This window comes from Leucobacter edaphi, assembly GCF_016522535.1.
In the GTDB taxonomy this organism is placed as follows: Bacteria; Actinomycetota; Actinomycetes; order Actinomycetales; family Microbacteriaceae; genus Leucobacter; species Leucobacter edaphi.
Genome location: NZ_JAEHOI010000007.1, coordinates 114223 through 171893, shown reverse-complemented (window position 1 = coordinate 171893; position 57671 = coordinate 114223). Strand labels below are relative to the sequence as shown.

General features: G+C 68.7%; 48 protein-coding genes, 1 tRNA gene and 1 riboswitch (2 of these 50 only partly in view). Of the genes, 24 read left to right on the top strand and 25 right to left on the bottom strand.

Annotation, left to right across the window (positions count from 1 at the left end; all coding sequences use genetic code 11):
• The 3 genes from JD292_RS08935 to JD292_RS08925 all read right to left on the bottom strand — a co-directional run.
• On the bottom strand, nt 1–673 hold the 5' portion of the coding sequence (locus JD292_RS08935) for an LCP family protein (protein WP_200132398.1). It extends 635 nt beyond the left edge of the window; the window shows 673 of its 1308 coding nt (coding positions 1–673); its start codon is at nt 671–673; its stop codon lies beyond the left edge, outside the window.
• Nucleotides 674–879: 206 nt separating this feature from the next.
• Nucleotides 880–2967 carry a hypothetical protein gene (locus JD292_RS08930; RefSeq protein WP_200132397.1) on the bottom strand — a complete coding sequence of 696 codons (2088 nt, stop codon included), beginning with the start codon at nt 2965–2967 and terminating at the stop codon, nt 880–882.
• Between the two features lie 160 nt (nt 2968–3127).
• A complete protein-coding gene (locus JD292_RS08925; protein ID WP_200132396.1) occupies nt 3128–5800 on the bottom strand; it encodes a LuxR family transcriptional regulator in 2673 nt (890 codons plus the stop codon).
• A gap of 150 nt (nt 5801–5950) precedes the next feature.
• Here JD292_RS08925 and JD292_RS08920 point away from each other — a divergent pair, with 150 nt between their 5' ends.
• The 4 genes from JD292_RS08920 to JD292_RS08905 all read left to right on the top strand — a co-directional run bounded on the left by JD292_RS08920 (nt 5951) and on the right by JD292_RS08905 (nt 9437).
• On the top strand, nt 5951–6829 hold the full coding sequence (locus tag JD292_RS08920) for an exodeoxyribonuclease III (protein ID WP_200132395.1): 879 nt from the start codon (nt 5951–5953) through the stop codon (nt 6827–6829).
• 52 nt (nt 6830–6881) lie between these two features.
• Nucleotides 6882–7742 carry an exodeoxyribonuclease III gene (locus tag JD292_RS08915; protein ID WP_200132394.1) on the top strand — a complete coding sequence of 287 codons (861 nt, stop codon included), beginning with the start codon at nt 6882–6884 and terminating at the stop codon, nt 7740–7742.
• Nucleotides 7743–7816: 74 nt separating this feature from the next.
• Nucleotides 7817–8827, top strand: a complete 1011-nt coding sequence (gene trpS, locus JD292_RS08910) for a tryptophan--tRNA ligase (RefSeq protein WP_200132393.1) — start codon at nt 7817–7819, stop codon at nt 8825–8827.
• Nucleotides 8828–8864: 37 nt separating this feature from the next.
• Nucleotides 8865–9437: a GNAT family N-acetyltransferase gene (locus JD292_RS08905; RefSeq protein WP_200132392.1), complete on the top strand. Its 573-nt coding sequence runs from the start codon at nt 8865–8867 to the stop codon at nt 9435–9437.
• Here JD292_RS08905 and JD292_RS08900 read toward each other — a convergent pair.
• Entirely contained in the window at nt 9396–10565 is a 1170-nt protein-coding gene (locus JD292_RS08900) for a M20 family metallopeptidase (RefSeq protein WP_200132391.1), read from the bottom strand. The genes JD292_RS08905 and JD292_RS08900 overlap by 42 nt on opposite strands.
• A gap of 114 nt (nt 10566–10679) precedes the next feature.
• The gene (locus tag JD292_RS08895; protein ID WP_200132390.1) at nt 10680–11588 is read right to left on the bottom strand and encodes a MurR/RpiR family transcriptional regulator; all 909 of its coding nucleotides are present in this window, start codon (nt 11586–11588) and stop codon (nt 10680–10682) included.
• A gap of 228 nt (nt 11589–11816) precedes the next feature.
• Here JD292_RS08895 and JD292_RS08890 point away from each other — a divergent pair, with 228 nt between their 5' ends.
• From JD292_RS08890 to JD292_RS08820, 15 genes are all read left to right on the top strand, one after another.
• Entirely contained in the window at nt 11817–13823 is a 2007-nt protein-coding gene (locus tag JD292_RS08890; protein ID WP_200132389.1) for a cyanophycinase, read from the top strand.
• A 224-nt stretch (nt 13824–14047) separates the two neighbouring features.
• Entirely contained in the window at nt 14048–15316 is a 1269-nt protein-coding gene (locus JD292_RS08885) for a cyanophycinase (RefSeq protein WP_200132388.1), read from the top strand.
• Between the two features lie 11 nt (nt 15317–15327).
• Complete coding sequence (locus tag JD292_RS08880) at nt 15328–16962, top strand: ABC transporter substrate-binding protein (RefSeq protein ID WP_200132387.1); 1635 nt, start codon at nt 15328–15330, stop codon at nt 16960–16962.
• A gap of 86 nt (nt 16963–17048) precedes the next feature.
• Nucleotides 17049–17999: an ABC transporter permease gene (locus tag JD292_RS08875; protein WP_200132386.1), complete on the top strand. Its 951-nt coding sequence runs from the start codon at nt 17049–17051 to the stop codon at nt 17997–17999.
• 4 nt (nt 18000–18003) lie between these two features.
• Nucleotides 18004–19005, top strand: a complete 1002-nt coding sequence (locus tag JD292_RS08870) for an ABC transporter permease (protein ID WP_200132385.1) — start codon at nt 18004–18006, stop codon at nt 19003–19005.
• On the top strand, nt 19002–20771 hold the full coding sequence (locus tag JD292_RS08865; protein WP_200132384.1) for a dipeptide ABC transporter ATP-binding protein: 1770 nt from the start codon (nt 19002–19004) through the stop codon (nt 20769–20771). Before JD292_RS08870 ends, JD292_RS08865 begins: the two co-directional genes overlap by 4 nt.
• A gap of 44 nt (nt 20772–20815) precedes the next feature.
• Entirely contained in the window at nt 20816–22483 is a 1668-nt protein-coding gene (locus JD292_RS08860) for an amidohydrolase (RefSeq protein ID WP_200132383.1), read from the top strand.
• A complete protein-coding gene (locus JD292_RS08855) occupies nt 22480–24108 on the top strand; it encodes an amidohydrolase (protein ID WP_200132382.1) in 1629 nt (542 codons plus the stop codon). The genes JD292_RS08860 and JD292_RS08855 overlap by 4 nt, the downstream gene beginning before the upstream one ends.
• Before the next feature lie 143 nt (nt 24109–24251).
• Nucleotides 24252–26564, top strand: a complete 2313-nt coding sequence (locus JD292_RS12185; protein WP_233613885.1) for a bifunctional lysylphosphatidylglycerol flippase/synthetase MprF — start codon at nt 24252–24254, stop codon at nt 26562–26564.
• Nucleotides 26561–27298 (top strand): DUF1345 domain-containing protein, encoded by a 738-nt coding sequence (locus JD292_RS08845; RefSeq protein ID WP_369411208.1) that lies wholly within the window; start codon nt 26561–26563, stop codon nt 27296–27298. Before JD292_RS12185 ends, JD292_RS08845 begins: the two co-directional genes overlap by 4 nt.
• A gap of 67 nt (nt 27299–27365) precedes the next feature.
• A riboswitch (FMN riboswitch) is annotated at nt 27366–27503 on the top strand.
• Between the two features lie 56 nt (nt 27504–27559).
• The gene (locus JD292_RS08840) at nt 27560–28780 is read left to right on the top strand and encodes a dihydrofolate reductase family protein (protein ID WP_200132381.1); all 1221 of its coding nucleotides are present in this window, start codon (nt 27560–27562) and stop codon (nt 28778–28780) included.
• Nucleotides 28780–29457, top strand: a complete 678-nt coding sequence (locus JD292_RS08835; RefSeq protein WP_200132380.1) for a riboflavin synthase — start codon at nt 28780–28782, stop codon at nt 29455–29457. Before JD292_RS08840 ends, JD292_RS08835 begins: the two co-directional genes overlap by 1 nt.
• Complete coding sequence (ribA, locus tag JD292_RS08830; protein WP_200132379.1) at nt 29454–30758, top strand: GTP cyclohydrolase II; 1305 nt, start codon at nt 29454–29456, stop codon at nt 30756–30758. Before JD292_RS08835 ends, ribA begins: the two co-directional genes overlap by 4 nt.
• 58 nt (nt 30759–30816) lie before the next feature.
• Nucleotides 30817–31344: a 6,7-dimethyl-8-ribityllumazine synthase gene (gene ribH, locus JD292_RS08825; protein ID WP_200132378.1), complete on the top strand. Its 528-nt coding sequence runs from the start codon at nt 30817–30819 to the stop codon at nt 31342–31344.
• Between the two features lie 93 nt (nt 31345–31437).
• A complete protein-coding gene (locus JD292_RS08820) occupies nt 31438–33534 on the top strand; it encodes an ABC transporter ATP-binding protein (RefSeq protein ID WP_200132377.1) in 2097 nt (698 codons plus the stop codon).
• 54 nt (nt 33535–33588) lie between these two features.
• Here JD292_RS08820 and JD292_RS08815 read toward each other — a convergent pair.
• From JD292_RS08815 to JD292_RS08800, 4 genes are all read right to left on the bottom strand, one after another.
• Nucleotides 33589–33664 (bottom strand) — tRNA-Thr (locus JD292_RS08815).
• Between the two features lie 81 nt (nt 33665–33745).
• On the bottom strand, nt 33746–35425 hold the full coding sequence (locus JD292_RS08810; RefSeq protein ID WP_200132376.1) for an alpha/beta hydrolase: 1680 nt from the start codon (nt 35423–35425) through the stop codon (nt 33746–33748).
• The gene (locus JD292_RS08805) at nt 35422–36564 is read right to left on the bottom strand and encodes a DNA polymerase III subunit delta' (protein ID WP_200132375.1); all 1143 of its coding nucleotides are present in this window, start codon (nt 36562–36564) and stop codon (nt 35422–35424) included. Before JD292_RS08805 ends, JD292_RS08810 begins: the two co-directional genes overlap by 4 nt.
• A 37-nt stretch (nt 36565–36601) precedes the next feature.
• Nucleotides 36602–37240: a YigZ family protein gene (locus JD292_RS08800; protein WP_200132374.1), complete on the bottom strand. Its 639-nt coding sequence runs from the start codon at nt 37238–37240 to the stop codon at nt 36602–36604.
• Between the two features lie 65 nt (nt 37241–37305).
• Here JD292_RS08800 and JD292_RS08795 point away from each other — a divergent pair, with 65 nt between their 5' ends.
• Nucleotides 37306–37701, top strand: coding sequence for an RNA-binding S4 domain-containing protein (locus JD292_RS08795; RefSeq protein ID WP_200132373.1), 396 nt, complete (start codon nt 37306–37308; stop codon nt 37699–37701).
• Nucleotides 37702–37784: 83 nt separating this feature from the next.
• Nucleotides 37785–38789, top strand: a complete 1005-nt coding sequence (locus JD292_RS08790; RefSeq protein WP_200132372.1) for a CPBP family intramembrane glutamic endopeptidase — start codon at nt 37785–37787, stop codon at nt 38787–38789.
• On the opposite strand, the gene JD292_RS08785 is transcribed toward JD292_RS08790, so the two are convergent.
• The gene (locus tag JD292_RS08785) at nt 38773–40260 is read right to left on the bottom strand and encodes a hypothetical protein (RefSeq protein WP_200132371.1); all 1488 of its coding nucleotides are present in this window, start codon (nt 40258–40260) and stop codon (nt 38773–38775) included. The genes JD292_RS08790 and JD292_RS08785 overlap by 17 nt on opposite strands.
• Nucleotides 40261–40473: 213 nt before the next feature.
• Between JD292_RS08785 and JD292_RS08780 the strand changes: the two genes are divergently transcribed.
• Nucleotides 40474–41424 carry a 3-methyladenine DNA glycosylase gene (locus tag JD292_RS08780; RefSeq protein WP_369411207.1) on the top strand — a complete coding sequence of 317 codons (951 nt, stop codon included), beginning with the start codon at nt 40474–40476 and terminating at the stop codon, nt 41422–41424.
• A 37-nt stretch (nt 41425–41461) separates the two neighbouring features.
• On the opposite strand, the gene JD292_RS08775 is transcribed toward JD292_RS08780, so the two are convergent.
• From JD292_RS08775 to JD292_RS08745, 7 genes are all read right to left on the bottom strand, one after another.
• Entirely contained in the window at nt 41462–42229 is a 768-nt protein-coding gene (locus JD292_RS08775; protein WP_200132370.1) for a hypothetical protein, read from the bottom strand.
• 59 nt (nt 42230–42288) lie between these two features.
• Nucleotides 42289–44274: a heavy metal translocating P-type ATPase gene (locus JD292_RS08770; RefSeq protein ID WP_200132369.1), complete on the bottom strand. Its 1986-nt coding sequence runs from the start codon at nt 44272–44274 to the stop codon at nt 42289–42291.
• Nucleotides 44275–44408: 134 nt separating this feature from the next.
• Nucleotides 44409–45590 (bottom strand): Rv2578c family radical SAM protein, encoded by a 1182-nt coding sequence (locus JD292_RS08765; RefSeq protein WP_200132368.1) that lies wholly within the window; start codon nt 45588–45590, stop codon nt 44409–44411.
• A gap of 89 nt (nt 45591–45679) precedes the next feature.
• The gene (locus JD292_RS08760) at nt 45680–45991 is read right to left on the bottom strand and encodes a chorismate mutase (protein ID WP_200132367.1); all 312 of its coding nucleotides are present in this window, start codon (nt 45989–45991) and stop codon (nt 45680–45682) included.
• 4 nt (nt 45992–45995) lie between these two features.
• On the bottom strand, nt 45996–47282 hold the full coding sequence (locus tag JD292_RS08755; protein ID WP_200132366.1) for an adenylosuccinate synthase: 1287 nt from the start codon (nt 47280–47282) through the stop codon (nt 45996–45998).
• A gap of 134 nt (nt 47283–47416) precedes the next feature.
• A complete protein-coding gene (locus JD292_RS08750) occupies nt 47417–47827 on the bottom strand; it encodes a DUF3151 domain-containing protein (RefSeq protein ID WP_200132365.1) in 411 nt (136 codons plus the stop codon).
• 37 nt (nt 47828–47864) lie between these two features.
• Nucleotides 47865–48353, bottom strand: coding sequence for a YajQ family cyclic di-GMP-binding protein (locus JD292_RS08745; protein ID WP_200132364.1), 489 nt, complete (start codon nt 48351–48353; stop codon nt 47865–47867).
• Nucleotides 48354–48561: 208 nt separating this feature from the next.
• Between JD292_RS08745 and JD292_RS08740 the strand changes: the two genes are divergently transcribed.
• Complete coding sequence (locus JD292_RS08740) at nt 48562–50070, top strand: dicarboxylate/amino acid:cation symporter (RefSeq protein WP_439649269.1); 1509 nt, start codon at nt 48562–48564, stop codon at nt 50068–50070.
• 176 nt (nt 50071–50246) lie between these two features.
• Here JD292_RS08740 and JD292_RS08735 read toward each other — a convergent pair whose 3' ends face one another.
• The 4 genes from JD292_RS08735 to JD292_RS08720 all read right to left on the bottom strand — a co-directional run bounded on the left by JD292_RS08735 (nt 50247) and on the right by JD292_RS08720 (nt 53111).
• Nucleotides 50247–50462: a DUF2283 domain-containing protein gene (locus JD292_RS08735; protein ID WP_200132362.1), complete on the bottom strand. Its 216-nt coding sequence runs from the start codon at nt 50460–50462 to the stop codon at nt 50247–50249.
• Nucleotides 50463–51094: 632 nt separating this feature from the next.
• Nucleotides 51095–51805 carry a hypothetical protein gene (locus tag JD292_RS08730; protein WP_200132361.1) on the bottom strand — a complete coding sequence of 237 codons (711 nt, stop codon included), beginning with the start codon at nt 51803–51805 and terminating at the stop codon, nt 51095–51097.
• The gene (locus JD292_RS08725; protein ID WP_200132360.1) at nt 51802–52755 is read right to left on the bottom strand and encodes an ABC transporter ATP-binding protein; all 954 of its coding nucleotides are present in this window, start codon (nt 52753–52755) and stop codon (nt 51802–51804) included. The genes JD292_RS08730 and JD292_RS08725 overlap by 4 nt, the downstream gene beginning before the upstream one ends.
• Nucleotides 52752–53111, bottom strand: coding sequence for a GntR family transcriptional regulator (locus JD292_RS08720; protein WP_200132359.1), 360 nt, complete (start codon nt 53109–53111; stop codon nt 52752–52754). Before JD292_RS08720 ends, JD292_RS08725 begins: the two co-directional genes overlap by 4 nt.
• A gap of 202 nt (nt 53112–53313) precedes the next feature.
• On the opposite strand from JD292_RS08720, the gene JD292_RS08715 reads away from it, so the two are divergent.
• On the top strand, nt 53314–54126 hold the full coding sequence (locus JD292_RS08715; protein ID WP_200132358.1) for a siderophore-interacting protein: 813 nt from the start codon (nt 53314–53316) through the stop codon (nt 54124–54126).
• 30 nt (nt 54127–54156) lie between these two features.
• Here JD292_RS08715 and JD292_RS08710 read toward each other — a convergent pair whose 3' ends face one another.
• The 4 genes from JD292_RS08710 to JD292_RS08695 form a co-directional block, all read right to left on the bottom strand.
• Nucleotides 54157–54789 (bottom strand): response regulator, encoded by a 633-nt coding sequence (locus tag JD292_RS08710; protein ID WP_200132357.1) that lies wholly within the window; start codon nt 54787–54789, stop codon nt 54157–54159.
• Nucleotides 54786–56102 carry a sensor histidine kinase gene (locus tag JD292_RS08705; protein WP_200132356.1) on the bottom strand — a complete coding sequence of 439 codons (1317 nt, stop codon included), beginning with the start codon at nt 56100–56102 and terminating at the stop codon, nt 54786–54788. Before JD292_RS08705 ends, JD292_RS08710 begins: the two co-directional genes overlap by 4 nt.
• Before the next feature lie 70 nt (nt 56103–56172).
• Complete coding sequence (locus JD292_RS08700; RefSeq protein WP_200132355.1) at nt 56173–57132, bottom strand: ABC transporter permease; 960 nt, start codon at nt 57130–57132, stop codon at nt 56173–56175.
• Nucleotides 57129–57671: the 3' portion of an ABC transporter ATP-binding protein gene (locus JD292_RS08695; RefSeq protein ID WP_200132354.1), read on the bottom strand. 396 nt of this gene lie beyond the right edge of the window; 543 of the gene's 939 nt are visible here — the last part of the coding sequence; the start codon falls outside the window, past its right edge; its stop codon occupies nt 57129–57131. The genes JD292_RS08700 and JD292_RS08695 overlap by 4 nt, the downstream gene beginning before the upstream one ends.

Below are 57671 nucleotides of genomic sequence, written 5' to 3'. Positions count from 1 at the left end.
CGAGGGTGTTGTCTCCGGCCGGCAGATCGAGATCGGTCGCGGGATCGACGATCGGCTGCGTGAGGCAGACGTCGACGCCGCCGATCGCGTTCGAGATGCCGATGACCCCGTCGAAGGTGACGAGACCGGCGTAGTTGATCGGCATCCCGGAGAGCTGCGAAATGGTGCGCGCGACGCAGGGCAGTCCACCCTGCTCGAGCGTGCTGTTGAGCTGCTGCTCGCTCATTGCCGGATAGTAGTCGGGCTCGCCGTTCGGTCCGGAGCAGCTCGGGATCGGGACCATCAGGTCGCGCGGGAAGCTCACGACCGTGGCGTTCTTGTGGTCGGCGGACACATGGAGGAGCAGGTTCACATCGTTGAGCTCGCCCTCCTCGCCGTCATTGATCTTCTGGCCCTTGCGGCTGTCGGAGCCGACGAGGAGAATCGTGAGCTCGCCGTCGAGCGACTGATCTCCGGCGCCGACGGTCGAGGCCTCGTTATTCAGCTCGACCGTGTGGACGTTACTCATCAGCCCCCATACGGCGTACGCCGCCGTGGCAACCCCGCTCAGCCCCACCACCAGGACCGTCGTGAGCAGCACCTTGACCGCGTTCCCCCACGCGTTCGAGCGACGCAGCTTGCCGTGGCGCACGAAGTCGGTGCGCCTCGGTTCTGCAGGTGTCTTTTTGGCCATCGTGATTCCCCGGTTCGTTTCGGGCACAGAAATGCCCGTCAATCCACGTCAATTTACCCGACCCGACTGGATGACGCCTCGAAGAAACCGTTGAGAAGGCTCCGTACGGGGCGGCCGCGACCGTGAAGAGCCCGGGGAACCGGCACGGTCCGGCCGCCCGGCTCCCCGATGAGGAGGCGGACGGCCGGACCGTCTCGTGCGGTCGATCAGCGCGAGTGGCGCCGGCGCGCGGCGAGCAGGATCCCTGTGCCGAGGACCGCGACGAGCGCGGCCCCTGCGATCAGGGCGTTCTCCGGATCACCACCGGTGATCGCGAGCGCTGGCCTCGCGTGCACCACCGTGACCGGCGGGTGCGGCGGGTTCGGATTCACCTGCGGTACCGGCGGCTTCGTCGGCACCGGCGGCTTCGTCGGCACCGGCGGCTCGGAGCATCGCGAGATGCCGAGCGAGGCGGTGGCGAGCACGGTCAGACCGCTCGGAGCCGAGGTTCGCTCCGTGGTTTCGCTGCCGGCGGCCGAGAGTGTGACCGTGTAGTCTCCGACCCCGTGGAGCGGCATGTCGACCTCCCCGGTGCCGGTGACGGGCTCCTCGGTTGTCCAGCCCTCACCGTTGTCGATCATCATCGTGGCCGTGCTCGTACCGGTGAGCTCGGTCACGTCGACGGCGATCTCACCCGGGAGCGATGCCTCGGTCGGATAGCACTCCGGCTGCGGCACGCTCATCTTCGCGGTCATGGGGTGCGGAGGCGATCCGCATCGGGTGATCGAGAAGCTCCCCGAGGAGAGGACGCTGCCGTCTGCCTTCTCAAGGGTCACCGTGTAGTCCCCGACCCCCTGGAGCGGCACCTGCACGATGCCGGTTCCGCCGACTGGAGTATCGGTGCTTCCCCCCTGCGCGCGCTGCACGTGCAGCTGCGCACCGGTCACTCTGGTGAGTGACGTGACGTTGATCCCGATCGTTCCCGGAAGCTCGGCTCCGGCCGCGAAGCACTCTGGATGCGGCACCGAGATAGCGCCCTCCTCGGGCTCCGGCGGTGCGCTCTTGCAGCCGGCCTCGAAGAATTCCTGGCCGTCGGCATCCCAGTTCTGGCTGTAGGTTGTCGTGACGCCGTTTTGCACGAGCTGGAACGGCGGGATCACGTCCGCGGAGTCCTTCCCGTAGTGCGAGGCGAATACCTCATCGGCCGGGAGCTCGAGGAGCGCGAACGGCCCGGCCGCGCTCGTCGCGTGGCAGAAGTCCACCTGCTGGGGAGCGGGCGGGCAGTGCGCCACCTCGAAGGATCCGCTCTGCACTGTCTTTGTTCCCACCTTGAGCTGCAGTTGGTAGCTTCCGTACCCGCTCACGGGAACGGCGTAGTTTCCGTTCGCGGTCACGGGGATCGTCGTCGTTCCTCCGGCGGCGCTCGAGACGACGAGCACCGTGTTCGAACCCGTCACGTTCGACACGGATACGGAGACGGAGCTTGGCGGCTGCTCACCGGTGGCGACGCAGGGCGGCGGTGTGACGGTGAGCACCGGGTTTCCGGGTTCGGGCGGCGTTACCGGCTCTGCGCAGCCATTGTTGTAAATTGCCTGGCCCGCGGCGTCCCAGTTCTGACCAGGGAAGCTCGCGATCTGGCCGTTCTCCCGGTAGTCGAAGGGCGGGATGATGTCGCGCCCGTCCTGGTGGCCCGCCCCGGCGTGACCGCTCACGTCACCGTTCGCGTTCGGCGTGTTGACCTCCCACGGATGCGAGGCCGATCCGGTCGCGTGGCAGATCGTGATCTTGACCTTCGGGTTGCTGCTGCCTCCGCCGCCCGCCGGCTTCGCCGCGGCCTGGGTCGGCTGCCCAGCCTGCTTCGCGACGGCCGATTTCGCGGGCGCGTCCGGCGTCTCGACCGGAGCCGGGGCCGCGGTCTCGGGCTGGGCGGCCGGCTGGGTTGGCGGCGCGGGATCCGGTGCGGGCGGCTGAGCCGCTGGGTCCGGCGTTGCGGGATCCGTCGCGGGTGCCGGATCGGCCGGCTGATTCACCGGCGCGGAGACGGGGTCGGCCGCGGGACCGGGAACCGGCGCCGGAGCCGAAACCGCTTCGGACGTCGGGACGGGTTCGGCAGCGGGCGCCTGCGTTTCCGCGGGCGCGGCGGCCGGCGTGGCTGCAGACCCGGTTGCAGACCCGGTTTCCGACGCCGGTGACGCGACGCCCGACTGGGGCGCGGCACCCGCGGCGGAGACCGCATCGGCGGCCTGGGCCGCGAGTGCTCCTGGGCCGAGGGTGAGCGCGATCGCGCCGAGCAAAGCGATTGCCGCGCGTCCCACCCCCCGCTTCGACCCGGTTCGAGATTGACGAGACATTGCGGGTGACCGCCCTTCGCTCCTGCAGTGGGCACCCGCCTGCGATGGTGGGAGCCGTGGTCCGGTGAGTTCCGTTCCCTGAACGGAGCCTAAAATTCCACGCACCCCCTGGGATCAGGGCAAATTACCCATTTTTCGCAGCGTGTCTCCGAATTCTCTCCCGCAGTGCCCACTCGCGGAGATCGTCTCTGCGCTCGACGCCGAGCTTTCCGAACAGATTGGAGAGATGCCGCTCCACCGTGCGCGGCGAAATGTGCAGGCGTTCCGAGATGAAGCGGCTCGTGTGCCCAAGCGCGGCGAGGAGGGCGATCTCCCGCTCGCGCGGAGTGAGCGACGACGCCGACGGGATCGGGAGCCACAGACCGTGCTCGGCGAGCACCCGAAGCTCGGTGTCGTCGTCTCCGGGGCGCGCGGCGTGCGCCAGGCGTTCGACGTGAGCGACGACTGCGTCGCCGAGCGGCGCATCAATGTGGATCGCGAGCTGCTGGATCCGGGCGAGATCGCCCGCCGGGACGGAACCGCGTTCCGCGGCGACGAAGTGTCTCGCCAGCAGTTCGACGTAGGCGTGCCCTCTCTCCTCGGATCGCGCGACGAGCCGCTCCGCGATGGCGAGCGTGTCTGGCGCCTCGAGCCACTGGCGCGCCCGCAGCGTGAGCAGCTCCGTCACCCCGCACAGGGCCTGCGCGAGACCGGGAGTCGGGTCCGCGGCTCGCCGGAGCGAGCGGGCCGCGGCATCACGTTCGCCGAGGACGGCCTGCGCGAGCGCGCGAGCCGCGTGCACGAAGGGAGCGAGCCCGTAGCTGTCCGCGCGCTCGAATCGATCGGCCGCCCGCTCGCCGGCGTCGACCGCGTCGACCCAGCGGCCCTCCTGGATCGCGAGGAGCACCTCGCAGCACTCCGCGACCCCGGAGGCTCTGAGATCGCCGACCTCCTGCGCGCCGGCCGCCACGGTCAGCTCCGCGAGGGCCTCGCGCGTCCCAGCGGAGTCGCCGCTCACCCACATCGCGACGAACCAGGCGAAGCCGAGGAGGTCCCCGATCCCCGCCCCGATCCGGCGGCCGAGTCCGTTCAGCATTCGGGCGCGCAGCGACTCCTCTACGGCCTGCGCGATCTCACCGCGCTGGACCATGCACAGGGTCCGGAGCGTCCGGCCGTGCGCGTTCGCGACCTCGACCTGGAGATCCTGCGCGAGCTCGGCTCGCGGGGCCGCGCTCCAGGCCTCGCGCACACGCCCGACCATGCTGAGAACGATCATCACGCCGCTGCGCGTGGTGGCCTCCGCCACGGGATCAGGCTGGAGCGATTCGCGCAGCTGGTCAAGATCCGTGAGCGCGGCCTCAACAGAGCCGCCCGTCCAGACGCGTTCGACGATCACCACGGTCTGGAGCGCGGCGGCGATTCCCGCGGTCTCAACCGCCGTGATCCTGCCCGACTCGATCATGCGGGTGGCGGCCTCGACGATCACCCGCAGTCGCTCGAAGTCCCCGATCTTGCGGGCGAGCTGCGCCGCGCGGGCAAGTCCCATTGCGACCTGTGTGTCGTTTGCCTCAGGGTGGGAGGCGAGGGCGAGAGCGATGCCGAGCCCCTCTCGCGCATCGACGGCACGGGCCTGCGCGCGGAACGCTCCCCACAGCCACGCGAGCGGGAGATCCCGCCCTGCCGCGAGCCCGAAGCCGACGAGCCGCTGCAGGCGCTCAGGGTCCTCAGGGGCGGTCCGCGCTTCCAACCCCTGGGCAAGCAGTGCAAACGCCTCATCGTTGAGGGCGAGCCGCTTCCTCGGATGCAGGCCCGCCCGGATCGACGCCCCCAGAAGCCTGTGCGCCAAACGCAGCACAGCGATACCGGCGACGTCACGTGAAACGACGAGTCCGCGCTCGAGCAGTCCGCCGAGCGTCGCGGAGCCGAGTTCCCGCAGCAGTGCGAGTTCACCGACGGGCTCGGCGATCGCGATGCGCTCGAGGAGCTCCCACTCCTCCGCGGAACAACTCTCCCTGATCAGCCACGCGTATTCGGGCGGGGCGTCCGCTTCTGACCCGTCGTCGGCCGCCCACGCCGCACCGCGCGCCCTCCGCACCTGACCCGCCTGATCGGCGGCGACGGCGAGCATCGAAAGCCCGTGGGAGTTGCCCCCGCAGGCCTCGGCCCAGCGTCGCAGCGTGCCACCTTCGATCCGTTCGACACCGAGCAGCACGCAGAGCAGGCGTTCAGACTCATCTTCCGACAGCGGCCCGATCGACAGCGTCGAGCCGTGCCCGAGGCGTCGCAGCCGCGCGACCGCGGGCGTTTGCCGGCGTGCGGTGATCAGGATCCGGAGCTGAATTTCGGTCATGATGCGCTCGAGGATCGCGAGATCACGGGGATCTGCGTCGTCCGCGTCCGGGACGACGAGCGTGAGCGCCCGGCCCTCGGCGAGGCGCTCGAGGTGGTCCTGCACGCGGCGGGCATCGGCGGCGACGCCCGCACCGGAGGCCCGTGCGGTCGGGCCGGATGCCCCATCCGCCTCGGCCGCGGGATCGACGAGCGAGAAGATAGGTGCGGGCTGCCCGGCGACGCGGGGAGGGAGGAGCGTCACAACCTCAGTGGGGTGCTCGGTTCGCTCGCCGATCAAGTGGGCCGCGGCCTCCGCGAGGCTCGCTTTCCCGGTCCCCGGCTCGCCGATCAGAACGGTCAGCGAGCCCTCGGGCAGTGCCGCCTGGGTCACGCGTTCCAGGCGGGCGGGCAGCGCAGCGACGGCGCGCAGGCGCACCTCTCGCCGTTCGAGCGCCCGCTCGGCCTGACCACGCTTCGCGTCGTTCATGACGCACCTCCCGACCCGGCACCCGCTGCGGCGGGCCGGATGCCCCTATTTTCACTCGATCTGATCCGATTCGCAATGATTAATATAAGCAGTCCAGATTTAGACTCCGACTAGGAATTTGCTGAAAGCCCGCCCGGCTAGGCTGGCTCCATGCGCATTGCCACCTGGAACGTGAACTCGATCCGCACCCGCTTCGGCCGTGTCGTCGACTGGCTCGTCCGCGAGGACATCGACGTGCTCGCGATGCAGGAGATCAAGTGCCGTCCGGACCAGTTCCCGCTCGAGGCGTTCGAACAGGCGGGCTACCAGGTGGAGATCCACGGCCTCAATCAGTGGAACGGCGTCGCGATCGCGAGCCGCCACGAGATGACCGACGTCGCGCGCAGCTTCCCCGGCATGCCCGGCTTCGGCAAGCCGATCAAGGGCCAGGAGGCGGTGCAGGGCGAGGGACCGAACGGCCTGCCGCTCGAGGCGCGCGCGATCGGCGTCACCGTCGGCGACCTGCGCCTGTGGAGCCTCTACGTGCCGAACGGGCGCGCACTCGACGATCCCCACCTCGCCTACAAGCTCGACTGGCTGACCGCACTCCGCACGAGCACGGAGGCCTGGCTCGACGAGGATCCGGATCTGCCGCTCGCCCTGATGGGCGACTGGAACATCGCGCCGCTCGAGGGCGACATGGGCGACCCGAGCTTCGCTGTGGGGCGCTCGACCCACGTCTCCCCCGAGGAGCGCTCGATGTTCGCCTCCTTCGAGGGCCTCGTCGAGGACGTCGTACGGCCGATCGTGCCGGAGGGCTACACGTTCTGGGATTACAAGGCCGGCCGCTTCCCCAAGGACGAGGGCATGCGCATCGACTTCATCATGGGGTCGCGCGCGTTCGCCGACGCCGTCACGGGCGCCTCCATCGAGCGCGAGGAGCGCAAGGGCGACTCCCCGAGCGACCACGTGCCCGTCGTCGCCGACATCGATCCCTCGCTCCTCGGCGACACCTTCGAGGACGAGTACGACCGGCCGATGGTGTTCTGAGCGATCCCCCGCGACGGCGTGCATGTCAGCGGCGCGAACTAGACTGGTCCGCATGGCTGAAACCCTGCGCGTCGCATCCGTCAACGTCAACGGCATCCGGGCCGCCTTCCGCAAGGGCATGGGCGACTGGCTGGAGGCCAGGAACGTCGATGTGCTCGCCATGCAGGAGGTCCGCGCACAAGACGAGCACCTGCTCGAGCTCCTCGGCGAGGAGTGGCACATTCTGCACGAGCCGTGCGAGATCAAGGGCCGCGCGGGCGTCGCGATCGCGAGCCGCGTGCCCGCCGCCGCTCACCGCATCGGTCTCGGCGCCGCGGAGGAGCAGGAGCGGATCCAGTCGTCGGGCCGCTGGATCGAGGCCGACTTCGAACTGGGCGGCAAGCCGTTCACCGTGGTGAGCAACTACACGCACTCGGGCGAGGTCGACACCCCGCGCCAGGAGGCGAAGTGGGCCTTCCTCGACGCGCTCGGCGTCCGCATGCAGGAACTGGCCGCTGAGCGGGAGTTCGCGGCGATCGTCGGCGACTTCAACGTCGGCCACCGCGAGCTCGACATCAAGAACTGGAAGGGCAACGTGAAGCGCTCCGGCTTCCTGCCCCGCGAGCGCGCCTACTTCGATCGCTTCTTCGGCCCGGCCGGCGAGACCGTCGCGGGCGTCGACGGCAGCGAGGGCCAGGGCCTCGGCTGGGTCGACGTCGGACGCACCTGGGCGGGCGAGGTCGACGGCCCCTACTCGTGGTGGTCCAACCGCGGGCAGGCCTTCGACAACGACACGGGCTGGCGCATCGACTACCACGTCGTCACCCCCGCACTCGCAGAGCGCGTCGCCGACTATCGGATCGACCGCGCAGCCTCCTACGCCGAGCGCTGGTCGGACCACGCGCCCGTCGTCGTCGACTACCGCGCCTCCTAGGCGCCCAAAAGGCGGCCGTTTCGCAGGCCGCACCAGCACTTTTCACGCTCCGCATCAATCTCGAAGGTTCAGTCATGACCGAAACCGCAAAGCCCATCATCTTCTCCGGCATGCAGCCGTCCAGCGACTCGCTGCACCTCGGCAACTACATCGGCGCCCTCAAGCAGTGGACTCAGATGCAGGAGGACTTCGACGCGTTCTTCTGCGTCGTCAACCTGCACGCCATCACGGTCCCGCAGGATCCGAAGGAGCTCGCCGAGCGCACCCGCCGCACCGCGGCGCAGTACATCGCCGCGGGCATCGACCCCGAGAAGTCCACCCTGTTCATCCAGTCGCACGTGCCCGCCCACGCCGAGCTCGCCTGGGTGCTCAACACCCTCACCGGCTTCGGCGAGGCGAGCCGCATGACCCAATTCAAGGACAAGTCGCAGCGCTTCGGCTCCGACTCGACCTCGGTGGGCCTGTTCACCTATCCGATCCTGATGGCGGCGGACATTCTGCTCTACCAGGCGGCCTCCGTGCCCGTGGGCGAGGATCAGCGCCAGCACGTCGAGCTCACCCGCGACATCGCGAACCGCTTCAACACCCGCTTCGGCGAGACCTTCGTCGTGCCCGAGGCCACGATCCCGAAGAGCGCAGCGAAGATCTACGACCTGCAGGATCCCACGTCGAAGATGTCGAAGTCGGCCGACACCGAGGCCGGGCTCATCAAGGTGCTCGACCCGGCGAACGTCACGAAGAAGAAGATCATGCGCGCCGTTACCGACGCGGACGGCGAGATCCGCTTCGACCGCGAGGCGAAGCCCGGCGTCTCGAACTTGCTCGGCATCTACTCGGTGCTCACGGGCCGCGACATTCCCTCGCTGGAGGCGGAGTACGCTGGCCGCGGCTACGGCGACCTCAAGAAGGGCCTCGCCGAGGTCGTCGAGGAGACCTTCGGCCCGATCCGCGAGCGCACCGAGGAGCTGCTCTCCGACCGCGGCGAACTCGACCGCCTGCTCGCGGGCGCTGCCGAGCGCGCGAACGAGGTCGCGAGCCGCACGCTCGACACCGTCTACGACCGGATCGGGCTACTGCGGCCGTAGGGTCCGCCGCGGGTGTGATTCCCAGGTGAGTGAGCGCATGTTCGAGACGACTCGACTTCGACTGAGACGCCCTCGCGAATCAGACGTTGCAGCGGTCTTCGCCTACCGGTCACGACCGGACGTGGCGCGGCACCTGAGCGCGGGCACTTGGACGCTCGAGCACACCTCAAGCGAGTTGTCGCTCTACGCCCGGGCGCAGTTTTGCGGGCCCGGCGACGAGCTCGTCTTACTCGTCGAGCTGCTCGAAACTTCTGAGGTCGTTGGCGAAGTTGGGCTCGTCTGGCTCTCCGACGGCAGCGCTGAAATCGGATATGTCTTCAATCCGGACTTCGGGGGTAAAGGACTCGCAACAGAGGCGGTGAGAGCGATTCTCGATGCAGCGCGTGACACCTGGGGTTTCGCGCGAGTTATCGCGACAACCGACTCCGATAATGAGCCCTCTCGGGCACTTTGCGAGCGGCTGGGCATGGTCCGCGTCTCGATTCAACATGCGGCAGACCGGCCGGGCGTCGAGGAGTCGACCTACGCGACTCCGCCGCTCCGCGAGCCCCTGGCTTCGGCTCCTGATTCAGTCCCGGGTCGCCGCTGCGTCGATGAGTGCCGCGAGTAGCGCGACCCGCGCGGGTACCGAGTCCAGGTCAAGCCACTCGCTCGGGCTGTGATCGCCCCCGCCGACCGGGCCGAGACCGTCGAGCGTCGGCACTCCGAGGGCTGCGACACGATTGCCGTCGGATACCCCACCGGTGCGCGCAAGTGCCGGATAGAAGCCCAGTTCACGTGCGATTTCCTGCGCATACCCCCCGAGCCTTCGCCCAGCGGCGGTCTCCTCGAGCGGGGGGCACGATTCCTCGGCGAGAACCCGGATGCTCGTCCCCGCGACGACCGGTGACTCGAGCCGATCTCGGATCGAGGCGATCGCCTCGTCAAGCGCCTCGGTGCGCGTTGCCCGCACCTCGATCGTGAGGGTGGCCCGCTCAGGCACGATATTCGTGCGTTCGCCCGCCCGCAGCATGCCGACATTCACGGTCAGCTCGCGTGCCGGATCGGCGAGCTCCTGGAGGAAGACCGTGAGGTGCGCCGCCTCGAGGCCCGCGTGCGCGCCGCGCTCCGGCTCGATCCCCGAGTGCGCCGCGACGCCGCGCACTTCGACTTCCAAGTCGACGACACCCTTACGGGCGAGCACGAGGTCCCCATTTTCGCGGGCGCATTCGAGACTGAAGCCCGCATCGGCTCCGTCGGCGACCCGCTGCAGCGCTGGCCCGCCGACGGGGGAACCGATCTCCTCGTCCGGCGTGCACACGAGCAGGAGTTCCCCGTAGTTTTCGATCCCCGCATCGATCAGAAGTTGCGCTGCATGCAGACCTGCCACAACGCCGGCCTTGTCGTCGGTCACGCCTGGGCCACGTCCGTGTCCGCGCTCGTCGATCCGAAACGGACGAGCACGGGCGTCGCCGCGCTCGAACACGGTATCCATGTGCGCAAACAGCACGATGCGCCTCTCGCCGGAGCCGCTGCGGCGTCCGACGACGACGTCACCGAAACGCGGGTCGGGTGAGTTCTCCCGCTCGACGGCGAAGCCGAGTCGCTCGAGACGAACGCTGACGACGTCGGCGACGCGATTCACCCCTGTGGGGTCCAGCGATCCGGAATCGATCGACACCAGTTCGGCGAGATCTCTGACGTAGGCCTCACGCGCGCATTCGGCGCGGCGCAATAACTCGGTGACGTCGATGTGCACGCGACTCCCCTCAGTGGTTCTGCAACAATCATTACAGCAACCAGATGAGGATCGTCAATCGAAATAGACATTTCTAGAGGTTCCGGCGAACACCCGCGGGCAGGGGCGTCGTGCTCAGATCAGCTCGAGCCCCTGCACGGTCTGCTCGATACGTTCAATGCGCGCCCGCGCCGGCTCACCGATCCGGGCGAGCGTCGCCTCGAACAGCGCCTCGATCAGCGCCATCACGGGAACAACCGAGTCGAAGGGACCGCGCTCGGCAGCAACGCTCGTGAGCACAGTGTCGGCGTCACCGGCGCACGGCGAGACCCAGCGATCGGTGACAAGCACGACCGTCGACTTCCGAGAGCGCGCGAGTTGCACGATCCGCCGCGTCTCCGTCTCGTAGCGGCGGAAATCAAAGGCGATCAGCACATCCTTCGCATCAAAACCGCCGAGCGCCGCCCCGCGGAGGCTCGCCATCTGCGGCACCATGCGCACCCCGGGCCGCAGCTGCTCGAGGCTCGCAGAGAGGTACTGGGCGAGGAACCCGCTGTAGCGTCCACCCACGAGCCAGATCCGCCGCTTGGGGTCGGCGAGCGCGCGCACGGTCGTTTCGAAGTCGTGGTCGCTCAGCCCGCCGAACGTCGCCCGAAGGTCCTCGGCCGGGGCCTCGGCAAGGGCAGCGAGGTCACCCGGGGCCGCGGGCCTCGCCGCGATCCCCGTGCGTCCATAGAGCGAGGAGGGCGACGCGCTCCGCTGCTCGAGTTCCTCGCGCAGCGCGCGCTGGAAGTCGGGAAAGCCGCTGTAGCCGAGCCGAGTTGTAAAGCGCACGACCGTCGCGCCGCTCACCTCTGCAAGCTCGGCAAGGCCAGCGACCGTCTCAAATCCGGCTACGGGATAGGCCGCGAGGAGGGCCCTCGCCACCTTGCGCTCGGCGGGGCTGCAGTCGCCCATGCGCTCTCGGATCCGCGTGGCGACGGAGTCGTCCTCCGCGCCAATCGCGGTTTCGTGGCCGGTTCGCACCGATGCTTCGCTCTTCATCTGCTTCCCTCCGGTCGACGGCCTCCCGGTCGAAGATCTCCTCCGAGGCCCGGCACGCCATCTCGTCGGCGGCGACTCTCAGATTTCGCGAGTCTAGCAATCCGCGCCCCGCTGATCACTGTCCCCCGCCCTGAAACGTTCATTTCTGTCTTGCGTGAAATAGCGCGCTCATGAAAACTTGATCTCGCATGGCGCCAGATCCCACCTCGATGAAGAGCCGGAGCACCGATGACCTCACTCACCTCACCCCGCCGCCGTCGCCCCAGCGCTCTCCTGCTGAGCGCCGCCCTCCTCGCGGGAGGGATCGGCCTGCCGACCGCGGCAGCCCACGCTGAGGAAGGCCAGGCGGCTCCCGCGGTCCCAACGGCGCAGGTGACGCAGTCGGGCCCGCTTCCAGGAGGCTATACGGTCCTGATCGGTGGCGGCATCGAGCCGAAGGATCCGACGAGCGAGGCGATCATCCAGGAAATCGTCGACCTCGCGAAGGCCCACGCGGAGGGGAAGAGTCCCCGAATCGCGATCGTCACCGCGGGATCCGAGCCCGCCCCGAACGCGACTGAGGCCTCCGACGGCGAGGAATACGACAACGCCACCGCGAACGGCATCTACTACGGTGACTGGTTCCGGACGCACGGCGTAGAGGTGTACGCGGTGCCCATCGACCAGAACCCGAACCCCGACTACCCCGGCGACCCGTACACCGCGAAGAACGCCGCACACCCCGAGGTCGTCGCACAGATCGAGCAATCGGACGCGATCTACTTCGGCGGCGGCGACCAGTCCCGCTACGTGCGCGCCCTCATGACCTGCTCCGGCCCGGACCCCTCCAGCCTCAACGTCACCTCCTGCGCTGATACCCCCGCGCTCGCGGCGATGCGCCGGGTCGTCGACGGCGGCGGCGTCTCCGCCGGCTCGAGCGCAGGGCTCGCGATCCAGCAGGGCCCAGGTATGATCACGGGCGGCGAGCCCTACCCGTCGTGGCGCGACGGCGCGTCGCCCGGCTCCTTCGACGACGATCGACTCGGTTACGTACCAGCCGGCGGCTTCGCTTTCTTCTCCGAGGGCCTCATCGACTCGCACTTCGCGCGTCGCGATCGCCAGCCCAGGATCGTGCGCCTCGCCATGGATCGCAAGCAGGATCGGGCATTCGGGGTCGAGGAGAACACGGCGCTCGTGGTCGACCGGGCCGCGCGGACCGGGCGCGTGGTCGGGGCTCTCGGCGTCAGCGCCTTCGACCTGCGCCAGACCACGTTCGATGGGCTGAACGCATCAGGCATCTCATACTCCTATCTCACGGCGGGCTCGACCATCGACTTCGCGGCGCGCACCGAGACCCTCGCGGGAAGCCCGACGACGGCCCCCGGAACGGGCAGCCCACCCGCACCGGCGACGGATATCTGGGGCTCCTCCGAGTGCGAGGGTGGCATCTTTGGCACCCTGAACCTCGCCCAAGCGCTGCTCGCCTCGAACGCCGCGCGAGCCCACGGCGACACGTGCGTCGCCGCCGCCGAATCCCCCAGCCTGCGAGTCACACTCAACCGCGCGGCAGGTACCGAATGGAACACGGCGGGCGGCTTCGCGGGACTCCGTATGTCGATCACGGGTACCCCCGATGTGCAGGCAACCGCAGAGGTCGACGGTATCTCGGCGCAAGGAACGCTCCCCTTGGGTTCGACCGCGAAAATCACGGTCACTGTCAGGAACTCGGGCGCAGTCCCGCTCGCCGGGGTGTCGGCTGAGGCTCACCCGTCCCGGGCGGGCACGAGCACCGAGAAAGCCGCTCAGGGCTCGCTGCTCCTTCCCGGTGCGTCCCGCAGTTTCAGCTTCACCCGGCAGGTCACCCAGGGCGCACAACGATTCGAGGTGTCCGTCTCGGGGCTTCCCGCTTCAACGGACGGCAATCCGCTCGATATGGATGCGGTCTCCGGAAAGGCCGAGGTGGCGTTCACTGGAGCACGGCCGTCCCAGCCGGGAACTGGGGGGAACGGCACCGGGGGGAACGTCGGGAACGGCGGCAACGGTGGCGACGGACCACCCGGCGCGAGCGGGCCGGGATCGACACCAGGGGGCGGCTCCGGCGCGCACCCCTCTGGCACGCTCGCACGGACGGGCGGTTCCGCGCCGATGCACGAGTTCGCGGGAGCAGGAGCGGTCGCTCTGATTGCCGCGGGCGCGGCCGCGATCTCCCTCGCGGGCGCCGCGCGGGCGCGTCGACGGAGCCGTCTCGGGGCGTAGCCTCATTGAGGCGGACGCGGCGGCCTGCTGGTGGCGATGATCCGCCAGCAGGCTGCGCGAGCGACGCGCCGCGCCGCCCCCCCCCCGGGCCGATCGCCCGTTCCGTTTTCCGCATCGAAACGATCTCGAAAAGGTGAAATATTCATTTCGAGATTGAAAACGAATATGCTGCATGAAACACTTGCTTCCACATCCCACCCTCACTGCCGAGTCTGGAGAACGTTTTGTCAGCGCACATCGATCACCGTCGCGCCGAACACGCGCAGGCGGCAGGAGTGCGTCCGGCCGGTGCGCTCTTCCTGATCGGCGGGGCGCTCGATGAGGATCCCGCGCTGATTGAGCCGCTCGCCGCGCTTCTGCGCGATGCCGGCGGAGACTCGGATCGGCCGCGCGTCGCCGTGTTCACGACGGCGTCAGAGCCCCCGGCTGCCGACTCCGATCTCGCGCACGATGCCGAGAGCGATGAGGCCGACGGCGCCTACTACGTTCGGGTGTTTGATCGGCACGGCATCGAGGGCGTCCCGATCCCGGTCGGTGTTTCCCCCGAGCCATCCTGCGCCAACGCCACCTACTCGCGGAGGCGAGCGGAGCATTCTGACGTCGCCACCCTCGTCGCCTCGTGCGACGGGGTGTTCCTGGGCGGCGGCGACCAAAGCCACTACCTCCTCGCGCTATTTCGTGGATCCGACGTGGAACCCGGCAGCGGTGAAGCGGGCGGCCGCCGGGAGACTCCGGTCATGACGGCGATCCGCGAGCTTTTCGAGAGCGGCGGAGTGGTTGCGGGCACGAGCGCGGGCCTCGCGATCCAGCAGGGCGCCGGCATGGTGACGGGCGGCACGAGCGAGCTCGGCTGGTCCCACGGCGCGCGAGCCGGCTATGAACCGGACGATGAGCTGCGGTTCTCGCTGCAGGGCGGCTTCGGCTTCTTTCCGGAGGGACTCCTCGACTCGCACTTCACCGAGTGGAACCGCGTTCCGCGCGCGATCCGGCTCGGCAGCGCGACCGGCCAGCAGCTCGTGATCGGAGTCGATGAGCACACGGCGCTCGCCTACCGACCCGGCGATCGGATCGGCGACGTAGTCGGCTCCGCTGGCGTGAACACCATCGATCTCGGCGAGCTCGAGACCGACGGGACCCCAGCTTCACCAGCCGCCCTCGGCGCACGCTGGACCCGCCTCATGGCGGGCGACCGGATCAACTTCGCCTCAGGCGTCATCACTCGCGCCTCCCGCGAACGGGCGGGTGCCGGCGACGGCCCCGTACCAGCTGCGGCGAGCGCACTGTGGAGCGACGACGATGGTGGTCCGCGCCTCCTCGCGCTCGCGCAGGCGCTCCTCGAGTCCTCCTCGAACGTCGTCGTCGGCGACACCGCTGAGGCGGATGCTCCGGGCTTCCGGATCACCCTCGCCCGCGACGAGCGCACTACCCGCACGGACGCGGGCGGCTTCTCTCAGCTCCGAGTCTCCATCACCCCGAAACCACACCACGGCTAGAAAGGCACACCATGGCCAAGCACACTCACGCCGGCCCCGGATCCCCCGGGCGCCGCATCAGCCGCGCGGGACGGCGTCTCGTCTCGGGCGCGGCAATCCTCTCCGCCGGGGCGCTCATCCTGTCCGGCTGCGCGGGCGGCAGCGGGGGCGGCCCCAAGCCCGCCGACGCCAAGAAGGACGTCGTCAACCTCGTCACTCCCGCTCAACCGGAGAGCCTCGACCCGCAGATCTCGACGGACTCGATTATGGGCGAGATCACCCTCCCCATCTTCGAGACCCTCGTCACGATCGACAAGGACCGTAAGGTGCAGCCGATGCTCGCAGAGTCATTTGAAGCGAGCGCCGACGGCAAGGAGTTCACCTTCAAGCTGCGCAAGGGCGTCAAGTTCCAAGACGGTAGCGATCTCGACGCCACGGACGTCGTCGAGTCGATGAACCGCTGGACCCGAGTCTCGATCGCCGCGCAGGAATCCTTCGCCGGCGCCAAGTGGACGAAGGTCGACGACAGCACGGTGAAGTTGACCGTTCCGAGCGCAAGCTTCCTCCATCTCCTCTACCTCTCCTCGATCGGCACCGCGTATCCGGCGATCCTGCCGTCAGAGGTCATCGCTAAGGTTGGCGACAAGCCGATCGAGGACAGCGCGGACATCATCGGTACCGGCCCCTACAAGTTTTCGAGCTGGGATGCCGACCAGAAGCTCGTCATCGACAAGTGGGACGACTACCAGCCGGTCGACGCGCCATCGAGCGGTCGCGCGGGGAAGAAGGACGCGAAACTCAAGCAGGTCGTGTTCAACTTCGTGGCTGACGCCTCGACGCGCACGCTCGGCATTCAGTCCGGTCAGTACGACGCCACGACGGAACTTCCGTTCGACAGCCTCGATCAGTTTAAGAACGACAGTAATCTCGTCCTCGACACCTACCTGATCGGCCCGATCAACCTGGTCTACAGTGACGCCGAGTCGAGCCCGTTCCATAACGTCGAGAATCGTCAGGCGGTGAACCTCGGCCTCGATCGGGATCCGATCATGATGTCCGCCGTCGGATCGAAAGATCTTTACGACCTCGTTTGGCACAACATGACCCTCGACCAGAAAGCCATCTGGGACACGAACGTCGGCAAGAACGGCTTCAACTCGCACGATGTCACCAAGGCCAAGGAAATGCTCAAGAAGGGCGGCGCCGAGGGGAAGACGATCACCCTGCTCGCGAACAAGGACTACTCCGAGGCATATAACGCCGCGGTCGTCGTCGCGGAGCAGCTCAAGGGAATGGGCTTCGAGGTCAAGCTCGATGCCTACGAGTGGGGCGCCTTCTCCGAGAAGTACCGCGAGAAGCGCGACGAGTGGGATGTCGTCGTCTTCCCGTTTGGCACCGAGACCGATCCGACCCAGACCCTCGGCTTCCTGCCCGATCGCGCCTGGTATTCCGATGACCCGGAGCTGCAAGGCCTGCTCAAGCGCTTCCGCGCACAGCCGACGCAGGAGGACGCCAGCAAGATGTTCGACGAGATGCAGTCCTACATCGAAAAGGTTCGCCCGATGAGCCGGATCGGCGACGCACATAACGTGTACGCGGCGAACAAGGATCTCGAGCTCGACTGGTTCGATGGCCACTTCACCTGGTGGAACGCTCACTGGAAGTAAGCGACCGGTGATGTCGGTCCGCGATTGGCCGCGGACCGACATCACCGCCCCTCCGCCCCCTCGCCACTTCCGTTCCCGGAGGACAGATGATCAGGTTCATTCTCAAAAGACTCCTCAGCCTCATCCCAGTGCTCTTCGTCGTCTCGGTGGTGATCTTCTCGCTGATCCACCTCACGCCCGGGGACCCCGCTCGCCGCATTCTCGGAGAAAAGGCGTCGGACGAGGCTGTGGCGAAACTGCACTCGAGCATGGGTCTTGACGAGCCGATTGTGATCCAGTATCTGAATTGGATCGGCGGCGTGTTCCGCGGCGATCTGGGCGACTCCTACTTCTTGCGCAAGAGCGTCGTGCAAGCCATCAGCGACAACGCGGTGCCCACGCTGCAACTCGCCATCATCGCGATCATCGTCGCAATCCTCCTTTCGGTGCCGTTCGGGACGCTCGCGGCCCGCTACCGCGATAGCGCATTCGACCGCACCGTCACGGGCTTCACGCTTGTCGGCATGACCGTGCCGAGCTTCGTACTCGCGCTCTGCATGATGCTGCTGTTCGGACTCACGCTTCGCTGGCTGCCGATCTCCGGGTATGTGAATCCGATCGACGATCCAATCGAGGGCATTCGCACTCTCCTGATGCCCGGCATCGCGCTCGGCGCAATCACCGCGGCACTCATCACTCGCACCACACGGGCGGCCGTGCTCGACGTACTCAACGCCGACTACATCGATTCCGCCCGATCGCGGGGCGTCTCGGAGTCCCGGCTCTTGTTCTCGCACACGCTCAAGAACGCGAGCCTCCCGGTCATCACGATCGTGGGACTCTCGCTCGGCGGCCTCGTCACAGGCGCCGCAGTGACGGAGACGATCTTCAATATTCCCGGGCTCGGCCAACTTCTCGTGACCTCAATCTCACGCCGCGACTACCCCGTGATCCAGGGCGTGATCCTGTTCGTCACCCTCATCTATCTGCTCACCAACCTGCTCGTCGATCTCCTGTACGGGCTCGTCGATCCGCGGGTTCGCGTGGGAAAGGCCTGATCGCATGAACGAGAAGCCACCGACGACGCAGGGCTCGCCCGTGCCGAGCACCACGGTGCTGTCGATGCAGCCTCAACAGCAGCGCAACTCGCTCTGGCATCGCATGCTCAACAACACTGGACTCATGGCGGGAATCCTCGTGATCCTGCTCATCTTCCTGGTTTCCTACGTACTGCCCCCGCTCCTGCACCTCGACCCCTACAAGGTCGACCCGCTGAACCGACTGAAGCCGCCGTCCCCGGAGCACATCTTCGGGATGGACAACTACGGTCGCGACCTGTTCGCGCGCATCATTTCAGGTGCTTCGACGTCACTGCTCGTCGGTTTCGTCGTCGCGGTCGTGAGCGGTGTTCTCGGAACGATCATCGGGATCGCCGCCGTGTTCAACCGCGTGCTCGACGCGATCCTCATGCGAATCTGCGACGGCCTCATGGCGATCCCCGCGATCCTGCTCGCGGTGGCCCTCGCCGCAGCCCTCGGCCCGAGCGTCACAAACCTGATCGTCGCGCTGTCGATCGTGTACACGCCGGGTATCGCCCGCCTCGTGCGCGCCCGTGCACTCGCAGTGATGTCGGAGACATTCGTCACTGCGAGCACCATGCAGGGCGGCAGCGCGCTGCACATCATGTGGAGGCACATCCTGCCGAACACCATGTCGGTCCTCGTGGTACAGGCGACCTTTACCTTTGCGGAGTCCGTGATCACGGAGGCGGCGATGAGTTTCCTCGGTGCGGGCGTGCCAGCACCGCACGCGAGCTGGGGAAACATCCTGTATGACGGGAAGGCCGTGATCATGCAGGCCCCTCAGATGATCGTCATCACGAGCGCATTCCTGATCATCACCGTGCTCGCGCTCAATCTGATCGGCGACGGGCTGCGCGATCTTGTCGACCAGCGGTCGCGGTCGCTCACGGGGCGCCCGGGAATCTTCTCCCGCGTCTTCGCCATCGTCACGCCTGGCCGTTACCGGCCCGAGCTCCGCGCACAGAAGGAGGAGCGGCAATGACCGCAGAACCGAAGTACCTCCAAGGGGGCGCACCCAGCTCGGCGCCATCGCCCCTCCGCTTCGACGGCCTCACCCTCGATATCGACACTCAACAGGGCACGGTGCACGCGGTCAAGAACCTGCGCTTGGACCTCGATCAGGGTGAGATCCTCGCCATCGTCGGCGAATCGGGCTCCGGCAAGACCCTCACGGCCCGCGCGGCCCTCGGCTTGCTTCCGCCTCGCACGCGTACACGCGGAGCCGTGATCCTCGAAGGCACGGACGTCCTCACGGCCTCGCCGAGCGACCTCCGGAAGCTCCGCGGTGGCGACGCTGCAATGATCTTTCAGGAGCCTTCGACCGCGCTGAACCCGGTCTTCCGCGTGGGCTGGCAGCTCGAAGAGGGACTTCGTGCGCACGGCGTCACAAGCGGGGCAGAACGGCGGAGGCGCGCCATCGAAATGCTGCGCGCCGTCGGTATCCCGGAAGCGGAGCAGCGGATCGACGACTATCCGCACCAATTCTCTGGCGGGCAGAAGCAGCGCATCGTCATCGCGATGGCACTCGCGCTTCGTCCCTCGGTGATCATCGCGGACGAGCCGACTACGGCGCTCGATGTGACGGTCCAGGCCGAGATTCTCGACCTTCTGCGCGAGTGCCGCGACGAGTTCGGAGCCTCGATCGTTCTGATCACGCACAACATGGGCGTCGTCGCCGACCTCGCGGATCGAGTCGCCGTCATGTACCGGGGCGAGCTCGTGGAGCAGGCCCCCGTGGAGCAGCTTTTTGCTGCACCGCGCGAGGAGTACACCCGCGAACTGCTCGCCGCGGTGCCCCGGCTCGGAAGCGGGCTCGGCCCCGGAGGCGAAAAGCGGACGGCGACACAGGCCACCGTCGTGGTCGCGGAGCGCACTGACGCAGACCCCGCGAAAACGGGCCCGGCTGTTCGCCTCGCAGGCCTCGACGTCACCTACCGGTCCGGTTTCGGAACGCACCCGGTTCGCGCGGTGCAGCAGGTGAGCTTCGAAATCTCCCGCGGCGAAGTCGTCGGACTCGTCGGCGAATCAGGTTCAGGAAAATCCACAATCGGTCGCGCAATCGGAGGCCTCGAACCGGTGTCGGACGGCGTTCTCGAGGTGTTCGGGCACGATATGAGGAAAATTCGGAAACGTGAGCTGCGGGCGCTGCGCCGCCGCATTGGTTTCGTGTTCCAGGATCCGGCCGCATCGTTCAACTCCTTCATGACGGTGGGTCAGTGCGTGGCCGAGCCCATGCAGATCCACCGGTTCCCCGGGGGCAAAGCTGCGCACCGAGCCCGGGCCCTCGAACTCCTCGACGCGGTCGAACTGCCGGCCTCGTTTGCAGAACGATTCCCGTTCGAGCTCTCTGGCGGGCAGCGCCAGCGTGTCGGCCTGGCCCGTGCCCTTGCCCTGGATCCGGAGCTCGTGATCGCTGACGAGCCGACGAGCGCGCTCGATGTATCTGTCCAGGCACGGGTGCTTGAGATCTTCACATCGCTGCAGCGAGAACTGGGGTTCGCCTCGCTGTTCATCAGCCACGACCTCGCTGTCGTCGAAATGCTCGCGCATCGAGTCGGCGTGCTGAGCCAGGGAAGGCTCGTCGAGATCGGGGATACTGAACGAGTGCTCCATTCGCCACAGGATTCCTACACGCAGCGCCTCATCGCCGCGGTTCCCGTTCCAGATCCCGCCGTGCAGCGTCTGCGACGCCAAGCGGGAACAGGATCGAAAACGCCGATCCTCGACGTAAATGGAGCCTCGGAGTGACGGCGGTAACGCAGAAAGCTACGCGTTCGGCCGAGGAGAGCGCCTTGAGCGATGGGATCCGGGCCGATCTCGTGGTGATCGGCGGCCGCGTCCACACGGGCCTCGAAGGTCGCGACGACGCCGACTTGGCAGCAGTGGCGGTGAGTGGGCGCCGGATCGTCGCGGTTGGGTCCCGCGATGACGTCGCGAGTTGGGATTGCTCAGCAGCCGAGGTTGTCGATCTCGGCGAAGAGGCAACGATCACTGCGGGCTTTGTCGACGCCCACGTTCACCCTCTGTCAGGAGCCGAGTCACGCTTTCAGGCGCTCATGCTGCACGATTGCCAGACGGTCGACGAAGTCGCAGATCGGATCACAACATTAGCGGCGCAGCGCGGACCCGACGAGTGGATTCGCGGGTTCGGACTGTCCTTTGACATGTTTGTCGGCGAGGCCGTCACAAATGCTCCGTTCCGCGCGGCGTTCGGCGGACGCCCGGGCTATCTGCTGCTCTTCGACGGCCACTCCGTCATCGCGAGCGAACGCGCCCTCGAGCTCGCCGGCATCGATGGCGCCCGCGACTTCGGGAACAACGCTTCGATCGAGGTGTACCCCGACGGCACACCCACCGGCTACCTCATCGAATCGGACGCGGAACTCTTGGTCACTGACCTCTACCCTCGGATGCCCTTCGCGCAGCGCGTCGCGGCGGTTCGGGACAAGCTCGCCGAATTCGCGGCATCGGGCTATACCTCCCTGCACCAAATGAACATGGAAGAGGGCGACCTCGAGGTGCTGCGCGCCATCGAAGAGCACGGGGAACTTCCCGTGCGCGTGCGCGTCTCTCCGCTGTGGCGGGCTAGCGAACCGTGGGCGGAAACGCTTCGCCGCATGATCGATCTCCAGGGGACTGGCGGGCGGCGCTGGTGCGTCGAAGGCGTGAAGTTCATGCTTGACGGGAGCATCGACAACGGCTCGGCCTGGCTCTTCGAACCCGATACTCAGGGCGGCGGCACCGAGCCGTACTGGGTGCCGAGCGACCTGTTCACGCGCACGATCCACGCCCTCGCAGAGAGCGGCGTGCAGACCGCAACCCACGCGATCGGCGACCGCGCTGTCGAGTTCGTGCTCGACTCCGTCGCCTCGATCCCTGCTCGTGCCCCGCGGGTCACCCACCGCGTGGAACACCTCGAAACGATTCCCGACGCGCTCGTTCCGCGCTTCGCCGAGCTCGGAGTCGTTGCCAGTATGCAGCCGATCCACGCCTTCGCACTCCGCCCTGACGGCTGCGACATGTGGACGACACTGCTCGGCCGAGAATCCGAGCGAGCGCGCCACGGCTGGCGGATCCGCGATCTCGACGAGGCGGGTGCGACCATCGCGCTCGGCTCCGACTGGCCCGTCGATGAGTTCGATGCTCGCCGCGTGTTTGCGGCGAACGTGAACCGCCGCAGGTATGGCTCGGATCGCCCCGCAGTCGACCCGCATCAGGCCCTCTCCCCCGAACGCACGCTCGCAGCGATCACGCGGAACAGTTGGATCGCAATCGACCGCCCGGAGGACGGCGTGCTCGCTCCCGGCGCCATCGCGGACCTCGCGGTGTTCGCTGCCGACCCGCTTACCCTGGCCCCGGAGCGCTTCCCCGAGGCGCCTGTGCTGCTCACCGTGGTGAACGGGAGCATCGCACACCGCGGCAGCGCTCGCGCTGATGACCGCGAGGAGGCCCACCCATGACCAGCCCCGCGACGACCGGCGTGACCGTCACGCTCATTCGGAACGCCCGCTTTCTCGGGAGCGAAACCCGCTACGACCTGGGGTTGCGCGATGGCAAAATCGCGTGGGTCGCGCGCGCAGGCGAGCGGGATGGCTCTCCCGATGTGAGCGGGAGAGCGGGTGAGGCCAGGGATGCGGACGCCGCAGCGGTCCTCGACGCCGATGGTCGTTTCGTCACCTCGGGACTGTGGGACGAGCACGTTCACTTCGGACAGTGGGCATTGGCTGCCGATCGTCTCGACCTCGCGTCCGCGGAATCCGCCGATCAGGCCCTCGAACTCATTGCCGCGGCGTGCGCCAGCGCCGAGTCATCCGGAAGAGAGCGGAACGGCGGGTCCGGCCCGCAGGAGCTCGTCGCGGTGCGCGCTCGCGCCGCCTCCTGGCCGGCGCCGATCAGCCGCGCCGCGCTCGACCGTGTGACGGGCGAGCGGCCCACGGTGGTGATCGGCGCGGACCTCCACGGCTGCTGGCTCAACTCGGCCGCGCTTGCTCGCCGCGGGATCACGTCGGCCGGCGACGGTCACATCGTCGAAGACGACTGTTTCGCGCTCGTGCGCGAGCTCGATCGAATGAGCGACGCGGAACGGGACGCGCTCGCGAGCCGGGCGGCCGCGGCCGCTTCGGCCCGGGGAGTCGTGGGAATCGTCGACTTCGAGATGCGCTGGGGGCTCACCGACTGGGCCAGGCGCGAAGCGGACGGTTTCCGGCTCCTGCGCGTCGAGAGCGCGATCTACCCGCAGGATCTGGAGCGCGCCCTCGAGGAGGGGCGTCGCACGGGTGACCCCCTCGCGGACGGACTCACCAGGGTGGGCCCGCTGAAGATCGTCACGGACGGCTCGCTCGGCACGATGACGGCCTGGTGCTGCGAGCCGTATCCCGTCTCGACGGAGGAACCGGCTGCTGGATCCGGCACCGCCGCGGAGCGGGACCCGGCGTACTCGGGCCGCAGTCTCGTTCCGGGGGAAGAGCTCCGGCGTCTGATGCGCAGAGCGTCCGATGGGGGCCTGGAGCTCGCGATCCACGCGATCGGGGATCGCGCGAACGCCGAGGTGCTCGACGCGTTCGAGGAGCTCGGAATCCCAGGCATGATCGAGCACGCGCAGTTGCTGCGTCCAGAGGACATCGAGCGTTTCGGGCCGCTCGGTGTGGTGGCCAGCGTTCAGCCGGAGCATTTGCTCGACGACCGGGAGACGACGGACCGGCTGTGGCCCCGCCGCGCCGGCGACGCCTACCCTTTCGCCCGGCTTTCGCGGGCGGGAGCGAGGCTCATTCTGGGTTCCGATGCTCCCGTTGCCCCGCTCGACCCGTGGCGTGGGATCGCGGCGGCGGTCACCCGGCGACGCGGGTCGGACGCTCCGTGGTTCCCGGGCGAAAGGCTCACTGCAGACGAGGCGATCTCCGCATGCATGCGGGGAGGCCTGCGCCCGTCCCCCGGGGACGAGGCCGACCTGATCCTGCTTGACACCGATCCGCTCGCCGCCGATCCGGACGCGCTCGATCGCACGCCCGTCGCTGCGACGCTGTTGGCCGGCCGCCTCACCCACCTCGACGACGGGCTCGCATCCCGCCTCGATTTCCTCGGGTGAACACGCGCAGTCGGCAACTTTCCGAGGCGGAAAGCAGGCTGAGGCAGATCCCCCGATTGAGCGCGATTTCCGGGCCTGAGAACCTCCCGGCACGTCCGGCGAGACCCGCGAATTCGCATTGGCGCGCCGCCTAAACTGTGACCATGCACGCCTCCGAGCCCCCCAAACCCGCGAGCGGATCCGCGTCGATCCTCGCGCGGGCTGGCTCGGAATCGGACCACCCCGTCATCCGGGCACTCAAGTTCCTGCGAAACGTCCCGTTCACGGTGCTCTTCGTGGTGACGCTGCTCGTGATCGCGATCATCACGGGCACGCTCACGAGCCGTGCGCATGAACAGGACTGGTTCCTTGACATCGCAACCGGGCTGCCAGCGTTCCGGGAGGGCCGCTGGTGGACGATCTTCACCTCACCCTTCTTCATCGAGAAACCTCGAACGTTCCTCACGATCCTGCCGCTCTCAGCCTTCAGCCTCGGTTGGGCCGAACTCCGGTTCGGCACGCTCCGCACCTTCGCTCTCGCGGTCGGCGGGCACCTCGTCGGCGTGCTCGGCGCAGCGGGCATCATCGCGCTCATCGCTCAGGGAGGCTGGCCCTGGGCGGTTCGCCTCGCGCTGACGTACGATGTCGGCCCGTCCTGCGCTGCGTTCACCGCGCTCGTCTTTGCAATCGCCACGCTGCCAGCGCCGTGGCGATTGCGTGGCCGCATCGCCGTGATCCTGTGGACCGGGATCTCGGTGCTCTACCTCGGCCATCTCTCGGACATCGAGCACGCCGTCACGATGATCGTCGCCCTGATCGTGAGCGGTTTCATCCCAGCCTTCCGGCACCCGGCAGGAAGGCCTTCCGAGCGGGAGTGGCGCCTCATCGCGCTCGCCGGAATGATCGCCGTCGGCGCGATCCAGCTCCTCGACCTCATCGTCCCCTACGACGGCCCGCTGGGACACAACAATCCCACCGCCGGCGCGATCGACGTTGCCATCGACGTGATCCTGATCGCTCTGATCGCGAACGGGCTGCGTCTCGGCCACAGGATCGCCTGGTTCGGCGCGATCGGACTCGGGTCGCTCAACATCTTCGTCGGCATCTCGGCGCTCACCCTCGTCCCCTGGCTCGTCGAGATCCAGGTGGCGAGCTCGCCCTTCGAGATCGTCGCGCTCGTCCTCTCCCCCACCATCCTGTGGGCCGCTCTCCTCGTGCTGCTCATTGCGGCGCGCGGCGCCTTCCGCGTGCCGCTCAGGCGCTCCCTCCGGAAGCTCGCGGCGCCCCCGCTCTCGCGCGACGAATACATCGAGCGCCTCGAACGCTTCGGCGGCGGCACCATCTCCTGGATGTCGACCTGGGAGGGAAACCAGAGAATCGCCGTCGGCCGCACCCTCCCCGCCCCCGAGCTCGCGACGACGACCGGAGCGAACCCCCTTCCGACCTCGACGAACCAGCACCGGATCAGGGACTTCCTGCACCGCCGCCAGGACGGCCCCGCCGGTGCGATCGCATATCAGGACCACGCCGGCGTCGCGATCGCCCTCGGCGATCCGATCGGACCGGAGGGAGACCTCGGCGAGGCGCTCGCCGACTTCGCACGCGCAACCGAACGCGCCGGACTCGTGCCGTGCGTCTTCTCGGCGACGCAGGCGGCCTCCGACGCACGGCCGGACGGCTGGCGCTCAGTGGTGGTCGCCGAGGACACGATCGTCGACCTCCCCGAGCTGAAGTTCCAGGGGAAATCCTGGGGTGACGTGCGCACCGCGATCAACCGTGCGGCGCGCGAGGGCATCGAGTTCAAACTCATCCGGCTCGTCGAGGCGCCGTGGAGCGTGCTCGCTCAGGTGCGGGCCATCTCCGAGCAGTGGTCGGGCGACAAGGGCCTCCCCGAGATGCGCTTTACCCTCGGCACGGTCGCCGAGGCCCTCGATCCCGAGGTGTGGATCGGCATCGCGGTCGACGCCGAGGGCAGTCTGCACGGCGTCACCTCCTGGCTCCCCGCCTACGGGCCGGCCGACGCGGACGGCTCGGCGCGCATCGTCGGTTGGACGCTCGACCTCATGCGCCGCCGCGACGGCGGCTTCGGCCCGGTCATGGAGTTCCTGATCGCCTCCTCCGCGAAGCAGTTCGCCGAGGAGGGCTACCAGTTCGTGTCGCTCTCCGGCGCTCCGCTCGTGCGGCCCGCTGATGCCTCGACGGGCCCGGTGGAGCAGGTGCTCGAGCAGATCGGCGCACTGATCGAGCCGCTCTACGGGTTCAAGTCGCTGCACCGTTTCAAACAGAAGTTCAGCCCTCGCGCCGAGAGCCTGTTCCTCCTCTACCGCGACGAGGGCGACCTCCCGCGCATCGGCATCGCCCTGACGCGCGCCTACCTCCCGGACGCCACCCTCCGCGACCTGCTCTCCACAGCCGGGCCGGGCGGCAGGGGCGAACGGTCACGCGGCGCGGGCGCGAACGAGCAGGCCAAGCAGTGACCGCGCCGGAGGAATCAACGGGAAACACCCCTGTTCGCCAGAGCAATCGGCGCGAGATCACCGCGCTCGTCCTCACCACGATCGGCGAGGTCCTCGGGGCCGCAGCCCAGATCGGCCTGATTTTCATCGGCGCCGGCATTCTGTGGTTCGAGACCGGTCCGAACGCCATCGCGGCCCGTCTGCTCTGGTGCATCGTCGCGAGTGTCTACCTCGGCGCGACGGTGCTCGCGCTCAACGTCCTCGCGCGCTCTCCCGCACCCGACAACGTGGCGACTCGGATCCTCGTCGGACACCCGGTCTCCCGTTTCCTCGCGACGCTCGTCACCTTCGGTTCGAGCCTGATCGGCCTCTCCGTCGCCCTCGAGCTGATCTCGAAACTGGGCAGGAAGCAATACGAACCGCTGGACGAGGCCTCGGCCGTGTGGGCGATGCTGCTGTCTTGGGCGCTGTTCAACTGGGGTTTCGCCCGCATCTACTTCTCCCGGTACCATCGGGCGTCCGAGATCTCCCTCGAGTTCCCGAACACTCCGAAGCCGAAGCTCGTCGACTTCGCCTATTTCGCGTTCACCAACGCCACCACGTTCGCGGTCTCCGATGTGAAGGTCCTCACGACCCGAATGCGCTGGACGGTCGTGTGGCACACGTCGATGGCCTTCTTCTTCAATGCCCTGATCATCGTGCTCACGATGAACGTGATCGCCCAGGGCCGCCTGCTCTCGACGCTCTTCGACTAGGCGTTCCGCCCACGGCGGAATCGAGATGCATCCCGTGCGCCTCCGTGCCGAAGGGGCTACGATTGAGCCAGTGTTCCGGGGTCGGTGAGATTCCGAACCGGCGGTGAGAGTCCGCGAGCCGCGCTCACGCGTGGTTGAGCAGGTGGAACTCCTGCACCGACGGTGATGGGCGCCCGCGCTCGAGTCCGGATGAGAGGAACGCGAAGCCACGCTCGCTCGTGGCCGTTTGCGAACCCCGGATTGATGAGAACGGCGGATCGCATGCTCGAGCGGAGGCTCCTCGAAGAGGCCATGCGCCGCGCGCTCGAACTCGCGGAGCGCGGTCCGGCGGACAACGCCAACCCGCAGGTCGGCTGCGTGATTCTCGATCCCTCGGGGCGGATCGTCGCCGAGGGCTGGCATCTCGGATCGGGCACCCCGCACGCCGAGGTCGACGCGCTCGCCCACCTCCCCGCCGAGTGGCGGAGCCGCGCCGGCGAGCTGACGGCGGTCGTGACCTTGGAGCCCTGCAACCACACCGGGCGGACCGGGCCCTGCGCTGTTGCACTCGTGGACTCCGGGATCGGCCACGTCGCCTATGCGCTCTCCGATCCGGGTGATGCCTCCTCGGGCGGCGCAGAGACGCTGCGCGCCGCTGGCGTCGAGGTGCTCTCCGGCATCGAGGCGGCTTCAGCGGAATCCCTGCTCGCCCCCTGGTTCGAGCGCGCAGCGCGCGCGGCAACCGGTGCCGACCAGTCTCTGTCAGACTCCGCGGCAGCGGGAGGCGCTGTCCGGCGCCCAGCCCCGCGCCCCCGCGTGATCGCGAAGTGGGCCCAGACGCTCGACGGCCGCGCCGCCGCTGCCGACGGCACGAGCCAGTGGATCACCGGCGCTGAGGCCCGCGCCGACGTGCACCGCCGCCGCGCCGCCGCGGACGCGATCCTCGTCGGCACGGGCACGCTCCTCGCCGACGATCCCGCGCTCACCGCGCGAGACGCGGAAGGCGGCCTGCTCGTTCCCCCGGCCGAACAGCCGATTCCCGTCGTGCTCGGGAGACGCGACATCCCGGCGGGCGCGCGAGTGCTCGCGCATCCCGCGCTCTCGGGAGCGGCCGCATCCGGATCCGGAACCGGCGCTGCTCCCGAAACGAGCTCCCCGAACGTCCCGGCCGCGCTGCTCGCCCCCGCCGCCCCCGCCGCCCCGATCCGGCTCTCCGGCGAGAACCTCGAGGCCGACCTCGCGGAGCTCGCATCCCGCGGGTTCGAGAGCGTCTTCGTCGAGGGCGGCCCGACCGTCACGAGCGCCCTCATCGCGGCCGGCCTCGTGGACGAACTCCTGATCTACGTCGCGCCCGCCCTGCTGGGCGGGCCGCGCCTCGCGCTCGGCTACCTCGGCATCCCGTCGATGTCGGGAATCCGGCGCCTCACCGTCTCCGGAATCGAGCGACTCGGTTCCGATCTACTCATCGAGGCCGTGTTCGCCGCGGCCGGGGAGGAAGCGTAATGTTCACTGGACTGATCGAGGAGATTGGCGAGATCGTGTCGATCGAGCCCGTCGGCGATTCGCTGCGGCTCACGATCGCGGGGCCCGTGGTGACGAGCGACGCCGTGCACGGCGCATCGATCGCGGTGTCCGGTGTCTGCCTCACCGTCATCGAGCAGTCAGAAACACCCGATGGGCGCGGCACGTTCGCGGCCGACGTGATGGCGCAGTCGATCAGGATGTCGACGCTCGGCGAGCTCGTCCCCGGGTCGCGCGTCAACCTCGAGCGGGCGATGCGCGCCGACGCGCGGCTCGGCGGCCACATCGTGCAGGGCCACGTCGACGGAACGGCCACGCTGCTGAGCGCGACCCAGCACGACGCCTGGCGGACCCTGCGCTTCGCGATCGATCCCGCGCTCGCCCCCCTCGTCGTCGACAAGGGATCCGTCACGCTGTCCGGCGTCTCGCTGACCGTGTCCGCCGTCTCCGACCCCGAGGCGAGCGACCCGTGGCTCGAGGTCTCCCTCATCCCCGAGACGCTCGTCGCGACGATCCTCGGCTCCCTCGAGCCCGGCGATCGCGTCAACGTTGAAACCGACATTCTCGCCCGCCACGTCGCACGCATGCTGCGCTTCGATGAGGCGCGCACCCCGAACCCCACCGGCGCCGCCGGCCGCACCGAAGGAAACCCCGCATGAGCACACCCGGAATCGCCTCCATCGAGGAGGCCGTCGACGCGATCCGCGCCGGACGGCCCGTCATCGTCGCCGACGACGAGAACCGCGAGAACGAGGGCGACGTCATCCTCTCCGCCGAACTCGCGAGCCAGGAGTGGATCGCCTGGACCGTCCGCTGGTCTTCGGGCCTGCTGTGCGCACCGATGACCAACGAGATCGCGAACCGCCTGGACCTTCCGATGATGGTTGAGCGGAACGAGGACGTGCGGTCAACCGCTTACACGGTCACCGTCGACGCCGCGGAGGGCGTCACGACCGGGATCAGCGCGCACGATCGCGCCACGACCCTCCGGGTGCTCGCGAGCGCGCAGTCCGCCCCCGGCGACGTGCACCGGCCGGGCCATATCCTGCCGCTTCGAGCGGTGGACGGCGGCGTGCGCGCCCGCGCCGGCCACACGGAGGCGGCCGTCGAGCTCATGCGGCTCGCGGGCCTGCGCGAGGTCGCAGCGATCGCGGAGATCGTCGCCGAGGACGGCGAGATGATGCGGCTCCCCGGCCTCATCGAGCTCGGCGCGCGCGAGGGCGTTCCAGTGATCACGATCGAGCAGCTCATCGCATACCTGGAGGAGCATGCGCCGCTCGCCGGCTCCGCCTCGTCTGCCACTGCGGGGTCCGAGAAGGCCGCGAACGCGGCACGCTCCGCCGCGCGTCGCGTGAGTCTCCGCGCCGACACCCTCCTCCCGACCGAGCACGGGGAGTTCCGTGCGATGGCCTTCCGCGACCGCCGCGCCGGCGTGGATCACCTGGCACTGGTTGCCAGAATGCCTGATGGCAGCCTTCCTGGCCCCGAATCTCTTGTGCGCGTCCACTCGGAGTGCATCACGGGCGAGGCCTTCGGCTCGCTCAAGTGCGAGTGCGGGCCCCAGCTCGACGCGGCGCTCGACATCATCAGCGACCGGGGCGGCGTCCTCGTATACCTGCGCGGGCATGAGGGCCGCGGAATCGGCCTTGCCAACAAGCTCCGCGCCTACCAGCTGCAGGAGCAGGGCCTCGACACGCTCGACGCCAACATTCAGCTCGGCCTCCCCGCCGACGCCCGCGACTACACGGCGGCCGCCGAGATCCTCGCTGAGCTCGGCATCTCCAGCGTGCGTCTCCTCACGAACAACCCCGACAAGGTCGCCCAGCTCAGCGAGCACGGCGTCGAGGTCACCGAGCGTGTTCCGCTGGTCGTGGGCGTCAACGAGATCAATGAGGGATACCTCAACGCCAAGCGAGACCGCATGGGGCACGAGCTCCCCGAGGACATCCGCGGCGCCTAAGACCGAACGCACACCGCAGCAACGAGCCCGGTCACCCCGGGAGAACAAGGAGAAACCCATGTCAGGAGCAGGAGCACCCGATCTCAGCGTCGACGCGAGCGGCCTTCGCGTCGCAGTTCTCGCCGGCAGCTGGCACAAGGAGATCATGAGCTCCCTCATCAAGGGGGCGCACGAGACGGTGATGGCGTCGGGGGCCGACCACACCCTCTTCCGCGTCGCCGGAGCGTTCGAACTGCCGCTCGCGGCGCAGGCGGCGCTCACCCCGGCAAGCGAGGGCGGCGGCGGTTTCGACGCCGTGGTCTGCCTCGGCGTGATCATCCGCGGCGGCACGCCCCACTTCGACTACGTCTGCAACGCCGTCACCGACGGACTCACCCGGGTGCAGCTCGACACGGGCCGACCGGTCGGCTTCGGGATCCTCACCACCGACACGGAGCAGCAGGCCCTCGACCGCTCCGGCCGGCCCGGCGCCCCCGAGTCGAAGGGCAAGGAGGCCGCTGAGGCGGCCCTGCAGCTCGCGGTGACCGCGCGCCGCATCCGCACCGAGGGGCCCACGATGCGGCTCGTTCCCGGCGTGAGTGCGTAGTCGGATCCCGCAGGCCCTCAGGGGTCTCCCTCCACGCGCCTCGGCGCCGGCACGGGAGGCCCCGCTCAGCCGGCGTGGCTTAGAGTGAAAGCCGTGACCGCGCGATCAGGTGAACAGCTTCCGAACGAATCGTCTCGACGACGCCGGGGGCGGCGGGGATCCGGCGCCGATGGCGGCGCGCGCGGCCCGCGGGCCTCGTTCACGGAGCTGCTCCCCCACCTCTTCGCGCAGCGCGGGCTCCTCGCGATCGCCCTCGTCCTCGGTCTCGTCGCGGCCGCCGCCTCGCTCGCCCAGCCGCTGCTGCTCGGCCAGGTGATCACGCGCGTGGAGAGCGGCGAGCCCCTCGGACTGCTGCTCGCGATCCTCACGGCGCTCGTCGTCGTGGGTGCCGTGCTGAGCGGGCTGCAGCACTACACGCTGCAGCGCATGGGCGAGGGCGTGGTCCTGTCGAGTCGTCGCGCCCTGATCCGCAAGATCCTCCACCTGCCGATCTCGCAGTTCGATCGCCGCCGCACGGGGGATCTCGTCTCCCGCGTCGGCAGCGACACGACTCTGCTGCGCGCGGTGCTCACGCAGGGCCTGGTCGAGGCGATCAGCGGCCTGATCGTGTTCGTCGGCGCGCTCATCGGGATGCTCGTGATCGATCCGGTGCTGTTCGGGATCACCTTCGGCGTCGTCGTCGTGGCGCTCGCGGTGGTCGTCGTCGTGTCGAGCCGTATTCGTCCCGCCGTTGCGAAGGCGCAGGAGAAGGTCGGCGACCTCGCGGCGCAGGTCGATCGTTCCATCTCGTCGATCCGCACGATCCGCGCCGCGGGTGCCGCTGAGCGGGAGCAGGCCGCGACGGAGAAGGACGCCGAGGAGGCCTTCTCCCTCGGCGTGAAGGTGGCCAGAATCTCGGCCGTGATCGTTCCGATCAGCTTCCTCGCGATGCAGCTGTCGTTCCTGATCGTGCTCGGCCTCGGGGGCTACCGCGTCGCCTCCGGGGCGATCACGATCGCGCAGCTCGTGACATTCATCATCTTCCTGTTCCTCATGATCACCCCGCTCGGGCAGGCATTCGGCGCGATTTCCGCGGTCGGTCAGGCGCTTGGCGCGCTCGGCCGGATCCAGGAGATCACGTCGCTCGAGACGGAGACCGAACGCGACGCCGAGCGTTCGCCCGACGGCCGGATCGAACCGCTCGCGTCGGCCGTCGCCGAAGGGGCTCCCGCGATCGCCTTCGAGAACGTGTCGTTCACCTACCGTTCGGCCGCCCCGGTGCGGGCCGACGCGCGCGCCCTCGTGCGCACGGGCCGCGGTTCCCGCCGCGACGCCGAGGCCGCCCCGGCCGAGATCATTGAGACCCCCGTGCTGCACGACGTGTCGTTCACGGTGCCCCGCGGATCGCGGGTGGCCCTCGTCGGCCCGTCCGGCGCGGGAAAGTCGACGATTCTCGCGCTCGTGGAGCGGTTCTACGACCCCGACTCCGGCGTCGTGTCGTTCTCCGGCGCCGATCTGCGACGGCTGTCCCGCGCCGAGCTGCGCGCGCAGATGGGGTACGTGGAGCAGGACGCGACGGTGCTCGCGGGGACGCTGCGCGAGAATCTCCTGCTCGCGGCGCCGGACGCCTCGGATGCCGCGTGCGAGCGCGTGCTCCGTGCGGTGAATTTGGGCGGTCTGCTCGAGCGCGGGGCGAATGGCGCGGCCGCGGGATCGGCGGCCCCGGGTGCGGCGGGTGCGACGGCAGCGGGAGCGCCCGCGCGAGCGGCGGGAGTGGCGGCCGCGGGATCGGAGGCGGGCGAAGCTGTCGCGAAAACTGCCAGCGCCGCCGTCTCCGCTGGTCCGGCCACTGGCCTGGACCTTCCGGTGGGCGAGAACGGCCTCATGCTGTCTGGCGGTGAGAAGCAACGGCTCGCGATCGCGCGGGCGCTGCTGACGGCACCCCCGATCCTCCTGCTGGACGAGTCGACGGCGAGCCTCGACGGCGTGAACGAGCGGCTGATGCGCGAGGCCCTGGATTCGGTGGCGACGGGGCGCACGCTGATCGTGATCGCGCACCGCCTCTCGACGGTCGTCGATTCGGACAAGATCGTCGTGCTCGATGGCGGCCGCGTGGTCGGCGAGGGCACGCACGAGGAACTCATCACCTCGACGCCCCTCTACCGGGAGCTGGCGCAGCATCAGCTGCTCGTCCCCGAGGACCAGGCATAACCAGAAAAGCCCCGCGCGAGCGGGGCTTTTCTGTCTGGACTTGCGTGTCCGTTGTGGAGCCGCCTGCCGGAATCGAACCGGCGACCTATTCATTACGAGTGAATCGCTCTACCGACTGAGCTAAGGCGGCCTGGCGGGGAATCACTTCCGCGCACGAGCAACAACTCTAGCATGGTCGGGACCCCGATTCGCACACCTGCGGCCTGGCCGTTCAGCAGACCGGGCTCCCCGAGGGAACCGTGCCCTCCACGAAGTAGTCGTCGACGATCTTCGCGACGCAGGGACTCGATCCATACGCCGTGTGCCCCTCTCCCCGGAAGGTGACGAGGACGCCGCTCTCCAGCTGCTTCGCGAGCGATTCGGCCCACGTGTAGGGGGTGGCCGGGTCGCCAGTGGTGCCGACGACGAGAATCGGGGCCGCCCCCGTTGCCGTCACCGGGGCACGATCCGCCTGGGACTTGACTGGCCACCCGGCGCATGAAACCTCGCCGTAGCCCTGATATTTGCCGATGGTCGGCGCGATCTCCACGAGTTTGGCCGCCTGGGCACGCATGCCCTCCGGGTCGATCGCGGATTGCGGATAGTCGAGGCAGTTGATCGCGGAGAACGCCTCGGTGGAGTTCGAGGTGTACGAGCCGTTCTCGCGGTCGTAGTAGAAGTCGGCGAGTCGGAGCGCGGTCTCGGCGTCGCCGGTGTTGACGGAGACGAAGAGATCGTCGAGCAGCGGCCAGTTGGATTCCGAGTAGAGCGGCGTAATGATCGCGGTGAGGAACGTCGAGGTGGTGACGGGACGGCCGTCGGAGCCGCGCAGTGGCTCCGATTCGACCCGCGCGAGAAGCTGCCCGATCTGGGACATTCCCTGGTCGACCGTGCCGGAGAGTGGGCAGTCGCGCCGCTTCAGGCAGTCGGTGACGTAGGCCCGGAGCGCCGTCTCGAAGCCGAGGGTCTGCGCTTCGACGACCTGCTCGAGCGAGGTGGTCGGATCCATCGCGCCATCGAGCACGAGCCGCCCGACGCGGTCGGGGAAGAGATCGGCGTAGCGCGCACCAATGTAGGTGCCGTAGGAGTACCCGAGGTAGTTGAGTTTCGGATCGCCAACGATCGCGCGGAGCATGTCCAGGTCGCGGACGGTCGAACCCGTATCGACGTGCGCGAGCAAGGGGCCGGTGCGTTGCTCGCACGCCGCACCAAAGGCGCGGTTCTCGAGCAGCGCCGCGTCGATCCAGGCGTCGCTTCCCTCCTTGAGGCCGGCGGTTTTCCCTTCACCGAACAGGAACTCGTCCATGCCCTTCGAATCCAGGCAGCGCACCGGGCTCGACTCACCGACGCCTCTCGGGTCCCAGCCCACGACGTCGTAGTCTCGGCGGACGGCCTCGCCGACGGCGAACTCGACGCTGTCGGCGACGTATGTGACCCCGGAGGCTCCCGGCCCGCCAGGGTTCACGAAGACGGTGCCCTTCGCATGACCGCTCGTGGCCGGGGACTTCACGAGTCCGAGCGTGATCCGCTCGCCAGCGAGCTCGGTCCAGTCGAGGGGCGCGTACACCCGAGCGCACTGCATCCCCCCGTGGCACGGCACCCAATCGGGCTTCTGCGCGCCGAACGACTCGACCGTGCCGGTGGGCAGCTGATCCGGCAGCTGCGATTCGCGGCCGCCGTTGAACGACGAGAGGAGGCCCGGCAGCGCGCCGCAGCCGGTGAGTACGAGCGCGAGGGCGGCGACCGTGGCGATCGCCGCAGTGATCGCGCGCTTGCGGCGCGTGCGGCGCGGATCCCGGGCGTCGCTCGCCCCCTGAAGCTCGGGCGGAAGGCTCTGGCCTGGAGAACGCTCGTGTGGCGTCTGCCCCGCGGCTCCCGGTGCGCCCGGTGCGCCCGGCGTCTCGGCCGTCATCGCGCCGCCCCCTGGGCGACGGAACTCGCGAAGAGCGCTTCGAGCACGAGCCCGGGGGTGATGCCGCGACCCAGCCGCGCGCGTGCCGCCTCGACCGCGGACACCATTTCGAGTGCCCGTGCCGGGGTCCAGTGCTCGGCGAGCTCCGTGATGCGCCGCTCCTGTTCCCGGTTCACGAGCTCGGGTTCCGCGCCGAGCGCGGTGAGCAGCACGTCCCGATAGAGGGAGAGCAGGTCCGTGAGGATGCGGTCGATGCCGTCCCTGAGGCTTCGCTTGGCGCGGCGCTTCTGATCCTCTTCAAGGTTGCGCAGCTGAGCGCGCATCTGCGGGGGAACCGCCGCGCCCGGCGCGATTCCGAGGCTGCGGAGGGCGTCCTCCCGCTCCCGCTGGTCGAGTTCCTCGGTGAGCGCCGCGGCATCCGCCTCGGCGACCTTCGCGAGCGCCGCAGCGCCTCGCATCGCGTCGCCGAGGGTCTCGATCGCGAGCGCCGTCGCGATCGTGCGCTCGCGACGCTCAAGCGCCTCCGGATCACTCGCGAGGCGCCGGGCCATACCGATGTGGCTCTGCGCGAGCCTGGCCGCGCGCTCGGCGGCAGCGGCGTCGATTCCGTCGCGCGCGTGCAGGAGGCCCGCGATGTCCTCCGGGCTCGGGGTGACGAGCCGGAGCGAGCGGGTGCGCGAGCGGATCGTGGGCAGCAGGTCGGCCTCGCTCGGCGCGCAGAGAATCCAGATCGTGCGCTCCGGAGGCTCTTCGAGTGCCTTGAGCAGGACATTCGAGGTGCGTTCCGGCATGCGATCCGCGTCCTCGATGACGATCACGCGGTATCGCCCCTCGGCCGGGGCATAGTGCGCCGTGGTGACGATCTCCCGCGCTGCCCGAATATCGATGACGAGCTTCTGCGTGGTGAGCACCCCGAGATCCGGGTGCGTGCGGGCATCCACGAGGTCCCACACGTGCGCGCGCTCGGCCTCCTCGCGCGCGATGAGGGCGGCGGCGAAGCGATAGGCAAGGTTCGAACGGCCGGAACCGGGAGGGCCGGTGATGAGCCACGCGTGAGCCGGTGATCCGCCGGGCGCGGAAGCGCGCTGCAGCGTTTGGACGGCCTCGGCCTGTCCGACGATCTCGCCCCAGAAGTTCACCCCGCAAGCGTATCGCGGGCCACTGACAGGGACCCGCTCAGGAGCGCTCTGCGACGTCCACGTAGCGGGCAGCCCCCTGGCGAACCTCGGCGGCGCCGGCGCTCAGCTCCGCTGCGAGCGCCGCAAGCCGGCCAGTTTCCTCCTCGGCGACGGCGAACTGCTGATCGACGCGCTCGCCGTATTCCGCGCCGAGCACCTCGTAGCCGCGGCGGCGGCATTCCGCCTCGATCAGGGGAGCGATGTCGTAGGCCGCGCTGATCGTCAGTTCCCGGCGCACGGCGCGGCGCTGCCGTTGAGCGCCGTTGAGCGCCTCGGCGACCGCGGCTCGATACGCCCGCGTCAGACCGCCCGCGCCGAGGAGCACGCCGCCAAAGTACCTGGTCACGACCGCGACAACGTCGCTCACCGCCGAGGAGGTGAGCGCATCGAGGATGGGCGCCCCCGCGGTTCCGCTCGGCTCGCCGTCGTCGTTCGAGCGTTGGATCCGGCTGTCGGGGCCGATCACGAACGCGGAGCAGTGGTGCCTGGCCCGGGGGTGTTCGGCCCTGATCCGCGCGATGACCTCGCGAGCCGCCGCTTCGTCCTCGACGCGCTCGAGCCGCGCGATGAAGCGAGAGCGGGAGATCTCGAGTTCGGCGTCGAGCGGCCCGGCAATGGTGTCGTACTCGGCGCTCATGCCTCCATCTTCGCAGGAGTGCCCCGTCGGGGCCCGGGGTCTCGCGGACGAGTAGCATCGATCGTGTGAGTGAGAGCGTGCGCGTCGATGCCTGGGTGTGGGGTGTTCGCCTCGCCAAGACCCGGAGCCAGGCGACCGCGCACTGCCGCGCAGGGCACGTCCGCATCAACGGCTCAACGGCGAAGGCCTCACAGCCCGTGCGACTCGGCGACGAGGTGCGCGTTCGCCTCAACGGCTTCGACAAGATCTATCGCGTGACCGGGCTCCCGACCCGGCGGGGAAGCGCGACTGAGGCTGCGAAGCACTTCGAGGATCTGACCCCGCCGCCGCTCCCTCGCGTGGAGCGTCCGGCCGACATTGTTCGCGATCGCGGGGCCGGGCGCCCGACGAAGCGCGAGCGCCGGGAGATCGACCGCCTGCGCGGCCGGGACGAACGGCCCGGGGAATTCGGCACGCTCTGACCCTCTCGCATTCATCCTCGCGGCGGAGACGGCTCCACTGCGAGGGGGATCCCATCGGCCACCCATCCCGGAATGCTGGGATTATGAACGAGAACCAGCTCCAGGATCCGCGCCCGGCCGCGACCTCCCCCGCCCCGGCACGCGTGCCGTGGGGGCCGGTCGCCCTCTACCTCGTCCTCGCGTTCGCGCTCGCCTGGCTGGCCATGCTCCCGGCATGGCTCGGCGGCGGGCTCGAATCTCCGCTCTTCACCCCGCTCCTCGCGGTGATGCAGCTGGCCCCCACGATCGCAGCGCTCGTCGTAGTGTTCTTCGTGCTGCGACCCAAACGCCGGGCCCGCTACCTCGGGCTCGTCCCGTTCCGCCCGGTCGGACGAAAGATCGCCGTCATCCTCCTGTGGCCGGTCGCGGCCCTCGCGCTCGTGTTCGGGGCGTTCTTCCTCTCGATCGCGTTCGGCTGGGTCACACCGGACTGGTCACTCTCGACGCTGCGAGCGATGCTGCCGGAGAACTACCCGCCCGAGGCCTACGTCGCCGTCGCGTTCGCAATGACCCCGATCACCGTGGCGATCGCGACGGCGTCCTCGTTCGGCGAGGAGCTCGGCTGGCGCGGGTTCCTCACCACGGCGCTCGCGCCGCTCGGGTTCTGGCGTTCAGCCATCATCATCGGCGTCGTTTGGGGCCTCTGGCACGCGCCAATGATCCTGCTCGGCTTCAACTTCGCTCGCCCCAACCTCGAGGGGCTCGCCTGGATGTGCGGCTTCACCCTGTTCTTCGGCGTGCTCCTGCAGTGGTCGCGCTACTGGACCCGGAACGTGTGGCCCGCTGCGGTCGGGCACGGAGCGCTCAACGCAATCACGCAGCTCAGCCTCTTCTGGATCCCGCAGGGCGCGGACTCCGCGACCTCCACGATCATGGGTGCGCCCGGCTGGATCGTGATGGGAGCGGCGATTCTGATCCTGATCGCGACCGGACTGCTCGGACGCAAGAACCTGCGCCTGCCCGACACGCAGATCGTCGCGCCCGCCCGCGTACCGGATCCTGCCCCGGTCCCCGCGGCAGAGCCCCCGACCGCTACGACTCCCCGGTAACCGTGCGGCGCGACGCCCGCCGGTGACGGAGCCACAGGAAGCCACCGCCCGCGAGGAGCATCAGCAGCGTCCCGAGCGCCCCGTACACCCAGGGCGCGCCCCGGTCCATCCCCGTCACCGCGAGGGAACCGAGCACGGCGAGGGCGCCACTCGCTCCGAGAGGAAGAGCGATCGCGGGATCCGCGCGCACCTCATCGGCCTGCTGGACCGCATCGGGGTGATCAGTGCTCGCGGGTCCTCCGCCGCGGTGAGCGATTCCGAGGCCCTCAGCCCCACTGGCGGCGGGGCTCTCGTGATCGATCAGCGCTTCGCGCCCGTCCTCACGATCGGCGCCGTGGTCGTGGCGCGACGACAGCTCGTCGGCACCAATCCAGCCCGCATCAGAGACCGCGGGAGCTGGGGCGACCACGGTCCACGTGGCACGCGATTCGTCCAGATCCGGTAGCGACCCCGCGGCGCCGTCGTCCGAGGCCAGCCAGCGCACTCGCGCGATGCTCTCCACCCGGTCGCCGGGCCTCGCGTCCTCGGCGATGCGGCCGCGCAGCTCGAGCGCGAGCGGGACCCCAACGGGGAACGCGCCTCCCCCGCGGCCGACGAACGCGCAACTCACCGCATCCTGCTCGGCATCGTTCGGCGCGCACACCCAGTCCTCCCCGGCGGTAAGCCGCGCGTCTCGGAGCCCCTCTGGGACCAGCACCCGCACCACACCCGGCACCTCTGACGGGCCATCGTTCCGGACGATGAGCTCGGCGCTCACCTCAGCGTCAGGCACCCACTCCTCCGGCGCTCCGAGCACGCGCTGCCCGATCGACACCGTGGCCCTGGTCATAACGGCGATCCGATCGACCGCCTGCGCGCGCACGATACTCGAGCTCGCCGCCCCGCCCTGACTTCGCGCGGCCCCGCGGCTGCGGAGTTCGACACGATTGCTGAGATTCTGCTGCGGCCCGAGACCAGCGTCGACCTCGGCCTCGAACTCGATCCTCGCTTCGGCGCCGATCTCCCGCCCCCCGCCGAGCGGAGGAAGCCGCCAGGACAGGACACGCCCGTCGACTCCAGGGTCGAGTTCCTCGGAGTCCGTCGCCGTACTCAGGCGGGCGCTCCCCGGCACGTAGCTGAAGCCTCTGGGGAGATGGTCACGGAGCTCCCACCCCTGCGATCCCCCCTCGCCTCTCGGGTCCGCCACCACGACACTCATGGTGACCGTCGATCCGGCCACGGCCGGTTCGAGATGCGTCGCGGTCACTCGGAGCGGCCGGGCAGCCGGTTGTTTCGCTGCACGGGCAGCGGGCACCGTCGCCGATTCGATCGGACTCGCCGCGGCCTCCCCGCTCTCGGGACCCCATCCGGTCAGAGCCGTTCCCGCGAGCAGGCCGCCGATCACGAGGGTCGCACCCGCCCGCGAACGCGCGGCGACCCCTCCTCGAGTTCTGGCGCGCGCGCCATTCCGGAACGCTGCATCGTGCACCATGTGTAGATCTCCCTTTGCCGCCACCGCGGCACCGTTGGGGACGAGTGAGCTGCTCGGTGCGTCCGTCGCGCGAGCCGAAGCCGGATCAGCAGCGCCCCGGTCCCCGCGAGGCGCGACAAGGCAGATACTTTAGGGAACGCAACGCTGCCGGACAAGCCGGGGTCAAGCCGATCGCCCCGCGGCTGGTACGGCTTCGAGCGGTACCCTGGAACGGTGCCAGCCGTTCTCCCCGCCGTTCTGGAAGCCAATTCCGCAGGTGAGGCCCGCGTTCCGGAGCACAGCTGGCGCGACGCGGCCAGGCGGCATGCCGAGCGCGCCGCCGCGCTCACGGCAGGGCATCGGGCGCGCAGGCTTCGCGGCGAACGGCACCCGGTCGAGGATTTCCTCTGGACCTACTACTCCGTGAAACCCAACGAGCTCGCGCGCTGGCATCCCGGCGCTGGAGTCTTCCTGGAGGGGGCGGCCGAGGAGCGGGGCGCCTGGCGCCACTACCGGCCCAGTGGCCGCGACGCGGCCGTCGATCTCCCGACGTTCTTCTCCCGCAGAGGTGGCACCGTCGACTACGTGGAGCAGCTGCTCACGGCAACGCTCGCGCACCCGCCCCGCTTCGGGTGTTTCGGTCTGCACGAGTGGGCGATGGTGTACCGGCTCACTCCCGAGCAGATCCGGCACTCGCAACTCGAACTCCGGATCGGTCACGAGGCGACGGATCGGGTCGTCGAATCGAACCCGATCTCATGCACCCACTTCGACGCCTACCGTTTCTTCACCCCCGATGCCGCGCCGCTCAATGCGCTCCGACCCACACGCGACACGCAGCCGGAGCTCGAGCAATCCGCGTGCCTGCACGCGGGCATGGACGTCTACAAGTGGGCCGCGAAACTCGGCCCGATCGTTCCGGGTGAGGTGCTGCTCGACGCCTTCGTGCTGGCCAGGGACATCCGCGAGGTCGACATGCGCGCCTCGCCCTACGACGTGCGCGCCTTCCGCGGCGCCTCCGGCGACCCGCTCACCCCGATCCCGATCGAAACGCCCGATGGCAAGCGCGAATACAGCGCGCTCCAGAGAGGGTTCGCGCGCCGCGGCGACGAGCTTAGGCACCGTGTGCTCGCCGCGATCGGCGTCGCTCGCGCCGCACTGGCCGCGGCCGCCGAAGCCCGGTAGGAGGCGACTGCCGTTCCCGCGCGATCGGCTCCGGGCGTTAGGCGAAGGACCCGCTCACACCCACGGCGAAGGTGGGGCATTCCGCGCCGTAGAGGCTCAGCGAGAAGGGTGCCTTCCCGTCCTTCTCGATGCGCTTCTCCTTCAGATATCCGGGCCACATGCTGATGATCTCGTTGCCCTTGAAGCAGTAGACATCCACGTTGATCGGGCCCCGAACCTGGTGCCCGGTCTTGTTCACGACGTTTCCGACCACCTCGCTGCCCGCCTGCCTCGCATCGGTGACCGTGAGCGGTGCGGCGCTCATCGGCTCGGTGTCCGGCTTCTGCGACGTCACGCTGAGCGAGATGTTCGCGTCCTCTGGAATCGCTTTCGGGTTGGAGAACGAGATCGCGGTCAGGCCGATCTCGCCCGGCTGCACGATTCCCGGTGTGGAGGACAGGCTCATGCCCTGGCCGACGACCGAGTCGCCGTTCTTCGCACTTCCCTGCCACCGCACGCTCGAGATCGGCTCGCCGGTGTTGTTGCGGAACGCGATAACGAGTGCGCCCCGCGCGTTGACCTTCGCGTCGGGCGTGACGACGACGATGCCTCCCGGATCACCGTCGGGGAATTCGGGCGCCGCGGTGCCGCCGAGCAGGCCCCCGGCGTTGAAGGGCAGCGGTTTCACCTGCTGCGGCGTGCTTTCCTTCTGTGCGCCCTTCGAGGGGGCCTGCCCGCCGGGCTGAGGCGCGCTGGCCCCTTGCGTGCAGGAGGCGAGCAGAAGGGCGGCCCCAAGGGCCAGGACTGCGGAGAACCGGGAGTGCATCTCCCCAGTCTATGCACTTGCTATGTGGCATCCCCGACGCCGGGCCGAAGTAAATTCACTCAGGAAGCTTTCTCGCTCGGGACCCGGGGTGTCGCGCGCTGAGGGACCGCAGCGCTTCGGCCGCGCGAGCGACCGCGCACCGCACGCAGCGCCCACAGAATCGCGACGAGGTCGACCACTTCCTGCAGCCACGCTCCGGCGAGCGCCGGCAACAGGCCGAATGCGGCGACGGCCATGAGCCCGACGCTGATGATGATGCCGGCCCAGATGCTCTGCAGCGCGATCCGCACGGTGTCGCGCCCGATCCGGACCGCTTCAGCGACGCCGTGGATCGTGTCGAATCGGTTCACCACGTCGGCCGACTCGCTCGCGGCGGTCGAGCCGTGAGCGCCCATGGCGAAGCCCACGTCCGCCGCGGCAAGCACGGGAGCGTCATTGAGCCCGTCGCCCGCCATGAGCAGCGGGCGCGGGGTGACCTCGGACACGATCCGCACCTTGTCCGCCGGGCGGCACTCCGCGTGCACCTCGGAGATGCCGAGCTCGGAGGCCACGGCGTTCGCGGTCGGAGCCACATCACCCGTGACGAGGAGCGTGCGCTCCACACCCAGTTCCGCGAGCTCGGCAAGGGTCTCGGCGGCCTCAGGGCGCAGGCGATCACGCATCACGATCGCCCCGACGAAGCGGTCGTCGAGGGCGACGTAGATCACGAGTTCCCCGGCCTCAAGGTCCGGCCTGAACAGGCCATCCGCCGACGCGGCGACCCAGGCGGGCTTGCCGACCCTGATGACGCCGTCGGCCACGCGAGCCGCCACGCCGTTCGTGGCGTACTCCTCGGCCTCGATCACCGGAATGAGACGAATACCTCGATCCCGCCCGGCAGAGACGACAGCCGCCGCGAGTACGTGCGAGGAGTACACCTCGGCGGAGGCGGCGAGCTGCAGGACTCGTTCCTCCGAGAAGCCTGCTGCGGTAACGATTCGACGCGGCTTAGGCCGCCCGGTCGTGAGCGTTCCCGTCTTGTCGAACGCCGCCGAGCGGACGCCTGCGAGCTGCTCGAGCGTCCCGCCCCCCTTCACGATCAGCCCGGCCTTCGCCGCGCGGCTCATGCCTCCGAGGAACGCGACGGGGGCCGCGATGAGGAGCGGGCAGGGGGTCGCGACAACGAGCACCTCGGCGAACCGGACCGGATCACCGCTCACGATCCAGGCGACCGCCGCGATGAGCAGCGAAATGACGGTGAACGGGACCGCGTACCGGTCCGCAAGGCGGACGGTCTTGGAGCGGCTCGCCTGAGCCTGTTCGACGAGGCGAACGATCTGCTGGTATTCGCTGTCCCCCGCACGCGCAGCTGCGCGCATACGAATCGCCTTCGCCCCGTTGACGGCGCCGCTCGCGATGCGCTCGCCCGAGGCGTGCTCGACGGGCAGGCTCTCGCCGGTGAGCGAGGACTCGTCAAAGGTGGCGAGCTCGTCGATGAGGATCGCATCGACGGGCACGACCTCGCCGGGACGCACGAGCAGCACGTCACCGACCTGGACGTCAGCGACATCGACGTCTTCCGTGAGGTCCGTCTCCGCGGCTTCCGTCCCAGACTCGTCAGCTCCGCGCGAACGCTGACCGGCTGCCTCGCCGGCAGCGGCCCCGGCAGGGGCGAGTTCCGGCGCGGTGACGTAGCGCGTGGCCCGCTGGGGTGCGCGGGCGAGGAGCGCGGTGAGTTCGCGCTGGGATCGGTTCTGGGCGTAGTCCTCGAGGGCTTCACCACCCGTAAGCATGAGCACGACGACGAGCGCGGCCCAGGGCTCGCCCACGAGCACCGCCGCGGTGATGGCGGTGACGGCGAGGATGTCGAGTCCGGCGTGACCGGCGAGGAGCTGCCGGATCATGCCGACCGCCTCCCACGCGGCGACGAGGAGCGCGTATCCGCCGACGATCCATGGCGCGGCGCCCCGCGCCGGTGTTGCGAGCAGCACCAGCCCGACGATGGCGACCGCGATGGTCGCGGCGACGAGAGGATATGAGCGCGCGGCGGAACGGAGTTGAGTCACACCTGTATTGTGTCGAACTCCGCACACTTTTGCACCGCAGGACAGGCTCACCTCACCTACGAGAAGTCCCGATTGCGAGCCTCTTCGGCGCCACTCCTCCGCGAGTTACCGCGCCGAAAACGCTCGGGACTGAGCTAAAACAGTGTCATTTGCCCCGCTTTCCGAGCTGCCGCGCCGGCGCGCTCAATGCGCAGCCGTTCGAGCTCAGGATCCGACTCGAGCCCGGGCAGCGATACCGCTGTTGCGCGCTCCGCCTCCACGCGCTGCAGCAGTTCCTGCGGAGGCCCCGTGTGCGCTCCAGCGGCGCTCACCGCCCCGGAAGCTGCCGGCCCTCCCGTGCGCGGCATCTCGAGCCCGTGCTTCCGAATGAGCGGTCGAATGCGCGCCGCGAGCACCTTGCGGTACGCGCTCTCAGCTTTCCCACCGGGGCCGGCGTACAGCGCGCGATAGCGGGGCACGAGGTCGGGATGCGTGTGCTCGAGCCAGGCGAAGAACCACGGTTTGACGTGGGAGCGCAGGTGAAGCGGTCCGTACATGACAGAGCGGGCGCCCGCCGCGCGGATGTCCGCGAGCAGTGCGTCCAGATCCGACGGAGCGTCGCTGAGAAACGGCAGCACCGGCATGAGGAACACGTTGGGGGCAAGGCCAGCGTCCGCTGCCGCCGCGATCGTCTCGAGCCGAGCCCGCGTTCCCGGCACTCCGGGCTCGATCGAGCGCTGCAGATCGCCGTCGCGGATCGCGATCGACATCGAGACGTCGACGGAGACCCGCTCCGCCGCATCGACGAGCAGCGGCAGATCACGCCGAATCAGCGTGCCCTTCGTGAGAATTGACAGCGGCGTACCGCTCCGTTGGAGCGCCGCGATAATGCCGGGCATGAGCCGGTAGCGCCCTTCGGCCCGCTGGTACGGGTCGGTGTTCGTGCCGAGCGCGACGGTCTCGCGTGCCCAGCCGGGGCGCCCGAGCTCACGGCCGAGCACCTCCGCGACGTTCACCTTGACCACGATCTGCGAGTCGAAGTCGCGGCCGGTATCGAAGTCGAGGTAGCGGTGCGAGCCGCGAGCGAAGCAGTACACGCAGGCGTGCGAGCAGCCGCGATACGGGTTGATGGTCCAGGAGAACGGCATCGAGGATCCCCCGGGGACCCGATTGAGCGCGCTCTTGGCGAGCACCTCGTGGAACACGAGGCCCGCGAACTCGGGGGTGCGAACCGTGCGCAGATGGCCGGGCACCGCCGCGAGGTCGCTGAGGGCGAGACCGGGCAGGGCGCCGTCCTCTGGGGGCGGCGCGGCGACCGCCTGATTGCTCCATCTCATGAGTTCATTCGAACATATGTTCGAATGAATCGCAATGGTGAATCGTCAGCGATCGCCGACCACGCGCCGGTCGAGGCGAGCGCCCCGGACTACTCCTCCCCGTCCACAACCGTGGCGGCGGCCTCCGTGTGGTGACGAATCACCTCGGCGACCACGAAGTTGAACCACTTCTCGGCGAACTCGGGATCCAGGTGCGCGTCCTCTGCGAGGCTCCTCAGCCGGGCGATCTGCCGCGCCTCGCGCGACGGATCCGAGGCGGGCATCTCGTTCTCCGCTTTCAGGATTCCCACCTCCTGCGTGCACCGGAAGCGCTCCGCGAGCATGTGCACGAGCGCTGCATCGATGTTGTCGATGCTCGAGCGGAGCCGCTCGAGGCGCTGCTGCGGCGTCGACTCGCTCATGGGATCAGCCGAGCAGGTCGTGAAGCTCGATGACCTGTTCCCGCTCAGGGCCCACGCCAATCGCGGAGAACCGGGCGCCGCTCATGCCCTCGAGCGCGCGAATGTACTCCCGCGCGTTCACGGGGAGCTCCTCAAGGGTGCGGGCTCCCGAGATGTCTTCGCTCCAGCCGGGGAACTCCTCGTAGATCGGAACCGCGTGGTGGAAGTCGCTCTGGTTGACCGGCATCTCGTCGTGGCGCACGCCGTTGACGTCGTAAGCGACGCAGACGGGAATCGTCTCCAGGCCCGAGAGGACGTCGAGCTTGGTGAGCACGAAGTCCGTGACCCCGTTGATCCGGGCCGCGTAGCGCGCCATGGGCGCGTCGTACCAGCCGGTTCGGCGCAGGCGCCCGGTGGTGACCCCAAACTCGAAGCCCTTCTGGCGGAGGTACTCGCCGTCCTCGTCAAAGAGTTCGGTCGGGAACGGACCGGCACCGACGCGGGTCGTGTACGCCTTGATGACCGCGATGACACGGTCGATCTGGTGCGGCGGCAGCCCTGATCCGGTGCTCGCACCACCCGCGGTTGCATTCGAGGAGGTCACGAAGGGGTAGGTGCCGTGGTCGATGTCGAGCATGGTCGCTTGACCTGCCTCGAAGAGGACGGTCTTGTCGTCCTGCATCGCGTTGTGCAGGAGCAGGCCGGTGTCGCACACCATGGGCTCCAGCATCTCGCGGTAGGAGAGCAGATCGTCAACGACCTCGTCCACCGAGATTGCGCGGCGGTTGTAGATCTTGACGAGCACCTGGTTCTTGAATTCGAGCGCGGCCTCGACCTTCTGGCGGAGGATGCCCTCGTCGAAGATGTCCTGGATCCGGATCCCGACGCGGTTGATCTTGTCGGCGTAGGCCGGGCCGATGCCGCGGCCGGTGGTACCGATCTGGCGTTTCCCGAGGAAGCGCTCGGTGACCTTGTCGAGCGTGCGATGGTAGGCGGTGATGACGTGGGCGTTCGCGCTCACCTTGAGTCGGGAGACGTCGAGGCCGCGGCCGCGCAGGGCCTCGAGCTCCTCGTGCAGCACCTCAAGGTCGATGACGACGCCGTTCGAGATCACCGGGGTGACACCCGGGGTGAGGATCCCCGACGGGAGAAGGTGCAGCGCGTACTTCTCGTCGCCGATCACGACCGTGTGACCCGCGTTGTTGCCGCCGTTGAACTTGACGACGTAGTCGACGCGGCTGCCGAGCAGGTCGGTCGCGCGCCCCTTTCCTTCGTCGCCCCACTGGGCACCGGTAATGAGCACTGCGGGCATTTCAGCCCCTTCCTTTGCCTAGGCAGATACCGCCCTAGTCTACCCGGGACTGTGGAAAACCTCTCCGCCCGCCCTGAAACGCCGAAATCAATGCCCTGATCCGAGCAAGGATCAGAGCCACGATTCCAGGCCGTTCAGCCCTCGAGCGCGGGGATCGCCTCGGGATCGGCCCCGTTGAGGAACTCGGCGAGTCGCACGACCTCACCCTCCTCGCCGATCGCCGCAGCACCGCGGCGGAGCGCATAGAGCGCCCGAAGCACGCCCCGGTTCGGTTCGTGCGACCAGGGGATCGGCCCGGCACCCCGCCAACCGGACTTGCGCAGGAGGTCCAGGCCGCGATGGTAGCCAACGCGCGCGAAGGCGTACGCCTCAATTTCCCGGCCGGCCGCGTCGGCCCGGTCGGAGAGCGCCGCCCACGCGGCGGGCGACTCCGGATGCCGTCGCACGATCGCCTCGGGATCCTCCCCCGCGGCGAGGGCTGCGTCGACGACGGGGTCGCCAGCGAGGAGCGTGGGTTCGGGGCCGAGCAGGTTCTCACCGATCATGCGGCCAGTGTAGCGAGCCGGCCCGCGCGCAGCCGTCTTACCGGAAGTTCACGAACTGCAGCGCGACATCGACGTCTGCGCCCTTGAGGAGCGCGATCGTTGCCTGGAGGTCGTCGCGGCTCTTGGAGGAGACACGGAGTTCGTCGCCCTGGATCTGCGACTTCACGGCCTTGGGGCCCTCGTCGCGGATGAGCTTGTTGAGCTTCTTTGCGGTCGCCTGGTCGATGCCTTCCTTGAGCTTCGACTCGATGCGGTACTCCTTGCCGCTCGGGTAGGGCTCGCCCGTGTCGAGGGCCTTGAGCGAGAGGCCGCGCTTGATGAACTTCGACTGCAGCACGTCGAGCACCGCGGAGGCGCGCTCCTCGGTGTTCGCCTTGATCAGGATGGTCTCGCCGGAGAGGGAGACGTCTGCGCCCACGCCCTTGAAGTCGTAGCGCTGCTCGACCTCCTTGCGGGCCTGGTTCACCGCGTTCTCGACCTCCATCGAGTCGATCTTGCTCACCACGTCAAACGAAGAATCAGCCATGGGGGCAAGCCTACCGGGGATTTCCCGGGGTGGCACCCGTCGCTGTCGACGCTCAGGAGCCGGGGGATCGCCGTAATACATGTCATAAATGGATACATGGAATAAGCAGAGCGAATGTTTTGCTATGGTTTTCGACTGTGCCCGACATCGGGCGTCGCCGCGCAATCCATGTCAGCGCGGCCCCACTGACGTGAAAGGACCCGATCCCGTGACCTCCCCACAGGCGACTCCAACAGCCGCCGCGACCGCGGAAGGCAACGCAGCGCCCCGCGCGAAGCGCCGCCTGCCCAAGTTCCTCACCTCTTTCGGCTGGCAGATCCTCGCCGCGCTCGTCATCGGCCTCGCGCTCGGCGGCCTCGCCCGCGCGATCGGCACGGACGCGGCAGAAAACCCGAACGGCCTGCAGGCCACGCTCGACACGATCGGCGGCAGCTACGTCTCGCTGCTCCGCGCTGCCGTGGTCCCCCTGATCTTCACCGCGGTCGTCTCGAGCATCGTCGGCCTGCGAAAGGTAACGAATGCCGCGCGTCTCGCGGGGCAGACGCTTCTGTGGTTCGCAATCACGGCGCTCATCGCCGTGACGATCGGCATCGGCCTCGGCGTGCTGCTGCGTCCCGGCTCGGTCGCCTCGCAGACCGCGCTCGAGACGGGTGCCCCGTCGACGGTCGGCACCTGGTGGAACTTCCTGATCGGCCTGATCCCGCAGAACTTCCTCGGCCTGAACGCGAGCGGAGCCGTCGACGCCGCGAGCGGTGCGCTCACGGTCACCCCGGGCTTCAACGTCCTCCAGGTGATCGTCATCTCGGCGGCCGTCGGCATCGCCGCCCTGAAGATCGGCGAGAAGGCCGAGCCCTTCATCCGCCTCACCGAGTCGGCGCTCGCCATCATCCAGAAGGTGCTGTGGTGGATCATCCGCCTCGCCCCGATCGGCACGATCGGCCTGATCGGCAACGCGGTCGCGGAGTACGGCTGGGACAAGATGGGCTCGCTCACCGCCTTCGTCGGCGTGCTCTACCTGGGTCTCGCGATCGTGCTGTTCGTCGTCTACCCGATCATCGTGAAGACGCACGGCCTGTCGATCAAGCAGTACTTCTCCGGCGTCTGGCCGGCCGTGCAGCTCGGCTTCGTGAGCCGCTCCTCGATCGGCACCCTCCCGCTCACGCAGCGCGTCACCGAGCGCAACCTCGGCGTGCCCCGCGGCTACGCCTCCTTCGCCGTCCCGCTCGGCGCGACCACGAAGATGGACGGCTGCGCCGCGATCTACCCGGCCGTCGCAGCGATCTTCATCGCCCAGTTCTTCGGCATCGATCTCACGCTCGTGCAGTATCTCCTGATCGTGCTCGTTTCCGTGGTCGGCTCCGCAGCGACCGCCGGCACGACCGGCGCGACCGTGATGCTCACCCTCACGCTGTCGACGCTCGGCCTGCCGCTCGAGGGTGTCGGCCTGCTCCTCGCCGTCGACCCGATCATCGACATGGGCCGCACCGCGGTGAACGTGGCTGGTCAGGCGCTGGTTCCCGCGATCGTCGCGAAGCGCGAGGGGATCCTCGACGAGGGGCTCTACAACGCGCCGCGCCGCGGCCTCGCCTTCGACAACAGCGACACCGACGGCGAGACGGAGATCGCAGCCGTGCCGAGCGCGGACATCGCGCCCGCGTCCGCCGCGGCCGGCGAGTCGGCCGAACAGCATCGCGTGTCCGCCGAGGCGCGCGCCTAGCCCGGATCCGATTCATCCCCCCGCAGACCGGATCCGTTGCGTGCCCAGCGCACGAGCACGAAGTGCCCCCGACCTCGAAAGGTTGGGGGCACTTCGTGCTCGTGCGGCACTCGGGCAGACTTGCCTGTGTTGAAACACAAGCGCCCGTACACATTGCTCATTCTGACCCGACGAATCTACCCCTCTGTATCCCGTTCAAATTGAGCAATTGTGTCCGTTTCCAACAGCCGAGAAACTCCGACGAACTCGATTGCCAACACTGTTCCTGAAACTGAAACATCGAGGATTACCAATCCTTCAGACAACTCGAGTGTCACGTTATGCGAAAACACACCGCTTTCGCTCAACTGCAGACTCGCTGCATCGGCCTCAGCGTCAAATTGAGCCTTCATTAACGCCCTCCTGCAAACCCGCCGCCACCGGCCCGAATGGCCGCAAGGATATTGCCATTTTTCACATTGACAACAACTCTGGTGTTCCCGACTTCCACGGTAGCGGTTCCGTTCCTGCGCTGAGTGACTCGCCCCTCACTCAATGCCTTTTTGATTGCGCGTTCAGAAACTTTCCGGGCGGCCGCCTGTCGTCAGGCATGCTTCGTAAATTGCAGAACCATCTTGAATTTTTCGGAACAGAATGCTGAGGCCACAGTGACCACGGAGGCAACAAAACGCCCTACGCCGGCCTGATTTCAGGAGTGGACAGCGCGCGCTTACGTAAGTGAATCGAGCGCACTCGGTAACTCACCGAAACCAAGTGCGTTACACCGCAATCCAACAGTGGCAATCTTCCCGTTCATCTTTCTCGTACCTTCCCATCTGGTCAATAACCGACATAAGACGCATATCCAGGTAAGTCGAGATTGAATGTGAAGCCTGAGTTCATAGCCTTGCGCCTTTTGTCCTGTCTTCACCGCCCCCCTTGATGGTCAAGTCGTCCGCGCGCAAAAATGCTCCCGGCCCTTCTCCACGACCAGGGAGCATATTTGCGTGCGGCGCGGCAGCAGACTCGCGATGCTACGTTGGCACTACCGCACCGAGGCCCGCCGCATTGCGAACCACGTGCCCGCCATCGCGAGGACGATCGCGACGAGCGCCGCGATCCCGAGCCCCGCTCGGGTGATCCCGGACACGATCTCGACGAGATTCGGCGCGATGATCAGGACCAGGATCGCGAGCGCCAGGCCGAGCGCGACGCCGAGGAACAGCGGGCCCTTCGCCCCGAAGCGCACCCAGATCGCTCCGAAGAGGCCGCCGATCATGAGGCAGAGCAGCACACCGACGAAGGCGGTCGGGAGCAGGATCAGCGGGTTGCCGTTGCCGAGCACCACCACGTCGAAGATGTGCGCGCCCATGAACCAGTGCCCGGTCACGAGCTCGACCCCGAGAAGCGCCAGCATGAGAACCGCCGCATACGCCGCGAAGATCGCGTTCGAGATGAGGGTGCCGAGAATGAAGTTCCGGCGAGTGGTGCCGAGCGCGAGCGCGAACGGATAGGTCGTCGCGACGGCCTGCACTCCGTAGTAGACGAGGAAACCGGGAAGCGCCCACGCGACGGAGGAGTTGAATCGCGCGCCCTCCTGGTAGTCGGCGCTCGCCACGTCGACACCGGCTCGCTGGATGGCGAGCTGGATGACGATGCTCACGAAGATCACGATCGCGAGGATGCCGATCGGGGTGAGAACGAAAGTCTGCCACTTGTTCAGGTGAAGCCTGGTCACCTGTGCGATGCGGTTCATGATGCGCTCCGTTCGGGGGTGCGCGCGGCGTTGGCGGCGCGCGTGGGGTCGGATTCAGGGTGGGAGGCGGTGCCGGGTTCGTCGGCGAGACCGTAGGCGGCGACGAGGTCCTGCAGGGAGACCCCGCTGAGCTCGAGGCCGAGCTCGCGCGCCTCGGCCTGCACCGAGTCGCTGGGCCGCTCGCCGATGATCGCGGTGCCGAGGCCGCCGATCGTGCGTCGCGACAGCACTTCCCGTCCCGCGAGGAAGGCGTCAAGGTCGGAGAGTTTGCCGGCGATCTGGAAGGCTTCGCCGCGGAGTTCGTCCACGTCGGCCTCTCGGACCACCCGGCCGCGATCGAGCACGATCACTCGTTCGAGCAGGCGATCCATCTCGTCGATGAGGTGCGTCGAGAGGATGATCGTGCGCGGATGCTCCGCGTAATCGCGGAGCAGTTCGTCGTAGAAGATGCCGCGGGCGGTCGCGTCGAGTCCGAGATAGGGCTCGTCGAAGAAGGTGATCGGAGCGCGCGAGGCGAGTCCGAGTACGATCCCGAGGGCCGACAGCTGACCGCGGGAGTACTTCTTCACGATCGTCCGCCGCGGAATGCGGAACACCTCGACGAGGTGGTCGGCGAGCTCCTGCGACCAGTTCGGGTAGCTGAAGGCGGCCGCGCGGAGGGCGTGGTGCAGGCGGTAGTCGTCGGGGTAGCGCTGATTGTCCCGGATGAAGCACATCCGCTCGATCGTCTCGGCGCGTTCGAACGGGGCGTGTCCGTCGACCCGGACGGTGCCGGAGCTCGGAAGATCCTGCGCGGTGATGAGCGACATCAGCGTCGTCTTCCCCGCTCCGTTTCGACCGAGCAGGCCGGTGATGACGTTCTCCTTGATCGAGACCGACACCCCGTCGAGGGCGGTCTCGCCGCGGTAGCGACGCGTCAATTCGCGCGTCTCGATGGCGTTTGCGTTCATTTCTGGTCTTCCTCTGCGATGAGTCGGATGATGTCTTGGGCGGAAAGGCCGAGCTTTCGGGCTTCCGCGAGCAGCGGCGCGATGAAGTGCTCGGTGATCCCGCGCTGACGTTCCTCCGCGATGAGGGCGCGAGCGCCCTCCGCGACGAACATCCCGATCCCGCGGCGCTTGTACAGGACACCGCGGTCGACGAGCAGGTTCAGCGCCTTGCCGGCCGTGGCCGGGTTGATCCGCATGTGGCCGGCGAGCTCGTTCGTGGAGGGCACCTGATCCTCTTCGCCGTAGATGCCGCCGAGGATCTCGTCCTCGAGCCGCTCTGCGAGCTGCTGGAAGATCGGGCGCGAATCGTCGAACATACCCTCTCTCCTCCGTGTCGTTGGTTTGCTGGTTAGTTACTTCACTAATGAACCTATGAGGCATTCGGCCCGGCGTCAACCCCTGATCGGGGATTGATACATCAGATGTTTCGACTTAGGCTTGCCTTACCCCGCGGTTCTTCCCGCATCCCGCCGCCATTCCGCTGCCCTATGCCCACTCGGTTGCCACCGGAAGGACCCCATGCCCGCACAGAACATCGCTGTCGACCACGCCTCCACCGGCCTCGTCACCGCACGCGTGGCGCGAGCCGAGCGCATCTCCCCCAGTTTCGTGAGGCTCACTCTCGAGGGCGAGCAACTCCAGGGATGGCGCGATCTCGGCTTTGACCAGTGGTTCCGCCTGGCAATCCCGGTCGCGGGAGAGGCCACCCGCTTCGACCGCCTCGCCTCGCGTTACGACGTGCGCGGGTACCTGAAATACCTCACCCTCCCCCGGTCCACCCGGCCGGCCATCCGCAACTACACGGTGCGCAGTTTCGACCGGTCGGCAGCCCGCATGGAGGTCGACTTCGTCATCCACAACTCGGACCCGCAGCACGCGGGCGTCGCCGCGCCGTGGGCCGCGACCCTCCCCGTCGGCGCGGCCGTCGCCCTGATCGACCAGGGATGCGGCTATCGCCCGGTCGAGGGCGCCGACACGGTGGTCATCGTCAGCGAGGAGTCTGCGCTTCCCGCCGCGATCGGGATCCTCCGCGATCTCCCGGCCACGAGCGCAGGCTATGCCCTGCTCGAGGTGCCCCACCGCGCCGACGAGCAGCCCATCCGCGCGCCGGAGGGCGTCGCGGTGCGCTGGATCCTCCGCGAGCGCACGGCCCGGCCGGGCGCCGCCGCCCTCGAGGAGCTACGCGGACTCCCGCCGCTCGCGGACGTACCCGTGTCGGGTTTCGTCGCCGGTGAACAGCAACTGGCCTCGCTCGGGCGCAAGCATCTCGTCAACGTGCGGGGCCTCGATCGCGGCGCCGTCGACTTCTGCGGCTACTGGCGACAGAGCTGAGGGTCGCTCACGAGAGGCTCCCTGGCGCGGTCAGATCAGCCCGCGCTTCATCGCCCGCGTCACCGCGCGGGTGCGGTCGGAGACCTCGAGCTTCTCGAACACGTGCAGCAGGTGGGTCTTCACCGTCGACTCGCCGATGAACAGCTTCGCCGCGATGGCGGGGTTGCTCATCCCCTCGGCCACGAGCGCGAGAATCTCCGTTTCTCGACGCGTCAGGGCCGAGCGGGTCGCCGTCGGCGTGCGCGGCGCCGAGGCCCGCGCCACGAGCTGCGCCGCGATCGACGGCGCGAGAACGGTCTGTCCCGCGGCGACGGCGCGAATACCCGCCGCCAGCTCCTCTGCCGGCGCCGCCTTCACCAGATAGCCGCTCGCGCCCGCCTCGATCGCGGCAAGGATCTGGTCATCGTCCTCATAGGTCGTGAACACGAGCACGCGCGGGCGCGGCTCACGCTCCGCAAGCGCCCGCGTCGCCGCGACTCCACCCATGCCGGGCATGCGGAGATCCATGAGCACGATGTCCGACTCGATCCGGGCGAGCTGATCGAGCGCCTGTTCACCGGAGGCGGCCTCGCCGACCACCTCGAAGTCCGCCTCGGTTTCGAGGAGACCCACGATCCCGCCCCGCACGATCGGGTGATCATCCACCACAAACACTCTGATCACGAACTGGTCCCTTCCCTGTCGCGCACGTCATCAGGCGCGTTCGCCGCGGCCCGCGGGGGCACTCCGTTCAGCTCCCCCGGGCTCTCGGGCGACCCCAGCGCATCCCGCGGCTCCTGATGGGGCATCCGCACCTCGAGCCGGGCGCCGCCTCCCGGCCGCGCGCCGAACGCGACCGAACCACCCACGGTGCGCACCCGATCTCCGAGTCCGCTCAGCCCGAATCCGGCAGGCGCCTCGGCACCGCTCCCGGACGGCCCGCAGCCGTCGTCGTCGACGCGAAGCAGGACTCCCCGATCATCGCTCAGCAGCGCGAGCTCGACGAGCGTCGCCCGCGCGTGCTTCCGGGCGTTCGCGAGCCCCTCCTGGGCGGCTCGCAGCAGCACGACCTGGCGCTCGCGGTCGAGGTGTTGCGCCTCGATCCGGCGCTCCACGACGATTCCGGTATCGCTCGCGAAGCGCGCCGTGATCCGCTCGAGCGCCTGCTCGAGCCCGCCCTCGCCGAGCGGCTGGGTGGTTGCGACGAGCGCCCGGGCCTCGGACACCGCGTCGCGCGCGGCACGGCCGACGTGCGCGACGCGATCCCTCGCCCGCGCTTCGTCTCCCGCGTCGAGCGCGCGTTCTGCCTGTTCGGAGAGCATGACGAGGCCGGTCAGCGTCTGCGTGAGGGTGTCGTGCAACTCGCGGGAGAGCCGCTCGCGCTCAGCGGCAGCACCGGCCGACTCCGCGAGCGCGGCCGCGGTGGCCTGGCTGCGGCGGAGTTCTTCCGCGAGGTCGCGATAGCGCTCGCCGGCCCGGTGAATGCGCGTGATCCAGGTTCCCATCACGACCGCAAAGCCGAAAGACAGCACCGCGACGAGCGCCGCGATACCGATCGGGTTCTCGGCGCCGTGCCGCGCGTACGCAACCGTCGAGCCGACGCCGACGGCGAGCGCGAGCCCCGCGCTCCACACGATCGAGTCGCGCTGCGCCGGCAGGGTGACCCAGATCAGGGGGTAGATCACGCACTGCAGGGTCGCGTAGCTCGGCTCGACGAGCGCCGCGAACCCGGTTCCGGCGACCAGCAGGACGAGTGTGAAGAGGTCGGTGCGGGTGGGGAGACCGGTCGTCATCGTCCTGCGCAGCAGCGGCCGACCGAGCACAACGTAGACGATCCCGATGCACACGAGCGGCGCCAGCGCGGTCACGAGGCCGACGCCACCCGCTGATTCATCGGCCGCGTTCAGGAACCCGATCAGCGCGAAGAACGCGAGGAGGCAGCCGAACGCGACGTCCCACCCGAGCAGCGGGAGCCGCGTTCGCGCGCCCTCGATCATGCGTTCAGCCTCTCACGATCGAGCGGGGCCGCGCCATGACCGGCGCGGCCCCGGAACGCTGGGGCATCCTTCACGAGCGACGCGTCCATCGGAAGGTGATCAGGCTGATGACGAGGCCCACCACGAGCCAGATGCCCAGGTTCACGGCAACGAGGCCGAGGTCCCAGCTGCCGCTGAGTTCCGCTTTCGCGAAGTGTTCGGGGAGGAACACGCTGCGCATCCCCTGCGCGAGCCACTTCAGCGGGAAGAGTGAAGCGAAGTTCTGCAGCCACTCCGGGAGCATCGTGAACTGCAGGTAGACGCCGGAGATGAACTGCAGGAGGAGCACGACGGGGAGCACGACCGCGGTCGCGCTGCGGGAGGAGCGCGGGAGCGAGGAGAGCGCGATCCCGAGCATCGTCATCGTGACGATGCCGAGCGCGAAGAGCCACGCGAACCGCAGCCAGAGTTCCGGTTCCTCGGGGAGCCTGACGTCGAACGCGAACTTCGCGACGGCGATCAGCAGTGCCGCCTGTGCGAGCGACGTGATCAGGATCATCCCGGCCTTGCCGATGAAGTAGCTGACGGGCGAGATTGCCGTCGCGCCGAGTCGCCTCAGCCACCCGTCGCTCTTCTCTCGCGCGATGTCGATCGCGAGGTTCTGGACGCCGGAGAGGAAGATGCCTGCCGCGACCATGCCCGGCAGGTAGTACTCCGCCATCGTGACGCCGCCGGTGCCGTCGGGGAGGGCACCGACCTTCCCCATCGATTCGAAGGCGACGCTGAAAATACCGAGCATCAGGATCGGGAACAGGAACGTGAAGACGATCGTGTCGGGGGTGCGGACGTAGCCGCGAAGCTCGATCACGAGCGCGGAGAGGCCCGCCCGCAGGATGCCGGGCGCCCTGCCCGCGCCGACGGCCCGGGTCGGTGCCGCGTGTGCGGCGCCGGTCCCGGCGGTCCCCGCCGCGCGAGTTGCGGTGGGAACGGGGTTTTCGGAGGCCGCGGCTGCGATTGCACCCGCGTCCGCCCGCTTCTCGGTGGTGCTCATCGCAGTGCTCCTGTCGTGCTCGCGCCGGCCGCCGCGAGATCGCCCGCGGTCTCGCCGATCAGGTCCAGATAGATGTCCTCGAGGCTCGGGCGTCGAATCTCGAGCGCGATCGGTTCGCCCCCGGGCACCCCTGCCTCGCGGGCCTCGCGCATCAGACGCTCGACGAGCGCCCCGGGTTCGGGCGTGCGCTGCTCGCGCGCCCGGCCCCCGGCGTCGCGCCAGGTGACCACCGGGACCCGCGCCTCGGCTCCGCCCAGCCGCTCGGGCGGATCCTCCGCCACGAGCACGCCTCCGGAGAGAACGCCGACGCGATCCGCGAGATGCGCGGCCTCATCGAGATAGTGCGTGGTCAGCAGGATCGATGTGCCCTCCGCTGTGAGCTGTTCGAGCATCACCCAGAACTGGCGTCGCGCCTCGGGGTCGAACCCCGTCGTTGGCTCGTCGAGGAACAGCAGTTCCGGGCGGCCGACGATGCCGAGGGCGACGTCCAGACGGCGCTTCTGCCCGCCGGACATCTTGCTCGCGCGCCGACCAGCCTG

Bases quoted from the DNA above. Each gene is read 5' to 3' on its own strand.
- trpS (WP_200132393.1), top strand. From the start codon at position 7,817: ATGACCGAAACCGCAAAGCCCATCATCTTCTCCGGCATGCAGCCGTCC.
- ribH (WP_200132378.1), top strand. From the start codon at position 30,817: ATGTCAGGAGCAGGAGCACCCGATCTCAGCGTCGACGCGAGCGGCCTT.
- JD292_RS08875 (WP_200132386.1), top strand. From the start codon at position 17,049: ATGATCAGGTTCATTCTCAAAAGACTCCTCAGCCTCATCCCAGTGCTC.
- JD292_RS08765 (WP_200132368.1), bottom strand. From the start codon at position 45,590: ATGAGATGGAGCAATCAGGCGGTCGCCGCGCCGCCCCCAGAGGACGGC.
- ribA (WP_200132379.1), top strand. From the start codon at position 29,454: ATGAGCACACCCGGAATCGCCTCCATCGAGGAGGCCGTCGACGCGATC.
- JD292_RS08785 (WP_200132371.1), bottom strand. From the start codon at position 40,260: ATGGTGCACGATGCAGCGTTCCGGAATGGCGCGCGCGCCAGAACTCGA.
- JD292_RS08775 (WP_200132370.1), bottom strand. From the start codon at position 42,229: ATGCACTCCCGGTTCTCCGCAGTCCTGGCCCTTGGGGCCGCCCTTCTG.
- JD292_RS08720 (WP_200132359.1), bottom strand. From the start codon at position 53,111: ATGTTCGACGATTCGCGCCCGATCTTCCAGCAGCTCGCAGAGCGGCTC.
- JD292_RS08890 (WP_200132389.1), top strand. From the start codon at position 11,817: ATGACCTCACTCACCTCACCCCGCCGCCGTCGCCCCAGCGCTCTCCTG.
- JD292_RS08700 (WP_200132355.1), bottom strand. From the start codon at position 57,132: ATGAGCACCACCGAGAAGCGGGCGGACGCGGGTGCAATCGCAGCCGCG.
- JD292_RS08750 (WP_200132365.1), bottom strand. From the start codon at position 47,827: ATGATCGGTGAGAACCTGCTCGGCCCCGAACCCACGCTCCTCGCTGGC.
- JD292_RS08840 (WP_200132381.1), top strand. From the start codon at position 27,560: ATGCTCGAGCGGAGGCTCCTCGAAGAGGCCATGCGCCGCGCGCTCGAA.
- JD292_RS08800 (WP_200132374.1), bottom strand. From the start codon at position 37,240: ATGAGCGCCGAGTACGACACCATTGCCGGGCCGCTCGACGCCGAACTC.
- JD292_RS08760 (WP_200132367.1), bottom strand. From the start codon at position 45,991: ATGAGCGAGTCGACGCCGCAGCAGCGCCTCGAGCGGCTCCGCTCGAGC.
- JD292_RS08835 (WP_200132380.1), top strand. From the start codon at position 28,780: ATGTTCACTGGACTGATCGAGGAGATTGGCGAGATCGTGTCGATCGAG.
- JD292_RS08880 (WP_200132387.1), top strand. From the start codon at position 15,328: ATGGCCAAGCACACTCACGCCGGCCCCGGATCCCCCGGGCGCCGCATC.
- JD292_RS08735 (WP_200132362.1), bottom strand. From the start codon at position 50,462: ATGAAGGCTCAATTTGACGCTGAGGCCGATGCAGCGAGTCTGCAGTTG.
- JD292_RS08715 (WP_200132358.1), top strand. From the start codon at position 53,314: ATGCCCGCACAGAACATCGCTGTCGACCACGCCTCCACCGGCCTCGTC.
- JD292_RS08810 (WP_200132376.1), bottom strand. From the start codon at position 35,425: ATGACGGCCGAGACGCCGGGCGCACCGGGCGCACCGGGAGCCGCGGGG.
- JD292_RS08920 (WP_200132395.1), top strand. From the start codon at position 5,951: ATGCGCATTGCCACCTGGAACGTGAACTCGATCCGCACCCGCTTCGGC.
- JD292_RS08855 (WP_200132382.1), top strand. From the start codon at position 22,480: ATGACCAGCCCCGCGACGACCGGCGTGACCGTCACGCTCATTCGGAAC.
- JD292_RS08730 (WP_200132361.1), bottom strand. From the start codon at position 51,805: ATGAACCGCATCGCACAGGTGACCAGGCTTCACCTGAACAAGTGGCAG.
- JD292_RS08790 (WP_200132372.1), top strand. From the start codon at position 37,785: ATGAACGAGAACCAGCTCCAGGATCCGCGCCCGGCCGCGACCTCCCCC.
- JD292_RS08705 (WP_200132356.1), bottom strand. From the start codon at position 56,102: ATGATCGAGGGCGCGCGAACGCGGCTCCCGCTGCTCGGGTGGGACGTC.
- JD292_RS08895 (WP_200132390.1), bottom strand. From the start codon at position 11,588: ATGAAGAGCGAAGCATCGGTGCGAACCGGCCACGAAACCGCGATTGGC.
- JD292_RS08755 (WP_200132366.1), bottom strand. From the start codon at position 47,282: ATGCCCGCAGTGCTCATTACCGGTGCCCAGTGGGGCGACGAAGGAAAG.
- JD292_RS08725 (WP_200132360.1), bottom strand. From the start codon at position 52,755: ATGAACGCAAACGCCATCGAGACGCGCGAATTGACGCGTCGCTACCGC.
- JD292_RS08865 (WP_200132384.1), top strand. From the start codon at position 19,002: ATGACCGCAGAACCGAAGTACCTCCAAGGGGGCGCACCCAGCTCGGCG.
- JD292_RS08915 (WP_200132394.1), top strand. From the start codon at position 6,882: ATGGCTGAAACCCTGCGCGTCGCATCCGTCAACGTCAACGGCATCCGG.
- JD292_RS08870 (WP_200132385.1), top strand. From the start codon at position 18,004: ATGAACGAGAAGCCACCGACGACGCAGGGCTCGCCCGTGCCGAGCACC.
- JD292_RS12185 (WP_233613885.1), top strand. From the start codon at position 24,252: ATGCACGCCTCCGAGCCCCCCAAACCCGCGAGCGGATCCGCGTCGATC.
- JD292_RS08745 (WP_200132364.1), bottom strand. From the start codon at position 48,353: ATGGCTGATTCTTCGTTTGACGTGGTGAGCAAGATCGACTCGATGGAG.
- JD292_RS08925 (WP_200132396.1), bottom strand. From the start codon at position 5,800: ATGAACGACGCGAAGCGTGGTCAGGCCGAGCGGGCGCTCGAACGGCGA.
- JD292_RS08905 (WP_200132392.1), top strand. From the start codon at position 8,865: ATGTTCGAGACGACTCGACTTCGACTGAGACGCCCTCGCGAATCAGAC.